The 56026-nt window shown below is 71.1% G+C and carries 55 protein-coding genes and 3 pseudogenes (2 of these 58 running past the window's edge); 34 read left to right on the forward strand and 24 right to left on the reverse strand.

Annotation, left to right across the window (positions count from 1 at the left end):
* From AB0K82_RS00670 to AB0K82_RS00690, 5 genes and pseudogenes are all read left to right on the forward strand, one after another.
* On the forward strand, positions 1-174 hold the end of the coding sequence (locus tag AB0K82_RS00670) for an AMP-binding protein (RefSeq protein ID WP_364391046.1). 2649 nt of this gene lie to the left of the window's left edge; the window shows 174 of its 2823 coding nt (coding positions 2650-2823); the start codon falls outside the window, past its left edge; the stop codon is at positions 172-174.
* The gene (locus AB0K82_RS00675; protein ID WP_364391048.1) at positions 101-850 is read left to right on the forward strand and encodes an ATP-binding cassette domain-containing protein; all 750 of its coding nucleotides are present in this window, start codon (positions 101-103) and stop codon (positions 848-850) included. Before AB0K82_RS00670 ends, AB0K82_RS00675 begins: the two co-directional genes overlap by 74 nt.
* A gap of 335 nt (positions 851-1185) precedes the next feature.
* Positions 1186-1554 (forward strand): annotated as a pseudogene (locus tag AB0K82_RS00680) (ATP-binding cassette domain-containing protein); the annotation flags it as partial.
* A 61-nt stretch (positions 1555-1615) separates the two neighbouring features.
* Entirely contained in the window at positions 1616-3004 is a 1389-nt protein-coding gene (locus tag AB0K82_RS00685; protein WP_364391050.1) for a salicylate synthase, read from the forward strand.
* 47 nt (positions 3005-3051) lie between these two features.
* Positions 3052-3120 (forward strand): annotated as a pseudogene (locus tag AB0K82_RS00690) (hypothetical protein); the annotation flags it as partial.
* 79 nt (positions 3121-3199) lie between these two features.
* Here the strand turns inward: AB0K82_RS00690 and AB0K82_RS00695 are convergent.
* Both AB0K82_RS00695 and AB0K82_RS00700 read right to left on the reverse strand, forming a co-directional pair.
* On the reverse strand, positions 3200-3349 hold the full coding sequence (locus tag AB0K82_RS00695) for a type II toxin-antitoxin system HicA family toxin (RefSeq protein WP_364391496.1): 150 nt from the start codon (positions 3347-3349) through the stop codon (positions 3200-3202).
* A 45-nt stretch (positions 3350-3394) separates the two neighbouring features.
* A complete protein-coding gene (locus AB0K82_RS00700) occupies positions 3395-4396 on the reverse strand; it encodes a hypothetical protein (RefSeq protein ID WP_364391052.1) in 1002 nt (333 codons plus the stop codon).
* Between the two features lie 421 nt (positions 4397-4817).
* Between AB0K82_RS00700 and AB0K82_RS00705 the strand changes: the two genes are divergently transcribed.
* Positions 4818-5288: a hypothetical protein gene (locus tag AB0K82_RS00705; protein ID WP_364391055.1), complete on the forward strand. Its 471-nt coding sequence runs from the start codon at positions 4818-4820 to the stop codon at positions 5286-5288.
* Positions 5289-5577: 289 nt separating this feature from the next.
* Here the strand turns inward: AB0K82_RS00705 and AB0K82_RS00710 are convergent, their stop codons facing one another.
* The 3 genes and pseudogenes from AB0K82_RS00710 to AB0K82_RS00720 all read right to left on the reverse strand — a co-directional run bounded on the left by AB0K82_RS00710 (position 5578) and on the right by AB0K82_RS00720 (position 7428).
* Entirely contained in the window at positions 5578-5724 is a 147-nt protein-coding gene (locus tag AB0K82_RS00710) for a hypothetical protein (RefSeq protein ID WP_364391057.1), read from the reverse strand.
* A 6-nt stretch (positions 5725-5730) separates the two neighbouring features.
* Positions 5731-6474 (reverse strand): annotated as a pseudogene (locus tag AB0K82_RS00715) (IS3 family transposase); the annotation flags it as partial.
* A 12-nt stretch (positions 6475-6486) separates the two neighbouring features.
* A complete protein-coding gene (locus AB0K82_RS00720) occupies positions 6487-7428 on the reverse strand; it encodes a LysR family transcriptional regulator (protein WP_364391059.1) in 942 nt (313 codons plus the stop codon).
* A 179-nt stretch (positions 7429-7607) separates the two neighbouring features.
* Here AB0K82_RS00720 and AB0K82_RS00725 point away from each other — a divergent pair, with 179 nt between their 5' ends.
* Complete coding sequence (locus AB0K82_RS00725) at positions 7608-8027, forward strand: tautomerase family protein (protein WP_364391061.1); 420 nt, start codon at positions 7608-7610, stop codon at positions 8025-8027.
* Positions 8028-8073: 46 nt separating this feature from the next.
* Here the strand turns inward: AB0K82_RS00725 and AB0K82_RS00730 are convergent, their stop codons facing one another.
* Positions 8074-8301, reverse strand: a complete 228-nt coding sequence (locus AB0K82_RS00730) for a nuclear transport factor 2 family protein (protein WP_364391064.1) — start codon at positions 8299-8301, stop codon at positions 8074-8076.
* 239 nt (positions 8302-8540) lie between these two features.
* Here AB0K82_RS00730 and AB0K82_RS00735 point away from each other — a divergent pair, with 239 nt between their 5' ends.
* Positions 8541-9377, forward strand: coding sequence for an SAM-dependent methyltransferase (locus AB0K82_RS00735; protein WP_364391065.1), 837 nt, complete (start codon positions 8541-8543; stop codon positions 9375-9377).
* A 242-nt stretch (positions 9378-9619) separates the two neighbouring features.
* On the opposite strand, the gene AB0K82_RS00740 is transcribed toward AB0K82_RS00735, so the two are convergent.
* The gene (locus AB0K82_RS00740; RefSeq protein ID WP_364391067.1) at positions 9620-11011 is read right to left on the reverse strand and encodes an NAD-dependent succinate-semialdehyde dehydrogenase; all 1392 of its coding nucleotides are present in this window, start codon (positions 11009-11011) and stop codon (positions 9620-9622) included.
* An 11-nt stretch (positions 11012-11022) separates the two neighbouring features.
* On the reverse strand, positions 11023-12345 hold the full coding sequence (gene gabT / locus AB0K82_RS00745; RefSeq protein WP_364391069.1) for a 4-aminobutyrate--2-oxoglutarate transaminase: 1323 nt from the start codon (positions 12343-12345) through the stop codon (positions 11023-11025).
* An 83-nt stretch (positions 12346-12428) separates the two neighbouring features.
* Here gabT and AB0K82_RS00750 point away from each other — a divergent pair, with 83 nt between their 5' ends.
* Positions 12429-13313 (forward strand): LysR family transcriptional regulator, encoded by an 885-nt coding sequence (locus AB0K82_RS00750; protein WP_364391071.1) that lies wholly within the window; start codon positions 12429-12431, stop codon positions 13311-13313.
* Between the two features lie 28 nt (positions 13314-13341).
* Here AB0K82_RS00750 and AB0K82_RS00755 read toward each other — a convergent pair whose 3' ends face one another.
* Together AB0K82_RS00755 and AB0K82_RS00760 are read right to left on the reverse strand one after the other, a co-directional pair.
* Positions 13342-14640: a cytochrome P450 gene (locus AB0K82_RS00755; protein WP_364391072.1), complete on the reverse strand. Its 1299-nt coding sequence runs from the start codon at positions 14638-14640 to the stop codon at positions 13342-13344.
* A 34-nt stretch (positions 14641-14674) separates the two neighbouring features.
* A complete protein-coding gene (locus AB0K82_RS00760) occupies positions 14675-16030 on the reverse strand; it encodes a glutamine synthetase family protein (RefSeq protein WP_364391074.1) in 1356 nt (451 codons plus the stop codon).
* Between the two features lie 254 nt (positions 16031-16284).
* On the opposite strand from AB0K82_RS00760, the gene AB0K82_RS00765 reads away from it, so the two are divergent.
* From AB0K82_RS00765 to AB0K82_RS00815, 11 genes are all read left to right on the forward strand, one after another.
* Entirely contained in the window at positions 16285-16473 is a 189-nt protein-coding gene (locus tag AB0K82_RS00765; RefSeq protein ID WP_364391076.1) for a ferredoxin, read from the forward strand.
* A gap of 1 nt (position 16474) precedes the next feature.
* Positions 16475-17686 (forward strand): FAD-dependent oxidoreductase, encoded by a 1212-nt coding sequence (locus AB0K82_RS00770; protein WP_364391078.1) that lies wholly within the window; start codon positions 16475-16477, stop codon positions 17684-17686.
* Between the two features lie 10 nt (positions 17687-17696).
* Complete coding sequence (locus AB0K82_RS00775) at positions 17697-18503, forward strand: acetoacetate decarboxylase family protein (protein ID WP_364391081.1); 807 nt, start codon at positions 17697-17699, stop codon at positions 18501-18503.
* Between the two features lie 22 nt (positions 18504-18525).
* Positions 18526-19995 (forward strand): aldehyde dehydrogenase, encoded by a 1470-nt coding sequence (locus AB0K82_RS00780; protein ID WP_364391083.1) that lies wholly within the window; start codon positions 18526-18528, stop codon positions 19993-19995.
* Complete coding sequence (locus tag AB0K82_RS00785) at positions 19988-20935, forward strand: 3,4-dihydroxyphenylacetate 2,3-dioxygenase (RefSeq protein ID WP_364391085.1); 948 nt, start codon at positions 19988-19990, stop codon at positions 20933-20935. The genes AB0K82_RS00780 and AB0K82_RS00785 overlap by 8 nt, the downstream gene beginning before the upstream one ends.
* Positions 20928-21776, forward strand: coding sequence for a fumarylacetoacetate hydrolase family protein (locus AB0K82_RS00790; RefSeq protein ID WP_364391087.1), 849 nt, complete (start codon positions 20928-20930; stop codon positions 21774-21776). The genes AB0K82_RS00785 and AB0K82_RS00790 overlap by 8 nt, the downstream gene beginning before the upstream one ends.
* A gap of 124 nt (positions 21777-21900) precedes the next feature.
* Positions 21901-22527: a TetR family transcriptional regulator gene (locus AB0K82_RS00795; protein WP_364391089.1), complete on the forward strand. Its 627-nt coding sequence runs from the start codon at positions 21901-21903 to the stop codon at positions 22525-22527.
* 185 nt (positions 22528-22712) lie between these two features.
* Positions 22713-24173, forward strand: coding sequence for an APC family permease (locus tag AB0K82_RS00800; protein WP_364391091.1), 1461 nt, complete (start codon positions 22713-22715; stop codon positions 24171-24173).
* 105 nt (positions 24174-24278) lie between these two features.
* Entirely contained in the window at positions 24279-25766 is a 1488-nt protein-coding gene (locus AB0K82_RS00805; RefSeq protein WP_364391093.1) for an aldehyde dehydrogenase, read from the forward strand.
* Positions 25763-26488 (forward strand): gamma-glutamyl-gamma-aminobutyrate hydrolase family protein, encoded by a 726-nt coding sequence (locus AB0K82_RS00810; RefSeq protein ID WP_364391095.1) that lies wholly within the window; start codon positions 25763-25765, stop codon positions 26486-26488. Before AB0K82_RS00805 ends, AB0K82_RS00810 begins: the two co-directional genes overlap by 4 nt.
* Positions 26489-26558: 70 nt before the next feature.
* Complete coding sequence (locus AB0K82_RS00815) at positions 26559-27131, forward strand: MarR family transcriptional regulator (RefSeq protein WP_364391097.1); 573 nt, start codon at positions 26559-26561, stop codon at positions 27129-27131.
* Positions 27132-27144: 13 nt separating this feature from the next.
* Here AB0K82_RS00815 and AB0K82_RS00820 read toward each other — a convergent pair whose 3' ends face one another.
* Positions 27145-28146: a LacI family DNA-binding transcriptional regulator gene (locus AB0K82_RS00820; protein ID WP_364391100.1), complete on the reverse strand. Its 1002-nt coding sequence runs from the start codon at positions 28144-28146 to the stop codon at positions 27145-27147.
* A gap of 614 nt (positions 28147-28760) precedes the next feature.
* On the opposite strand from AB0K82_RS00820, the gene AB0K82_RS00825 reads away from it, so the two are divergent.
* The 7 genes from AB0K82_RS00825 (at position 28761) to AB0K82_RS00855 (ending at position 37611) form a co-directional block, all read left to right on the forward strand.
* On the forward strand, positions 28761-30983 hold the full coding sequence (locus tag AB0K82_RS00825; protein WP_364391103.1) for an RICIN domain-containing protein: 2223 nt from the start codon (positions 28761-28763) through the stop codon (positions 30981-30983).
* An 83-nt stretch (positions 30984-31066) separates the two neighbouring features.
* Positions 31067-32455 (forward strand): ricin-type beta-trefoil lectin domain protein, encoded by a 1389-nt coding sequence (locus AB0K82_RS00830; RefSeq protein ID WP_364391105.1) that lies wholly within the window; start codon positions 31067-31069, stop codon positions 32453-32455.
* 144 nt (positions 32456-32599) lie between these two features.
* The gene (locus AB0K82_RS00835) at positions 32600-33529 is read left to right on the forward strand and encodes an STM4015 family protein (RefSeq protein ID WP_364391107.1); all 930 of its coding nucleotides are present in this window, start codon (positions 32600-32602) and stop codon (positions 33527-33529) included.
* Entirely contained in the window at positions 33526-34617 is a 1092-nt protein-coding gene (locus AB0K82_RS00840; protein ID WP_364391109.1) for an STM4014 family protein, read from the forward strand. Before AB0K82_RS00835 ends, AB0K82_RS00840 begins: the two co-directional genes overlap by 4 nt.
* A complete protein-coding gene (locus tag AB0K82_RS00845; RefSeq protein ID WP_364391110.1) occupies positions 34605-35402 on the forward strand; it encodes an STM4013/SEN3800 family hydrolase in 798 nt (265 codons plus the stop codon). Before AB0K82_RS00840 ends, AB0K82_RS00845 begins: the two co-directional genes overlap by 13 nt.
* Complete coding sequence (locus tag AB0K82_RS00850) at positions 35399-36721, forward strand: STM4012 family radical SAM protein (RefSeq protein ID WP_364391111.1); 1323 nt, start codon at positions 35399-35401, stop codon at positions 36719-36721. Before AB0K82_RS00845 ends, AB0K82_RS00850 begins: the two co-directional genes overlap by 4 nt.
* On the forward strand, positions 36721-37611 hold the full coding sequence (locus tag AB0K82_RS00855) for an STM4011 family radical SAM protein (RefSeq protein ID WP_364391112.1): 891 nt from the start codon (positions 36721-36723) through the stop codon (positions 37609-37611). Before AB0K82_RS00850 ends, AB0K82_RS00855 begins: the two co-directional genes overlap by 1 nt.
* On the opposite strand, the gene AB0K82_RS00860 is transcribed toward AB0K82_RS00855, so the two are convergent.
* Both AB0K82_RS00860 and AB0K82_RS00865 read right to left on the reverse strand, forming a co-directional pair.
* Positions 37598-38686 (reverse strand): DUF6745 domain-containing protein, encoded by a 1089-nt coding sequence (locus tag AB0K82_RS00860; RefSeq protein ID WP_364391115.1) that lies wholly within the window; start codon positions 38684-38686, stop codon positions 37598-37600. The two genes, AB0K82_RS00855 and AB0K82_RS00860, sit on opposite strands and share 14 nt — an antisense overlap.
* Positions 38687-38704: 18 nt before the next feature.
* Entirely contained in the window at positions 38705-39031 is a 327-nt protein-coding gene (locus AB0K82_RS00865; protein ID WP_364391117.1) for a hypothetical protein, read from the reverse strand.
* A 526-nt stretch (positions 39032-39557) separates the two neighbouring features.
* Here AB0K82_RS00865 and AB0K82_RS00870 point away from each other — a divergent pair.
* The gene (locus tag AB0K82_RS00870) at positions 39558-40328 is read left to right on the forward strand and encodes a DUF5753 domain-containing protein (RefSeq protein WP_364391119.1); all 771 of its coding nucleotides are present in this window, start codon (positions 39558-39560) and stop codon (positions 40326-40328) included.
* Complete coding sequence (locus tag AB0K82_RS00875) at positions 40325-40441, forward strand: DUF397 domain-containing protein (RefSeq protein WP_364391122.1); 117 nt, start codon at positions 40325-40327, stop codon at positions 40439-40441. Before AB0K82_RS00870 ends, AB0K82_RS00875 begins: the two co-directional genes overlap by 4 nt.
* Positions 40442-40626: 185 nt before the next feature.
* Here AB0K82_RS00875 and AB0K82_RS00880 read toward each other — a convergent pair whose 3' ends face one another.
* The 6 genes from AB0K82_RS00880 to AB0K82_RS00905 form a co-directional block, all read right to left on the reverse strand.
* Positions 40627-42435, reverse strand: a complete 1809-nt coding sequence (locus tag AB0K82_RS00880) for an ABC transporter ATP-binding protein (protein WP_364391124.1) — start codon at positions 42433-42435, stop codon at positions 40627-40629.
* Positions 42432-42575 (reverse strand): hypothetical protein, encoded by a 144-nt coding sequence (locus AB0K82_RS00885; RefSeq protein ID WP_364391126.1) that lies wholly within the window; start codon positions 42573-42575, stop codon positions 42432-42434. The genes AB0K82_RS00880 and AB0K82_RS00885 overlap by 4 nt, the downstream gene beginning before the upstream one ends.
* A 16-nt stretch (positions 42576-42591) precedes the next feature.
* Entirely contained in the window at positions 42592-42732 is a 141-nt protein-coding gene (locus tag AB0K82_RS00890; protein ID WP_364391129.1) for a hypothetical protein, read from the reverse strand.
* Between the two features lie 201 nt (positions 42733-42933).
* A complete protein-coding gene (locus AB0K82_RS00895; RefSeq protein ID WP_364391131.1) occupies positions 42934-43404 on the reverse strand; it encodes a S26 family signal peptidase in 471 nt (156 codons plus the stop codon).
* A gap of 51 nt (positions 43405-43455) precedes the next feature.
* Positions 43456-44100, reverse strand: a complete 645-nt coding sequence (locus AB0K82_RS00900) for a response regulator transcription factor (protein ID WP_364391133.1) — start codon at positions 44098-44100, stop codon at positions 43456-43458.
* The gene (locus AB0K82_RS00905; RefSeq protein ID WP_364391135.1) at positions 44088-45242 is read right to left on the reverse strand and encodes a histidine kinase; all 1155 of its coding nucleotides are present in this window, start codon (positions 45240-45242) and stop codon (positions 44088-44090) included. Before AB0K82_RS00905 ends, AB0K82_RS00900 begins: the two co-directional genes overlap by 13 nt.
* Before the next feature lie 113 nt (positions 45243-45355).
* Between AB0K82_RS00905 and AB0K82_RS00910 the strand changes: the two genes are divergently transcribed.
* Positions 45356-46579, forward strand: a complete 1224-nt coding sequence (locus AB0K82_RS00910; protein WP_364391137.1) for a serine hydrolase domain-containing protein — start codon at positions 45356-45358, stop codon at positions 46577-46579.
* Between the two features lie 331 nt (positions 46580-46910).
* Here AB0K82_RS00910 and AB0K82_RS00915 read toward each other — a convergent pair whose 3' ends face one another.
* Positions 46911-47096: a hypothetical protein gene (locus AB0K82_RS00915; RefSeq protein WP_364391139.1), complete on the reverse strand. Its 186-nt coding sequence runs from the start codon at positions 47094-47096 to the stop codon at positions 46911-46913.
* A 422-nt stretch (positions 47097-47518) separates the two neighbouring features.
* Between AB0K82_RS00915 and pdhA the strand changes: the two genes are divergently transcribed.
* Positions 47519-48580, forward strand: coding sequence for a pyruvate dehydrogenase (acetyl-transferring) E1 component subunit alpha (pdhA, locus tag AB0K82_RS00920; RefSeq protein ID WP_364391141.1), 1062 nt, complete (start codon positions 47519-47521; stop codon positions 48578-48580).
* Here pdhA and AB0K82_RS00925 read toward each other — a convergent pair.
* Together AB0K82_RS00925 and AB0K82_RS00930 are read right to left on the reverse strand one after the other, a co-directional pair.
* Positions 48505-49287, reverse strand: coding sequence for an amino acid racemase (locus tag AB0K82_RS00925; protein ID WP_364391144.1), 783 nt, complete (start codon positions 49285-49287; stop codon positions 48505-48507). The genes pdhA and AB0K82_RS00925 overlap by 76 nt on opposite strands.
* Positions 49284-50849 carry an amidohydrolase family protein gene (locus AB0K82_RS00930; RefSeq protein ID WP_364391146.1) on the reverse strand — a complete coding sequence of 522 codons (1566 nt, stop codon included), beginning with the start codon at positions 50847-50849 and terminating at the stop codon, positions 49284-49286. Before AB0K82_RS00930 ends, AB0K82_RS00925 begins: the two co-directional genes overlap by 4 nt.
* A 113-nt stretch (positions 50850-50962) precedes the next feature.
* Here AB0K82_RS00930 and AB0K82_RS00935 point away from each other — a divergent pair, with 113 nt between their 5' ends.
* On the forward strand, positions 50963-52129 hold the full coding sequence (locus AB0K82_RS00935; protein ID WP_364391148.1) for an Lrp/AsnC family transcriptional regulator: 1167 nt from the start codon (positions 50963-50965) through the stop codon (positions 52127-52129).
* Here the strand turns inward: AB0K82_RS00935 and AB0K82_RS00940 are convergent.
* Complete coding sequence (locus tag AB0K82_RS00940; RefSeq protein ID WP_364391150.1) at positions 52016-52672, reverse strand: hypothetical protein; 657 nt, start codon at positions 52670-52672, stop codon at positions 52016-52018. The two genes, AB0K82_RS00935 and AB0K82_RS00940, sit on opposite strands and share 114 nt — an antisense overlap.
* 19 nt (positions 52673-52691) lie before the next feature.
* Positions 52692-53567: a LysR family transcriptional regulator gene (locus tag AB0K82_RS00945; protein ID WP_364391498.1), complete on the reverse strand. Its 876-nt coding sequence runs from the start codon at positions 53565-53567 to the stop codon at positions 52692-52694.
* Positions 53568-53676: 109 nt separating this feature from the next.
* Here AB0K82_RS00945 and AB0K82_RS00950 point away from each other — a divergent pair, with 109 nt between their 5' ends.
* Entirely contained in the window at positions 53677-55245 is a 1569-nt protein-coding gene (locus AB0K82_RS00950) for an amidohydrolase (RefSeq protein ID WP_364391152.1), read from the forward strand.
* Between the two features lie 13 nt (positions 55246-55258).
* Positions 55259-56026: the 5' portion of an ABC transporter substrate-binding protein gene (locus AB0K82_RS00955; RefSeq protein ID WP_364391154.1), read on the forward strand. Its footprint extends 174 nt past the window's final position; only the first 768 of its 942 coding nucleotides appear in the window; its start codon is at positions 55259-55261; its stop codon lies beyond the right edge, outside the window.

Consider the following 56026-nt stretch of genomic DNA (forward strand, 5'->3'; position numbering starts at 1 on the left):
CGACGCCCCGGTGCTGCCGGAGCCGGCCGTCCCCGCGGCCCCCGCCGATGCTCGGGTGTCGATGCGCGGAGTGTCGTTCTCCTACGACGGAAGCACCAATGTGCTGAAGGACATCGATCTGGACCTGGAGCCGGGAACGGTCACCGCTCTGGTGGGACCGTCCGGGTCCGGTAAGTCGACGCTGGCCGCGCTGCTGCTCCGCTTCCACGACGTCACCGCCGGTACGGTCACCATCGGCGAGGCCGACGTACGGGCGATCCCGGCCGCGGATCTGTACCGTCACGTCGGTTTCGTCCTCCAGGACGTGCGGCTGCTGCGGGCCACCGTCGCCGACAACGTGCGGCTGGGCCGCCCGGAGGCCACCGATGAAGAGGTGGAGCGGGCCGCACGCGCGGCGCAGATCCACGACCGGATCACCGCGCTGCCGAAGGGATACGCCACGGTCGTCGGTACCGACGTCGTGCTGTCCGGCGGTGAGGCCCAGCGCCTGTCCATCGCCCGGGCGTTGCTCGCCGACACACCGATCGTCGTCCTGGACGAAGCCACGGCGTTCGCGGATCCGCGGTCGGAGTCGCTGATCCAGGACGCCCTGTCATCTCTCGCCTTCGGCCGTACGTTGCTGGTCATCGCGCACCGGCTGGCGACCGTCCGCTCCGCAGACCGCATCGTCGTCCTGGACGGCGGGCGGATCGCCGAGCAGGGCCGCCATGAGGAACTCCTGGCCGCCGCGGGGCGCTACGCGCGCATGTGGCACTCCCAAGGCCTGGACGCCTCCGTCGACCTCACCGCGCCGACCGCCTCGCGCGACACGAGCCGTCCGGACCTCACCCCGAAGGGCACGCACCGATGATCCGCCACCTGTTCCACGTCCTGGGACGGGAGGGCTCCGGCCCTCTCAAGCGTCTGCTCGCGCTGATGGTCGGCGCCGCCGTCCTGCAGGGCGTGGCCTTCGCCCTGCTCGTGCCGCTCCTGCGGACGCTTCTCAGCCGGGGACCCGGACATGCCTGGCCCTGGCTCGTGGCCTTCGCGGGCTGCTCGCTCGGCTACGCCGTGGTCCAGGCCCTGTGCCTGAGCCAGGGGTTCACCGTCGGCTCACGTATCTCCCGAGTCCTGCACCGGCGGCTGGCCGACAAAGCCCTGGACCTCCCGGTCGGCTGGTTCACCGGCATGCGAGCAGCCGAACTCGGCTGGGCGACCCGTGTCGGTGAGCGCGGAACCGCGTTGTCCGGCGGCCAGCGCCAGCGCATCTCCATCGCCCGTGCGCTCCTGAAGGACGCTCCGATCCTGGTCCTCGACGAGGCGACCGCCGCTCTCGACCCCGAGAACGAAGCGATCCTGGAATCGGCGATCGCCGAGCTGGCGGTGGAGAGGTCGCTTCTGGTCATCGCGCATCGGCTACGGACCGTGCTGGCCGCGGACCAGATCCTGGTCTTGGAGGGCGGCCGGATCAGTGAGCAGGGCACGCACAGCGAACTCGTCGACGCCGGTGGCACCTATTCGGACTTCTGGCGGGAGCGCACGCGCGCCGAAGGCTGGCGCCTGGCTGCCCGGTGAAGACGCCCGGCCGGCAGAGCCGGTCTCTTCAGCAAGATCATGTTCCGGAAAGAGGCTGACAATGACCGACCAGGCCGCAGCGCCCTGGCAGGACTGGGCACATCAGGTTCCCGCCGTACGTCACGAGGAGGTTCTCGACGCACCCGACGATCCGGCCCGCACCGCCGTGCACCTGTCCGCCGGGCTCGGCGACCAGTACGTCATCTACGAGCGCGACGAAGTCTGGCACTTCGCCGCAGGGGCGGCGGTCACCCTCACCGCGGATACGGCATCGGTCACCGCCCGTGTCGCCGGACGGGAATGGACCGTCGCGACCGATGGCGATCCGCTCGACCAGATCGCTGCGGCGCTCACGGCCCTCGGCCATGTCCATCCCGACGGACGGCGGGTCTTCGGCTGGGCCGCCTTCGAGCTCGCCCATCTACTGCACGGCGACCGGCCGTACGCGGGTACGCAACCACTGCTCCACTTGCTCGTGCCCTGTGTGGAAGCCGTCCTCACCCCCGGGAAGGCCGAACTGCGCGCGGTCGACGACACGTGGACCGCCAAGGTCGCCCCGTTGCTCCGCAGCGTGCCGCAGGCCGATCCGCTCGCCCGCACACGTCCGGTGGACGATGTCGAAGCCGTCCTGGGCAAGGGCGGCGACGCCTACATGAAGGGCGTGTCGGACACGATCGCCGACATCGAGGCCGGACGGATCGACAAGGCCGTCCTCTCCCGCGCCATCCCGCTGCCCGACGGGATACGTCCGGATCTGCCGGCCTCCTACCTCGCCGGCCGCCGAGGCAACACTCCGGCGAGGTCGTTCCTCCTCGACCTGGGCGGCTGGCGGGCAGCCGGATTCAGCCCGGAGACCGTCGCGCAGATAGAATCGGACGGCCGCGTGTCCACCCAGCCGCTCGCCGGCACCAGGGCGTTGGGTCTCGGCCCCGATCACGATCGGCGGCTGCGCGCCGAACTCCTCGCGGATTCCAAGGAGGTGCACGAGCACGCCATCTCCGTACGGCTGGCCTGCGAAGAACTGCAAGCGATCTGCCGGCCCGGCTCCGTCGCGGTCGAGGAGTTCATGACCGTGAAAGAACGCGGCTCGGTGCAGCACCTGGCCTCCAGGGTCGCGGGACACCTACGTGACGGCGTCGGGCCATGGTCGGCGTTCGGCGTGCTCTTCCCGGCCATCACCGCCACCGGCGTCCCCAAAGCCGCCGCACTCGCCGCCCTCACCCGGCACGAGTCCGGAACCCGCGGCCTCTACGGGGGAGCCGTGCTGACCGCGGACACCCATGGCGCCCTTGATGCCGCGCTCGTGTTGCGCACCATTTTCCGGCACGGCGACGCGACGTGGCTGCGCGCGGGAGCGGGGGTGATGCGGCAATCCACTCCTGAGCGAGAGTACGAGGAGACGCGCGAGAAGCTTCGCAGCGTCGCTCCGTACCTTCGGCTGCCCACCTGACTACGAGGAGATGCACAGAGATCTGACCTGGCGCCGGCGCCGACCGCGCGTACCGGCAGTTCATCACCGCCCGCGCCCAGATCCTCAACCAGAAACCCGAACTGGTCGACTGCTGACGCCCACGGTGTGGCCTGCCGGCGGTCGTACGGGCGGCGCCGAGCGCGGGAAGCCGACGCCGCTACCCGCTACCGCCCCTCAGAGCAGGTCGTTCAACTCGTCGACGGTCATGTCGATGATGCGCAGCACGCCGCGTAGCGTGCCCGGCGGCACGTCGCGGCCGGGATGCACCGGCACGACGACCGTGCGTCCGTCCGCGTGACGTAAGACGTGATGATTGCCCCGGATCCGCGCTACCTCGGGGGTCGACCAGCATCGGAACGAAAAGTCTCGTTAGCTGGTTGTCCCGGCTGACGTGGGCGTGACTTTTCGTTCCGATGCTGGCGGCCGTGTATTCACAGGAGCGGGGTCGGTGCACTGCTCATACTCTGCCGTGAGGTTCGGAAGGTCATAGATCATCGCGGTGACGGCCTGTTCGAGACTGAGCCCGTCGGTGTCGTCGGTTCGTTCGACGCATCCTCGGATCAACGCCAGGGATGCCGTGCCGAGCAGCGAGCGCTGTCTGGCGTGGTCGATGACGCCGGAATGCGGGTCTGCCAGAGCTCTGAAGGCGATTCCTTCGGTCACGGCCGCCATGATGCTGACGAGGTCGTCCAAGGTGACCCCGCCGCGTAGGCGCAGGCCCCGGGCCGAAAGTGTTTCCGCGAAGACCTCTTTCCATTGCGCCAGGAGCTCCTGATAGTTCTCGGCCATGGCGTTCTGGATCACCTCATCACCCTCGGCTGCTGCGGTAGCGATGAGTTCGAGCCGGAACCTCGGTCTGTCGATCAGGGTTGTCAGGTCCCAGTAGCTCAGACGGTGAACGGCGCGGACGAAGTGTGGTCCGTCGATGATTTGTTCGATGACGTCGATGCATTCTGTGGTGACGCAATGATTCTCGTGATAGCCCGTCCACAGGCCGAATCGCAGAAGATCGGCGATGAAGTCCGAGTGAGACTTCCAGGTGGACCTCAGCGTCGAGACGGTGCCGATCTGGGGAAACGGGTCGGGATTGTTGGCGACCTCGGCGGCCACCGCGCGCTGCGAGAGAAAACTCAGTGTCGGGCGTTCGAGGGAGTTCGGGTCTTCCGGGTCGCTGTATGCCCGTTGAGCTGCTGGACCGAGGTAGCGCTCGATCAGACGCATGCCCGCTGCCAGGTAGGCGGCGGTCACCGGATCATTAGCGAGCCTGTTACGGCTGAACGGAGTGCGCCGGTCCAGCCGGCGCAACACCTGCGAGAGATCCTGATTGTAGGGAGGGGGAAGCTGCTGCTTCAACGTCTGCGTACTGCTCACGCCACACATACTCCACCGGCTCCCCCCGGACGTACAGGCGCGCACCTGCGCGGTAGTGCGCACCTGCGCCCCCGCAGCCAGGTCCCTGCACTTGGGCACGGGACAGGCATGGATCAGCTCGCTTAGAAATAGCGCTTGAACCGGAAACTCGACTTCCCCGGTGGATCAGGGGCCGGCGAGTTCGACACGAGGCGGGCGCACAGCCCGCTGCCACCAAGTAGCTGAAGGAGAGGGATCTATGCCCAGCAGGGCAACCAAGATGTGTCTCACAATCGCTATAGCACTGGCCGTCCTAGGCGGGGTTGTTGAAAGTCCCGCCAGCGCGAGTTCAGTCGACCTGAAGTCGCGTACTACCAATCCCAAAAACGCCACAAGTGCCACGGCGTGAGGCCGCCATCACGAAAGGAAAGGTATCTCCACCATGAACACCACCCAAAAGCGCATCGCTCTCTTCACGGCGACGCTTGTGGCCAGCGGTGTCACGATCGGCATCGGCATCGGCCCAACATTCGCCGGAACCGCCGACGCCGCTGAACTGCCGGCACCGCGCGTCACGAGTGCCGCTCCGGCGGAGACCCCGTCGGCGGTCACGGCCATGCGTTGCTCCTCCGGTGTGGACCGGCCGTGGTCGGGTGCCGGCCAGGCGTCCACCTACGGGTGGAACACCTGCCACTGGGCCGGATGGTCAGTTATCTATCTGTACCGATACAGCAACGGCGAGTACAGGCAGGTCGCACATGGCGGTACCTACTGGAGCAAGTTCACCGGCAGGACGGTCTCCGCGAAGTGCGCACGCGGTAACCACTGGTACGTCGCCGATCTCTACCAGGCCAACATCGCCGGGCACGAATTTAACCAATGGTCGAATGCGGTCTGGCTTCGTGGCTGCTGAACCACCGGCCTGGCCGGACAGCTTCGTGAGGTCGCCGGATACACCGGCTACGACAATCCGGCCCACGAAGAACTGACTGCCGAAGCCGACCGGCTCCGCCAGGCCGCCGACCGGCTGCGCACGCTCACCGATCGGGTGGTCGCCGCCGCCGAGGCCGACGTGGACGCCTGACGCGGCTTTCGTCGCACGCCGGCGACACCACCGCGGTGCGACGGATCGCCGTACGAACGAAGGGGCAACAGTCTCGGACTGCTGCCCCTTCGTTCGTCTCAAGACCAGCCCACCGCGGTCAGTCCTCGGCGAGGTCCGGGCGCCACTGCAGGATGTCGTCGTCGAAGGTTCCGTTTTGGATGTCCTTCAACGCCGCCATGTACCCGACCTGTATCGCCCGATCGACCATCTGCAGGATCGGGGGTTCCCCCCGAAGTGTGGACACCGGCTGTTATGCGGCTTGTGTCACCGTATAGGACAGTCGTTCGTAGTCGATCGGGCTGATCTGGCCAAGGGCGGAGTGCCGGCGGGTCGTGTTGTATCGCGTGACCCACCGAAACACCGCCAGTCGCGCCTCGCGGGCCGTTGACCAGCATTTCCGGCCTTGCAGGGTCTCTCGTTTCAGGCTGGCGTTGAAGGCCTCGGCGGCGGCGTTGTCGGCGCTGGTGCCCACCGCGCCCATCGACTGGAGGACGCCGAGCCGCCCGCACGCGGCGGCGAAGTCGGCCGAGGTGTATTGCGCCCCGTGATCGGAGTGAAAGACCACGCCGTCCAGCCGCCCGCCCCGAATGCGGGCCGCGGCATCCAACGCGTCGATCACCAGCTCGGTGCGCATGTGATCGGCGATCGACCAGCCGGCCAGGCGACGCGAGCACAGGTCGATCACGGTGGCCAGGTAGAGGAACCGCCCGTCACCGACCGGGAGATAGGTGATGTCGCCGACGTACCGCTGGTTCGGCGCCGCAGCGGTGAAGTCCCGCTTGATCAGATCCGGCACCGCTTGGTGCGACGGCTCGGGCACCGTGGTGCGGACCTTGCGGCGCAGGTGCACCCCGGTGATCCCGAAGATCCGCATGACCCGTTCGATGCGCTTGTGGTTCACCCTCTGGCCGGTATCGCGCAGTTCGACCGCGATACGCGGCGACCCGTACGTCCCGTCATGAGCGGCGTGGATGACCCGGATCTGTTCGACCAGCGCCGGCGGCTGTTACCGGCCCGCTGGTCCGGTAGGCGGGTGGTCGTATTCGGCCAGGTCGGCGGCGTGTTGGCGGAGGACGTGGACGAGTGCGTCTGCCGGCGGCGTGGTGGGGCCCGGCAGGCGAACGAGGCTGACGCGGCGTCGTTCCTCGGGAAGGTCCTCGATGGTGATGAGGCGGACTCCGGGCGGGATCGCGGACAGCAGTGTGGCGGGGACGGTGGTGACGCCGGTTCCGGCTGCGACCAGGTGCAGTTTGGTCAGCCAGTCGCGGGTGGCGTGGTGGATGCGGGGCCGTCCGGGCAGTCCCGGCCAGATGCCGAGCCGGGGCTCGTCGGTGCTGGCCGGGCTGGCGATCCACGTCTCGCCGGCGATGTGCTGGGCGGTGACGCTGGCGCGGTCAGCGAACCGGCCGCCGGCCGGCACCGCCAGGACCAGTCGGTCTTCTAGCAGCGGCTCGGTATGCAGGGGCGGATCGTCGGTGTCGGGTGAGCGGTGCGGTGGCCGGGAGGACAGCAGGGCGAGGTCGAGAGTGCCGGCGCGCAGTGCCCGAACCAGCGATGGGGTGCTTGCCTCCCGGGTGGTGACCTGGATGCGGGGGCGTTGCCGGCGCAGGGTCGCCAGGGCGCGGGCCACGAGGACCGCCCCGGCGGTGGGGAAGAAGCCGAGCCGTACATGGCCGGTGTCGTCTTCCGCGCCGCGCAGTTCCCGGTCGACCGCGTCCAACGCGTCCAGCGCGGTCACGGCGTGGTGCAGCAGAGTCCGGCCCGCGGTGGTCAGTCGCACGCCGCCTGGATAGCGGTCGAACAGCCGGACACCGGTGGCCTGCTCCAGGCCGGCCACCTGCCGGGAGATGGCCGATTGGGTGTAGCCCAGCGCCTGGGCGGCGGCAGTGAAGGTGCCCCGCTCGGCCACCTCGCGCAGCACCCGAAGCCCGACCACCGTGAAGTCCATGAGTAATCAGCATATCCACTATGCGGAGCATTCGCTGGCGGAATGGCTATGGGACTCCTAGCGTGAAGGGCATGAACGAGCACGTCACCAACGGAACTGCAGGGTTGGACGGCCGGCACCGCACTGCGGCACCCGCCACCTGACCCCAACTCCGAAAACACATCAGATAGGGAACGACAATGCCGCTGATCAACGTCTACCTGCGCCAGGGAACCACCCCCGAGTATCGCCGCAACGTCTCCGCCGCCCTCCACAAGGCCATGGTCGATGTCCTGAAGATCCCCGAGGACGACCAGTTCCACGTTTTCCACGAGGTCACGCCCGACAACTTCCACATGCAGCCGATCGTGTTCGGCCTGCCGCGCAGCGAGCGCACCATGTTCATCCAGTTGTCCTTCAACCAGCGCACAGCCGAGCAGAAGAACGAACTGTTCCGAGCGATCGTCGACAACCTCCGGTTGTTCGCCGACGTTCCCGAAGAGGACGTCATGATCGCGGTCTTCGAAACAGCCCGCGAGAACTGGTGGGCCGCCGGCCGCGTCGTCAACCCCGAAACCGGCTACGACGCGCGCATGACCGACGTCCCTGCCACGAGCTGAGTCCAACGACGGCGCGGGCCGGCGTCCATGGCCTCCCGGAAAGAGCTCAGTTCTCGCGGGTCCAGGCGGGCGTGATCCGCACTTCGCGGAGGCGCCGGCCCGCCGGCGTCCGCACTGCGGTGCCGGCCAGTCGCAGGCCGCCGGTGAAGTGGGGTGCCCGGCCGTCGCGGTAGTGGTACACGAGCGAGTTCGCCGAGGCGGCCGCCTGGTCACCGTCGACGTCCACCAGAAGGTCGGTGGTCGTGTGCTGGGCGTGCTGCCACCAATGGCGCACAGGTTCTTTGGCTGCGCCAACGATGAAGAGTGGTCGCCGTTTCCCGTGGCAGGCGCCGTTTCCCGTGGCAGGCCTGGCGGCTGGATACCTCAGGGCGAGGCACGGATCCCGCGCCACGTGGAATGATCGGGAACCGTGGATCGTACGACGGCCGGGTGGGACGCTGGCCACGGATACAACGCGGATGCGCGCCACGCCGGCGCCGGGCGTGAGAAGGACGAGCCGAGAGGTATGGACCGATGAGGGACGCCCTGGCTCCGGATGACGACGGTTCGGCGGGCGGGAACCCCGTGTCGGCAAAGATCAACAGCTCGGTTCCGCACGCTCCCCGGATCTGGAACTACTGGCTCGGCGGTAAGGACAACTTCGCTGTCGACCGTGAGGTCGGGGACCGGATGGCGCAGATGTATCCGGACATCGTCCGCCTCGCCCGCGCCGACCGCGCCTTCCTCGGGCGCGCCGTACGGCACCTCGTCGTCGAGGAGGGCATCCGCCAGTTCCTGGACATCGGGACCGGCCTGCCCACCGCCGACAACACCCACCAGGTCGCGCAGGCGCTCGCACCCGAGGCGCGCATCGTCTATGCCGACAACGACCCGCTGGTCCTGTCGCATGCCCGCGCCGTGCTCGTCGGCACGCCGGAGGGCGCCACCGATTATCTCGACACGGACCTGCGCGAGCCGGAGGAGATCTTGCGCGGGGCCGCGCGCACGCTGGACTTCGACCGGCCGGTGGCGATCATGCTGCTGGGCGTGCTGATCTACGTTCCCGATACCGCGAAGGCATACGCGGTCGTGAACCACCTGATGGACGCCGCGCCCTCGGGCAGCTTCCTGGTCATCGCGCACAGCACCAGCGAGGTCTACGGTGAGGCGACCGAGGAGGTCGTACGGCTGCGGAACAAGGCCGTGAGCCCGCCGATGACCCTACGCAGCGGTGCCGAGATCGCCCGGTTCTTCGACGGTCTTCACCTGCTGGAGCCGGGACTGGTCTCCTGTACGCGATGGCGCCCGGACCCGGGCGCCATCGAGCAGCGCGAGGTGGACGAGTTCTGCGGCGTCGCGCGCAAACCGTAGCCGCTGATCGGAGAAAGCGCGCACACGTACTCTCCGGCGCGTTCCCCGACCTCGTCGTCCACGTCCCGGTCACACAGGGCGTCGGCGGGTTCCGCCGTCCCGGGCGCGAGCGTCGATCGCGACACGGAAGACGGTCTCCCCGATGCGGATCTCGTCGCCGTCGGTCAGATCGTGCTCGGGATGGCTTCGCCTGCTCGGCGGGCAGGATCGACCGCGCCGACCGTGGCCGGCGCGGTCCGGGGTCAGGCGTCGGGCCAGTCGACCGACATGTACTGCGTCTCGGTGAACTCCCGCAGGCCGTCGCGGGCGCCCTCGCGGCCGAGGCCGCTCTGTTTGACGCCGCCGAACGGCGCGGACGGATCGGAGACGAGGCCGCGGTTGACGCCGACCATGCCCGCGTCGAACGCCTCACCGAGCCGTACGGCGTGCCGCAGGTCACCGGCGTAGACATAGGCGGCCAGGCCCATCTCGGACTCGTTGACCATCCGCAGCAGTTCCTCCTCGTCGTCCCAGGTCACCACGGGCGCGACGGGGCCGAAGATCTCCTGCTGGACGATCTCGGCGTCGGCGGGAACGTCGGCGAGCAGCATCGGCGGGAAGAAGTGGCCCTTGTCCTCGGCGGGAGGCTCGGCGCGCGCCACGACCCGTGCGCCGACGGCGAGCGCGGACTCGACGAGCGCCGTGACGCCGTCGACGGCCTTGGCGCTGATCAGCGGGCCGATCTCCGTCCGCGGGTCCGAGGACGGTCCGACCTTCAGCGCCGCGACCCGCTCGCCCAGCCGGGTCAGGAACTCCTCGGCCACGTCGGCATGGACGTAGAACCGGTTGGCCGCGGTGCAGGCCTGCCCGCCGTTACGGAACTTCGCGACCATCGCGCCGGAGACGGCGGCGTCGACGTCGGCGTCCGCGGTCACCACGAACGGCGCGTTGCCGCCGAGCTCCATCGAGGCGTTCACCACCCGGTCGGCCGCCTGGTGCAGCAGCACGCGCCCGACCTGCGTCGAACCCGTGAAGGAGAGCTTGCGCACGCGGGGGTCCTCGAGCCAGGTCGTCACGACCGCGGCGGCGTCGGTGGTGGTCACGACGTTCACCACGCCGTCGGGGACACCGGCCTCGGAGAGCAGGCGCCCGATCGCGAGGGCGGTCAGCGGCGTCTCGGCGGCGGGTTTGAGGACGACGGTGCAGCCCGCCGCCAGCGCCGGCCCGATCTTGCGGGTGGCCATCGCCGCGGGGAAGTTCCAGGGGGTCACGAGCGCGGCGATGCCGACCGGGCGCTGCGTCACCACCGTACGGGTGCCGCCCGCCGGGGACGGGCCGTAGCCGCCGGCGGGACGCACGGCCTCTTCGGCGTACCAGCGGAAGAACTCGGCCGCGTAGGCGACCTCGCCCCTGGCGTCGGCCGCCGACTTGCCGTTCTCCGAGACGATGAGGCCGGCCAGTTCCTCCTGGTCGCGCATCATCAGGTCGAACGCGCGGTGCAGGATCTCCGAGCGGCGGCGTGCCGGCGTACGCGCCCATTCCCGGGCCGCCGCGGCGGCCGCGTCGACGGCGGCGGTGGCCTCGGCGGGGCCGCCGTCGGCGACCGTGGCGATGACGCGACCGGTCGCCGGATCCTCGACGTCGAACTCTTTCATGGCGACCTTTCTCAGCTCTCGGCGAAGGCGCGGGTCAGCACCTCGACCGCGTCTTCGAGCAGCTCATCACTGATGGACAGGGGCGGCAGGAAGCGCAGCACATTGCCGTAGGTGCCGCAAGTCAGCACGATCACGCCCTGCCGGTGGGCGGCGGCCGAGACCGCGCGGGCGAGGTCGGGGTCGGGTTCGTCCCCACCGGGGCGCACGAGCTCGACCGCGAGCATCGCGCCCCGGCCGCGTACGTCTCCGATGCGGGGATCGTCCTTCTGGAGACGGAGCAGCCGGTCCTTCATCAGCATCTCGATCTTCTGCGCGCGGTCGACGAGCCCCTCGGATTCGATGGTCTCGATGACCGCGAGCGCGGCGGCGCAGGCGAGCGGGTTGCCGCCGTAGGTGCCGCCCAGGCCGCCCGCGTGCACGGCGTCCATGATCTCGGCACGGCCGGTGACGGCCGACAGGGGCAGGCCGCCGGCGATGCCCTTCGCACTGACGACGAGGTCGGGGACGAGGTCTTCGTGCTCGCTCGCGAAGAAGGCGCCGGTGCGGGCGAATCCGCTCTGCACCTCGTCGGCGATGAACACGACGCCGTTCGCGCGGCACCAGTCGGCCAGCGCCGGCAGGAACCCCGGGGCCGGGACGATGAACCCGCCCTCGCCCTGGATCGGCTCGATCACGAGGGCGGCGGGCGTGCCGACCTGCTTCTCGATCACGTCGATGGCGCGGCGGGCCGCGGCGGGTCCGTCCAGGCCGTCGCGGTACGGGTAGGACAGCGGCGCGCGGTAGACCTCGGGCGCGAAGGGGCCGAAGCCCTGCTTGTACGGCATGGACTTGGCGGTGAGCGCCATCGTGAGGTTCGTGCGGCCGTGATAGGCGTGGTCGAAGGCGACGACGGCCTGGCGTCCCGTCGCGACGCGGGCGATCTTGATCGCGTTCTCGACGGCCTCCGCGCCGGAGTTGAACAGCACCGAGCGCTTCGTGTGGGTGCCCGGGGTGAGCCGGTTGAGCCGCTCGGCGACCGCGACGTAGCCCTCGTACGGGGTCACCATGAAACAGGTGTGGGTGAACGCCTCGGCCTGTTCGCGCACCGCGTCGACGACGCGGGGGGCGCTCGCGCCGACCGTGGTCACCGCGATGCCGGAGCCGAGGTCGATCAGGACGTTCCCATCGACGTCCTCGACCACACCACCGCCGGCGCGTACGGCGAACACCGGCATGGTCGTGCCGACTCCGCGCGCGACGGCCTCCTGCTTGCGTGCCATGAGGTCACGGGAGCGCGGTCCCGGGATCTCGGTCTCCAGGTGACGGACCTGGGCCAATGCGGTCGAAAGCGTCATGCGTCCATGGTCGGAGCGCGCGCCGTATGCCGTCCAGTGCCTGTTCTTTCATGAGTCCATGCCGATGAGGCATACTCGCTGGCATGGAGCTGCGGACTCTGCGCTACTTCGTGGCGGTGGCCGAGCGGGGGTCGGTGAGCGCGGCCGCGGACGTCGTACGGGTGACCCAGCCCGCGCTGTCGCGGCAGATCCGGCAACTCGAGCGCGAGCTGAAGCTCACGTTGTTCGATCGGCGGGGCGGCCGGCTGGGGCTGACCGCCGCCGGCCGCCAGTTCCTGCCGGTCGCCCGTGACGTGCTGCGCCGCGCGGACGACGCGCTGTCGGCGGCGGAGGCGTTCGCCGCCGGGCGGCTCGTGCACCTGACGATCGCGACCCCCACGACGACGCTGACCGACGTGATCGCCCCGTTCCTGGCGACGTTCGGCCCGCGGGATCCGCTTCCCACGGTCATCGAGACGACCGGGACGACGGCACTGCACCACGGCGCCGACCTGGCCATCGTGACGAAGGCGCCGCACCCGTCGTGGCGACGGCGGGCGCTGGCGGTCCTGCCGGTCTGGGCCTACGTGCCGGCGGACCACCGGTGGGCGGGACGCGGGTCCGTCGGCCTCGACGAACTGCTCGGCGAGCCGCTGGTGGTCCTCGACCGGTCCCTGCGGCCGCGTCAGATCCTGGAGGAGGCGCTGGCGGCCGACGGCCTGCCGGCGCCCGACCTCGTCGAGTGCGGCAACGCCCAGGTCGCGCAGGCGCTGGCGGCGGCGGGCCGCGGGGTCGCCGTGGTCTCCGACGACCCGCGGTTCGGGCTGCACGGCCTGCGCGTCGAGAGCGCGCGCGGACCATTGCGGATCACCCTGCACGCCGCCTGGGACCCGGACCATCACGCGAGCGACGTGCTGGCGCGCATCGCGGACCGGCTCCGGGCCTTCTGCGGGCGGCGCTACGGAGCGGACGTGCTGCCTCCCGAGTAGCCTTCCGCCCGGCGCCATCGGGACGACATCAGGCGAGGGTCACCTCGACGGGGAGCCTCTTGATGCCGTTGACGAAGTTGGACCGGACGCGGGGCACCTCGCCGGCCAGGCGGACGCTCGCGATGCGGGGGATGAGCTCCTCGAACATGATGCGGATCTCGGTGCGGGCCAGCAGGTTGCCCAGGCAGAGGTGGGGGCTGCCCTTGCCGAAGGTCACGTGGTCGTTGGGGTGGCGGGCGACGTCGAAGTCGTAAGGGTTGCCGAAGACCTCCTCGTCGCGGTTGCCGGAGGCGAACCACATGACGACCTTGTCGCCCTCCTTGACCTGCCTGCCGCCGAGCTCGACGTCGCGGGTGGCGGTGCGGCGGAAGTGGTAGACGGGGGAGGCCCAGCGCAGGAACTCCTCGACGGCGGTCGGGATGAGGGAGGGGTCCTCCTGCAGGCGGGCGAGCTGTTCGGGGTGCTGGATGAGGGCCAGCATGGAGTGGCTGATGGTGTGCCGGGTCGTCTCGTTGCCGGCGACGACGAGCAGCAGGAAGTAGTTGTCGAAGTCCTGCGGGGACAGCGGAACGCCGTCGCGCGGGGTCTCGTTGACGAGCCGGGAGATCAGGTCCGTGCCGTCCTTGCCGCGGCGCTGCCGGGCCAGCTCACGGCCGTAGGCGAAGACCTCCAGCGACGCGGGGGAGCGGAAGGGCAGGTCGCGGTACTTCTCGCTCTCCTCACTGTCCAGGAGCACGTCGGCGTAGTCGGGGTCGGTGTTGCCGATGATGCGGTTGCCCCACTCGATGAGCTGCCTGTTGTCCTCCTCCGGGACGTCGAGCAGGCGGGCGAGGACGTTGATGGGGAAGTCCGCGGACACGTCCTTGACGAAGTCGAAGGTCCCCTTGGCCAGGGCGGCGTCCAGGGTCCTGGCGGTCAGGCCGCGCAGGAAGTCGCCGTAGCCGTTGATGGTGCGCGCCCCGAACTGCCGCTGGAGGAGGCTGCGCAGGGCGCGGTGGCGGACGCCGTCCAGCTCCAGGATGGAGGCGCGCTTCTTGATCTGGTCGTCGTCGACCTCTTCGAGGTTGACGAACTTCGTGGAGGTGAAGGTCTCGGCGTCCCGGTCGACGCGGGCGATGTCGGCGTGGCGGGTGACGGCCCAGAAACCGTGGTTGGGTTCCGGCTCGGGCTGCCAGTGCACCGGGTCCTGATGGCGCAGCGTGTGGAACATCCGCCAGGGGGTCACGCCGTCGAGGAAGTTGTCCGGGTCGGCGAGGTCCACCTCGGCGAGCGGCATCGGTTCCCGCGCGGCTTCACTGATGGACGACAGGCTGGGGGAGGTGGTCACGGTGCTCGGTCTCCTTGACGTCACGGGTGGTGGATCACAGGTGGTAGGCGTACTCGGTGAACTCCCAGTCGGTGACGTGCCGGTGGAAGCGCTCGACCTCGTTGCGCTTGTACGTGAGGAAGGCCGTGGTGAAGTCCTTGCCGAGGGCCTCGGTGAGGGCGGTGTCCGCCTCCAGGGCGTCCAGCGCGGTGGGGAGGTCCATGGGCAGGACGGCCGCCTTGGTGGTGTCGTACCCGTAGCCCTCGATCGGGGCCGGCGGTTCCTTGCCGTCCTGGACACCGAGAAGCGCGGCGGCGATGGCGCCGGCGATGAGCAGGTAGGGGTTGGCGCTGGCGTCCCCGAGGCGTAGTTCGATCCGGGCGCCGGAGCCGCGCTCGGGCGGGACCCGGACCATGGCGCTGCGCTTGTCCAGGCCCCAGTCGATGAGCCAGGGGGCCAGGGTGTCGGGTCCGAAGCGCTTGTAGGAGTTGACGGTGGGGTTGGCGAGCGCCGCCAGCGCGGGGGCGTGGGCGAGGACGCCGGCCAGGGCGTGCCGCGCGGTGGGGGAGAGCCCGTGCGTGCCCGCGGGGTCGTCGAAGGCGTTGCGGCCCTCGGCGTCCTCGAAGGAGAGGTGGAGGTGGAAGCCGGAGCCGCCCGCGTCATTGAAGGGCTTGGCCATGAAGGTGGCCAGCTTGCCCTCCTGCCGGGCGAGTTCCTTGACCGCCGCCTTGAAACGGAAGGCGCGGTCGGCGGCGTCCAGGGCGTCGGAGTGGGTGAGGTTGATCTCGTGCTGGCCGCCGTCGAACTCGTGGTTGCCGGTGATGACCCCGATGCCCAGGTCGTGCAGCCGCCGGAGGGTGTGCAGCAGGTGGTTGTGCGGGTCGGCGCGCAGCCCGGCGGTGTAGACGGCGCCTGCGGTCTCCGGGGCGCGGCGCCAGCCGGTCGGGCGGTCGGGGGCCGGTTCGAGGAGGAAGTACTCCAGCTCGGGGCCGATGACGGGCCGCACTCCGGCCTCGGCGGCGCGCGCGAGGACCGTCCGCAGCAGGTCGCGGGGGGACTCGGCGGCGGGTTCTCCGGTCACCGGGTCGGTGGCCTCGCCGAGACACCAGGCGACGCCGGGCTCCCAGGGCAGTGGGGCCAGGGTGGACAGGTCCGGGCGTACGCAGATGTCGGGCAGGCCCGCGTCCAGCCCTCCGGCGACCGGGACGACATCGCCCTGCGGGCTGGTGTGATAGACGGCCCGGCAGAAGGCCAGGCCGTGCTCCTGGGCCGCCGGCAGGCTGTGCAGGAGGACGTCGCGGGCGCGGTCGATGCCGATCAGGTCCGGATAGGTGACCCGGACGACGTCGATGCCCTCTTCGGCGAGCCGGTTCAGGTGGGGGCGGACGTCTGAGGTGTCAGGTGCGCTCACCGAGGTCTCCTTGGGCGGATCGGGGCGGTGGGGACGGCGCGCCATGACGGGCCCGTCGCCGGGAGCTTGATGTTTGGCCTCAAACGGTAAGGAGGCGGCCATCGCGGCGCAAGAGGTTCGCCGCACAAAATTATCCATGTGGATAGGTATTGACCGCGTCGAGGTGCCCTCCTATTTTGTTTGAAGCCAAACGGTATGGCGTGCGCCGCCTGCCGCTCCGCGCCCAACGCCCTCATCTCGGAGGAGGACCGGCCATGAAGGTCGTCGTCGACATGAACAAGTGCCAGGACCACGGCCAGTGCGTCTTCGCGGCCCCGGAGGTCTTCCGGTTCGACGACGACGGGCGCCTGGCCTACGTCAGCGACCCGGACGACACCCTGCGCGAGGAGGTCGAAGAGGCCGCCGACGTGTGTCCGCTGCAGGCGATCCGGATCGAAGGCTGACATGACCGCCGGACGTGTCGTCGTCGCCGGCGCCTCGCTGGGCGGCCTGCGCGCCGCCGAGCAACTGCGCGCCGCCGGGTGGACCGGGGCGATCACCGTGGTCGGTGACGAGCCGCACATGCCGTACAACCGCCCGCCGCTGTCCAAGGAGGTGCTGGCGGGGAAGGCGCCGTTCGAGTCCCTCGCCTTCACCCCGAAGGCCTCGGCCGCGGACGTGGAGTGGCGGCTCGGCACGCGCGTCGCCTCCGCCAGGCTGGCGGAGCGGGTCGTCGCCCTGGACGACGGCGAGGAGCTGCCGTTCGACGGGCTGGTCGTCGCCACCGGGATGCGCCCGAGGCGGCTGCCCTGCCCCGGCCCGCTCGCGGGCCGTCACACCGTGCGGACGCTCGCCGACGCGCGGGCCTTCCGCGAGGAGCTGACCCGGCCCGGGGCGCGGCTGGTGGTCGTCGGCGCGGGCTTCATCGGCTGCGAGGTGGCCGCGACGGCCGTCGGACTGGGTGTCGCCGAGGTCACCGTCGTCGATCCGCTGCCGCTGCCCATGGTCGGGCCGCTGGGGGAGACCCTGGCCCGCGCGCTGCTCGACCGCCATCGAGCGCGCGGGGTGCGGTTCGCGCTGGGCACCGCGGTCGCCGGCTTCACGGGCGAGGACCGCGTCACCGGCGTCCTCCTCGGTGACGGCTCCGTGCTTCCCGCCGACGTGGTGGTGGAGTCGGTCGGCTCGGTCGCCAACACGGAATGGTTGGACGGCAACGGGCTGGACCTGTCCGACGGCGTGCTCACGGATGAGCACCTGCGGGTCGGCGGCCTGCCGTACGTGGTCGCGGTCGGCGACGTGGCCCGCTTCCCCAACGCGCGGTACGACGGCATGCCGCGCCGGGTCGAGCACTGGTCGATCCCCACCGACACGGCCAAGCACGCGGCGAAGACCCTCGCCGCCCACCTCACCGGCGCCGACGCGGTTCCGGCGCCGTTCGCGCCGCTGCCGACCTTCTGGAGCGACCAGCACGACTTCCGCCTGCAGTCCTTCGGCGTACCCGCGCTCGGCAGGGACGACGTGCGCGTGCTGGACGGCGACCTCGACGGCGACGTCCTCGTCGGCTACCACCGCGACGGCCTGCTCGTCGGCGTCGTCGCCCTCGGCGGCCACGCCGCCGCCATGGGCGCCGCCCGCTACCGCGCCCAGCTGCTCAAGCAGCCCGCCCTCACCGCGTAAGGAGACTCCCATGGCCGGCGTGCACGGCTACTTCCACCCCAAGACGGCGACGGGGGCGTCATCACTGATCCCCTCGCCCCCATGGCGCTACTCCGGGGACCTGCTCACCGTGGAGTACCGCACCGATCCCGCGCGGGTGCGCGAACTCCTGCCCGAGCCGCTGGAGCCGGCCGACGAGGACCCCGGCGCGGTCGCGCTCATCTGGGCCGACTGGCAGTCCTGCTCCGTCTCGGGCGAGGAACTGCTCGACCCGGTGCGCTCGCAGTACAAGGAGGCGTTCGCCGTCGTCCGCTGCAAGTACCGGGGGCGCACCTACACCCGCTGCGTCTACATCTGGGTCGACAAGGACTTCGCGATCGCCCGCGGGCTGCACCAGGGCTACCCGAAGAAGCTCGGCTCGATCCACATGACGCGCCCGCACCCGTACGGGCCCGCGCCGCGGATCGAGGAGGGCGCCACCTTCGGCGCCACGCTCGCCGCCGCGGACCGGCGCCTGGCCCAGGCCGTGGTCACGCTGCGGGAGCCCTCGGAGACCAACGGCTTCGTCAACGGCCACCCGATGGCGCACCACCGCTGGCTGCCCTCGATCGAGAAGGGCAAGGGCCTGGCCCTGGACGAGCTGATCGAGTCCGGCGCCGCGTCCTTCGAAGGCGGGCAGCCGTGGGTCGGCGACGCGGACCTGGAGCTGTTCGAGGCCCCCACCGAGGAACTGGCCCGGCTGGAGATCCGCGAGCCGATCGCCGCCTACTACCGCCAGGTCGGCGTGGTGTGGGACGGCGGACGCCTGCTGGAGTCCGGAACCTCCGGCGCCGAGTGACGACCCGACAGGAGAGACGAACATGACGGACAGGACCATCGTCGCCGGGGTCGCCATCGACACCCGGCACTGGATCGGCGGCCGCCGCGTCGGCTCCGCCGAGACCTTCACCGACCACTCGCCGATCGATGGCGGTGTCCTCGGCGAGATCGCCCGGGGCGGCGCGGCCGAGGCCGACGCGGCCGTGGCCGCGGCCAAGGCCGCCTTCCCTGCGTGGGCGGCCACTCCGCGGGCCGAACGGGCCCGCCTCCTCCACGCGATCGCCGACGGGGTCGAGAAGCGGCTGGAAGAGCTGGCGATCGTGGAGACCACCGACAACGGCGCGCTGCTGCGCTCGCACCGGCGTGGCGTCATGCCGCGCGTCGCCCACAACTTCCGCTTCTTCGCGGACTGGCTGTTGCGGTTGGAGCACGAGGACTTCGACACGCGGGGCCACACCAACCACGTGTCGTGGGATCCGGCCGGTCCCTGCGTGCTCATCACGCCGTGGAACGCGCCGCTGATGCTGTCCACCTGGAAGGTCGCCCCGGCGCTCGCCGCCGGCAACACCGTGGTCCTCAAGCCGGCCGAGTGGTCCCCGCTCACGGCCTCGCTGCTGGCGGACATCGCCGCCGAGGCCGGGCTGCCCGCGGGCGTCCTCAACGTCGTCCAGGGCTACGGCGGCGAGGTCGGCAGCGCGCTGGTCTCGCACCCGGACGCGCGCCGGATCAGCTTCACCGGCTCCGTCCCCACCGCGAAGGCCATCGCCGCCGCGGCCGCCGCCAACCTCACCCCGCTCAGCCTCGAACTCGGCGGCAAGTCCCCGCTGCTGGTCTTCGCGGACGCCGACCTCGACCTGGCGGTGGACCTGGCGGTCGAGCAGTACGACAACGCCGGGCAGGTCTGCCTCTCCGGCACCCGGCTGCTCGTGGAGTCCTCGGTCGCGGAGGAGTTCACCCGGCGCTTCGTGGCGAAGGCGTCGGCGCTCACGCAGGGCGACCCGCGCGACGAGGCCACCGACATCGGCCCCAACATCCACCGGCGGCAGCTCGACAAGATCGACGGCTTCGTCCAGCGGGCGCTGACCGCGGGCGCCCGTGCCGTCATCGGCGGGACGCCCAACGAGGAGCTCGGCGGCCTGTACTACCGGCCGACACTGCTGACGGACGTCGCGCAGGACAGCGAGATCGTGCAGGAGGAGGTCTTCGGCCCGGTCCTGGTGCTGCAGACCTTCGACACCGAGGACGAGGCCGTACGGCTGGCCAACGACACCCGGTTCGGGCTCGCCGCGACCGTCGCCACCGGAGACCGGGAGCGGGCCGAGCGGGTCGGGGCGCAACTGGTCGCGGGCACGGTCTGGGTCAACTGCTTCTTCGTCCGCGACCTTCAGGCCCCGTTCGGCGGCTCCCGCGAGTCGGGCGTCGGCCGCGAGGGCGGCAACTGGAGCTTCGACTTCTACTGCGACGTCAAGAACACCGTCACCGCGCCGAACGGCTGGAGGAACCATGGGTGAGATCGTCGGGGCGGGCCTGCTCGCGCATGTCCCGACCATCGTGCTTCCCGAGGCGGACCGGCTCGAGCTGAACGAGGGCAAGGAGATCACGCTCGTCACCGGCCTGCGGCGGCTGCGCCGCGAGGTCTTCGAGCGCGACGACTACGACACCGTCGTCGTCCTGGACTCGCACTGGGCCACCACCGTGGAGTTCGTCGTCACCGCGCAGCGGCGCCGGGCCGGCCTGTTCACCTCCGAGGAACTGCCGCGCGGCATGTGCCGGATGCCGTACGACTTCCCCGGCGACCCCGAACTCGCCCGCAACGTGGCCTCGTTCGCCGAGAAGCACGGCACCTGGATTACGCCGATCGACGACGAGTACCTGCCGATCTACTACGCCACCATCAACCTCTGGAAGTACCTCGGTGAGGGACTGCCGGACAAGCGGTGGGTGACCATCGGGGTGTGCCAGACCGGCGACATGGAGGACCACCTGCGCCTGGGCCGGGCCCTGGCCGACGGCATCGCCGCCACGCCCGGACGCCGGGTGCTGCTCATCGCCTCCGGCGCCCTCTCGCACACCTTCTGGCCGCTGCGCGAGCTGCGCGACCACGAGGCCAGCGACCCCCGTCACATCTTCACCCCCGAGGCCCGCGCGGCCGACTACGAGCGCATCGCCTGGTTCAAGGACGGCCGCCACGACCGCGTCCTGGACACCATGGACGAGTTCTGGCGGTACAAGCCGGAGGCGAAGTTCTTTCACTACCTGATGATGATCGGCGCGCTCGGCGAGCACGCCTGCACCGCGACCGCCCGCCAGTACGGCGAGTACGAGAACTCGGTCGGCACCGGCCAGGTCCACCTCTGGTTCGACCGCCCCGCGGGCGGCTGGACCGCGCCGCGCGGCGGCAACACGCCACACCACCACACCGACCCGCACCGGGAGCCCGCAGATGCCTGAGTACCGCCGTATCCTCCTGGACGGCGCCGCCGTTCAGGTCGTCCGGGAGGGCGACGAACTCGTCGCCGGGGACGGCCGCCGCGTCAAGACCGAGGAGGCACAGCACCTGCCTCCGGTGGTGCCGTCCAAGGTCATCGCCGTCCACCTCAACCACCGCAGCCGCGTCGAGGAGTTCCAGACGAAGCTGAGCCCGGCGCCGACGTACTTCCACAAGCCCACCTCGGCGCTCAACTCCCACAAGGGCGCGATCGTCCGCCCCGAGGGCTGCAAGTGGCTCAACTACGAGGGCGAGGTGGCCATCGTCATCGGCCGTACCTGCCGCAACGTCTCCCCGGACGAGGCGGGGGAGTACATCGCCGGGTACACCGTGGCCAACGACTACGGTCTGCACGACTTCCGCGACACCGACGCGGGTTCGATGCTGCGGGTGAAGGGCTCCGACACGCTGTGCCCGCTGGGCCCGGGCCTGGTCACCGACTGGGACTTCCACGGCAAGTACCTGCGCACCTACGTCAACGGGGAACTGGTGCAGGACGGGTCGACGGACGAGATGGAGTGGGACATGCACTACCTCGTCGCGGACATCGCCCGCACCATCACGCTCTACCCCGGCGACGTCCTCCTCTCCGGCACCCCGGCCAACTCGCGCCCGGTCCGGCCCGGTGACGTGGTGGAGGTCGAGGCGGAGGGCCTGGGACGGCTCTCGAACCACATCGTCGCCGGCCCGACCCCGATCCGTACCGACGTGGGCGCCCAGCCCACCGAGTCCGAGGAGGTCCTGTCCACCGCGCTGGGCGGCGACTGGGAGTTTCGCGGCATCCGCCCGCCCAAGCGGGGGTGAGCGGTCCATCGCCCGTCCGCCCGAACGGGGGCGGACGGACCGGTGACGGCGTCGCGCCGGGTCGGACGTCAGGTCGCCCGGCGCGGCGCGATTCCACGCGACGGGGACGAGTAGGGTCACGGACATGACCGAATCCGCCGAGGCCCCGAAGAAGCGACGGTCGCGCAAGCGGGTTCAGTACGGAGAAGGACGCGAGGCTCTGCTGAAGGCCGCCGTCCGCGTGGTGGCCCGCGGCGGCCTGCGCAATCTGACGTACCGCGCGGTCGCGGAGGAGGCGGGGGTCACCCACGGCCTGGTCGTCCATCACTTCGGTTCCCGCGAGGCGCTGATCGCCGAGGCCCTGGCCCACACCGTGCGTTCCAGCCTGGCGTCCAGCGTGCTGGAGCCGGGCACCGGCCGGGTGACGGACTTCTCGGCGGGGGTGTCGGAGATGGTGGAGTCCGACCCGGACACTCAGGCGTTCCAGTATGAGCTGTTGCTGGAATCCCGGCGGCGCCCCGACCTGCTGCCCCAGCTCCGCGCCCTGTACGACGAGTACTTCGACGCCACTCAGCGGGAGCTGGCGCGCATGCTGCCCGGCGGCGCCGACCGCCCGCTCGCCCGGCTGGTCTTCGCGGCGCTGGAAGGCCTCGTGCTGCACCAGCTCGTCTTCGGCGAGCCCGAGGTGACCGACGCCGCCCTGGCGGAGCTGCACGCGCTGCTCAAGGCCGTCGGCGCCGACGGCGGCGATTCTGCCGCCCTCGACCGGTGACGTGCTGAGGTCGTTCGGGCCCGTACGAATGTAAAGATTTAATTACGCAGGCCAGAGGCGTTGACGAAACTGTCCACATGGACAACTCTGTGCGACACCCCCCTTGCCAAACGGATAGTTCTGGTTCAGGATCAGGCAACTCGTTTGGCCTTAAATGACCCCCCTATCGCCCAGCAGGTGATCCCGTGGACAGTCGAACGGTCGAAGAACCAGCCCCCGCCCGAGAAGCCCGCCCCACCGGCACGCTCAAGCCCAACGCCCTCGGCGTCATCGGCATCCTCTTCTTCGTACTCTCCGCCCAGGCACCGCTCACCGGGATCGCCGGCGCCCTGCCGATCGCGGTCGGGACGGGCGACGGCGCGGGCGCCCCGGCGGCCTACATCGTGGCCGGCGCGGTCATCCTGCTCTTCTCGGTGGGCTTCGTGGCCATGGGCCGCCACGTGGTGGACGCCGGCGCCTTCTACACGTACATCGGCAAGGGCCTCGGCCGGACCACCGGCACCGGGAGCGCCGGCGTCGCGCTCTTCGCCTACTGCACCCTCCAGGCGGCCATGTACGGGCTGTACGGGGCGACCGTGAGCGGCCTGGTCGAGCAGTACACCGGCGCGCACGTCGCCTGGTGGGTGTGGACCGTCGTGACGATGGCCGTCGTCCAGGCCCTCGGCACCGCGGGCATCGAGATGGGGGCCAAGGTCCTGGCGGTGTTCGTCCTGGCGGAGTCCAGCATCCTGTTCGTCTTCGCGCTCGTCACCCTCGCCAAGGGCGGCGGACCCGAGGGCCTCGGCGTCACGCACAGCTTCTCGCCCGGCGCGGCCCTGCACGGCGCGCCCGGCGTGGCGCTGATGTTCGCCATCGCCTCGATGTTCGGCTTCGAGGCCACCGCCATCTACGGCGAGGAGGCCAAGGAGCCGCGCCGGACCGTCCCGCGCGCCACCTATCTCTCCGTCACCGTCATCACCGGCTTCTTCGCCTTCGTCAGCTGGATGCTCATCTCCTCCTACGGGGCTTCCAAGGCGACCGGCGCGGCCGGCAAGGCCCTCTCCGGCGGCGACTCCACCGTCTTCGTCTTCAACCCCGTCTCCCAGGCGCTTGGGGGCTGGGCCGACCACGTCCTGCCGATCCTGCTCGCCACCTCCCTCTTCGCCGGCATCCTCGCCTTCCACAACTCCGCCAACCGCTACCTGTTCTCGCTCGGCCGCGACGGCCTGCTGCCCCGCGGGCTCGCCACGATCAACAAGCGGCACTCCCCGTGGGTCGCGGGGTGCGTCCAGACGGCGATCGCGCTCGTCCTGGTGCTGCCGTTCGCCCTGTTCGGCAAGGACCCGGTGCTGAGCCTCTTCTCCTGGTTCAGCGGCGTGGCCGTGCTCGCGATGATGCTGCTCTACTTCCTGACGTCCATCTCCGTGATCGTCTTCTTCCGGCGCGAGCGGCTCGACCGGCGCCCCTGGAACACCCTGGTCGCCCCCGCCCTGGGCGCCCTGGGGATCGGCGGGTCCATCGCGGTCATCGTCGCCAACTTCACCACGCTCATCGGCGGCAGCGCCACGACGGCGACCTGGCTGGAGCTCACCGTTCCCGTCGTCCTAGGCCTGAGCGCGGTCGCCGCCCGGCTCACCCGCGCCCGGCGCGCCGCGCTGAGCGGCTGACCTCACGCGCCGGCCGGATGGCGGGTCCGCGTCAGGCGGTCCGGCCACCCGGCCGGCGCACCGAACCCACCACCGTTTCCGCACCGCACGAAGGGGAGGCAGGCGTTGCACGCCACGCACGAGGAACTACTGCGCCGCGCCAGGGAACTCGACCTTCCGGCTCAGCACCACATCGACGGCAGGGATGAGGCGGGCGGAGGCGCCTCGTTCGCGGTGGTCTCGCCCCGCGACGGCCAGGTGCTGGCCGAGGTCGCCGACGCCGGCGTCGCCGAGGTCGACGCGGCGGTGGCCGCCGCCCGCCGAGCCTTCGACTCCGGGCCCTGGCCCCGCCTGGCGCCCGTCGAGCGCGGCCGCGCCCTGCTGCGCCTGGCCGACCTGCTGGAGGAGCACCGCGCCGACCTCGCCCTCACCATCAGCCTGGAGATGGGCAAGCCCATCAGCGAATCCCACGCCATCGAGCTCCGCGCGGCGATCAGCACCTTCCGCTGGTACGGGCAACTGGCCGACAAGCTCGCCGACGAGGTCCCGCAGACGGCCGCGGACGCGCTGGCCCTCGTCACCCGCGAGCCGACCGGCGTGGTCGGCGCCGTGGTCCCGTGGAACTTCCCGCTGACGCTGTCGTCCTGGAAGGTCGCCCCGGCACTCGCCGCCGGCTGCACCGTCGTGCTCAAGCCCTCCGAGTGGTCCCCGCTGTCCGCGCTCATGGTCGGCCGCCTGGCCACCGAGGCCGGCCTGCCGCCCGGCGTGTTCAACGTCGTCGCCGGCGACGGCCCGACCGCCGGGCGGGCGCTCGGCCTCCACCCCGACGTGGACGTCCTCGCCTTCACCGGCTCCACCGCCGTGGGCCGTCACTTCCTGCGGTACGCGGCCGACTCCAACCTCAAGCGCGTCTGGCTGGAACTGGGCGGCAAGTCGCCCAACATCATCCTGCCGGACGCCCCGGACCTGGAGCAGGCCGCCGCCACCGCCGCGTGGGGCATCTTCTTCAACCAGGGCGAGATGTGCACCGCGCCCTCCCGGCTGCTGGTCCACTCCTCCGTCGCCGAACGGGTCGTGGACGCCGTGGTGGAGCGCGCCCGCGCGCTGCGCGTGGGCGACCCGCTCGATCCGGGCACCGAGATGGGCGCCCTGGCCCGGCAGAGCCACCTGGAGCGGGTCATGGGCCATGTCCGTACGGGACTCGACGAGGGCGCGCGACTGCGCGCCGGCGGCGAGCCCATCCTGGCCGAGAGCGGCGGCAGCTATCTGCGCCCCACGGTCTTCGACCAGGTCGCCCCGGGCTCGCGGCTGGCCCGCGAGGAGATCTTCGGCCCCGTGCTGTCCGTGCTGACCTTCGACGACCTCGACGAGGCCGTCGCGCTGGCCAACGACACCGAGTACGGCCTGGCCGCCGGCCTGTGGACGTCCGACCTGTCCACCGCCCACAGGGTCGCCCGCGCCCTGCGTGCCGGGACGGTCTGGGTGAACTGCTACGAGGAGGGCGACCTCACCGTCCCGTTCGGCGGGGTGAAGCAGTCCGGCAACGGCCGCGACAAGTCCGTGCACGCCCTGGAGAAGTACACCGAGCTCAAGACGACCTGGATCCAGCTGTGACCCGTCCACTGATCGCCATCCCCGCCCGTTTCTCCGCCACGACGTCCGCCCTGCGCTTCGCCGCCGAGGTCAACGCCCGCAAACTGATCGAGGCGGTGTGGCGGGCCGGGGGAGAACCCACGTCCGTCCACCCGCACGCCCCGGGCGGCGTCGCCGACCCGGCCGAGGTCGCCGACCGCCTGGCGCGCTTCGACGCCGTACTGCTTCCTGGCGGTGGCGACCTCGCCCCCCAGCGCTACGGCGACCGGGAGACGCACGTCAGCGTCTACGACGTGGACGACGAGCAGGACGGTTTCGACCTGGAGGTCGCCCGGCAGGCCCTGGAGGCCGGCCTGCCCCTGCTGGCGATCTGCCGCGGGCTGCAGGTCGTCAACACCGTCCTCGGCGGCACCCTCGAGCAGGACATGGGCGGACCCGAGCGCGAGCACCGCTCCGTCATCCATCCCGTCGCGCTGGAGCCGGCGTCGCTGGTCGCGCGGGCGACGGGCGCGGAGAAGGTCGAGGCGTCCTGCTTCCACCACCAGCGCGTCGACCGCCTCGGCCGGGGCCTGGTCGTCACCGCGCGGGCCGGGGACGGGACCGTCGAGGCCGTCGAAGGGCCCGACTCCCGTTCCTGGTTCACGGCCGTGCAGTGGCACCCGGAGGACACCGCCGAGCAGAACTCCGTGCAGCAGGCGCTGTTCGACGCCTTCGTCCGCGCGGCCGGCGGCCGACAACCGTAGAATCCGGTTTCGAACAACCGAGGCGGCGCCGACCCCGATCGGTCGCGGGCCGCAGTCGAAGGAGCGCGACGTGCCCGGCCACCGATCCATCACCGAAGCGGAGAAGCTGGCCGAGGCCCGGCTCGGTGACGTCCGTATCCACCGAGAGCAGATGGCGGCGGTGGCCAACATCTACCGGGCCGCGGCCGCCGTCCGGCAGCACCTGGAGAACTCCGTCCTTCGCGAGTCCGGCCTGACCTGGACGGCGTTCGTCGTGCTGTGGGTGGTCTGGATCTGGGGGGAGCCGGAGACCCGGCACGTGGCGGAGGAGGCGGGCATCTCCAAGGGGACGCTGACCGGCGTGGCGCGGACCCTGGAGTCGCGCGGCCTGCTCCGGCGCGCCGATCACCCGACCGACGGACGCCTCGTTCTGCTCATGCTCACGCCGCAGGGCGAGGAGCTGATGGAGCGCGTGTTCCCCCGGTTCAACGAGGAGGAGGCGTTCGTCACCTCGCGGCTGAGCGCCGCCGAGTGCCGGACCCTCGCCGAGGGGCTGCGCCGGGTCGTGCTGCAGGTGGAGGAGGAGGGGGAGGAGCGTCGCCTCTCACTGCTGGACGGCGCCCCGCCCCCTCCCCGCCGCAGCGGCCGCCGCTCGCACGGCTGAGCGGGTCGCTCGGTCAGGCCTGGAGCGGGGCGCGGCCGGTAGAGGAGCGGACGATGAGCTCGGTCGCGAGCTCGACGTGGAGTGCCTCGTGTTCGTGCTGGTCCAGCAGCCGGGTGTAGAGCGTGACGGCCATGCGGCCCATCTCGGCCAGCGGCTGCCGGACGGTGGTCAACTGCGGGTGGGTCGCGCGGCTGAGATCGATGTCGTCGAAGCCGGCGATCGAGAGGTCGTCGGGCACCCGCAGGCTGCGCTCGGTGGCGGCGCGCAGGGCGCCGACGGCCATCTTGTCGTTGAAGCCGACCAGTGCCGTGGGCGGGTCGGGCTGGTCGAGCAGTTCGGCGGCGGCGCGGTGGCCATGGTCGACGGTGGGCTCGGGGACGTGTCGCATGAGGTCCGGGGTGGGCAGAACACCGACGTCGGCGAGCGCGGCGAGATGACCGGCGGTGCGGGCGTCGGTCACCAGCCAGTCGCGCGGGCCGGCGATGATGCCGACGCGGCGGTGTCCAAGGGTGACCAGATGGGACATGAGCGCGCGGGCCCCGGTGAAGTGGGCGGCCGAGACCGCCGCGATGTCGCGCGGGGGAGTCGTGCGGGGGTCGACGACGACGAAGGGGAAGCCGCTGTCGCGCAGCCGGACGAGGTCGTCGGTGGGCTCGGGCGGCAAGGTGAGGATGGCGCCGCCGACCCCGGCTCGTGAAGGTAGGCCGCGCAGCGCATCGGTGCGCTGGGCGGACTCGCCGGCGTTGAGGAGCACCTCCAGCCGCTGGGCGGCGGCGGCTTCGGCGATCGAGGAGACGATGAGGCCGAAGTAGTCGCTCAGGACGTACGGGCAGCGGACGTAGATGACGGGTGAGCGCCGGTGCGGCGGTCGGCGGCCGAGCCTCCCGGCGGCCTCCAGCACCACCTCACGGGTGCGCGGGGCGACGTTGTTCTGGCCGTTGAGCACGCGGGAGACGGTGGCGATGGACAGCCCGGTCTCCTCGGCGACCTGCCGGACGGTTGCTCGCTGTCGCACAGGCTGATCCTCTTTCATCGCCCGTTACATGTGGCCTCCTCTGCCGAGAGTAGTCGACGGCCTCATGCCACCTCGAACCCATGATCCGAAGAAGCAAGAGCTCTGTCCAGAGTGAGGGAACTACTTACTTCACGCCGAGAAAAAAGAGGCGTCATCTGATTGACACCTTGATGTGTTCGGTGTTTCCTTCCAGTTGCCACCGCTGCGACGTCCGGGTCGGTAGTCGGCGGCGGCACCGCACGCATCGGACCTTCGAGGACCGTCACGCGCTTCGGAGTGACGGGGTCCGGCCCCGACCGTCCCCGCCGACGTCGGCCTCCGCCTGGCGCGACGGGCTTGTCTCGAACAGGGAGTCCGGCATGCCTCGACCTGAACGCCCGTTTCCGTGCGGTACCGCCTTCACGCCCCGTCGCACGGCTTATCGCAGCCCCCGTCTCGCCTGACCCACCCCTGAGCCCCGCCGTGCCTCGACGGCGGCAACGGACGGACCGACCGGAACCGGACCGTCCCGACCGGGCCCGGCACGTGACTGCCAGCGCGCGCCGGGCCCCACGGAATCCGCCATGCCTCCGCTGCGATCCACAGCGATCCCGCCCCGAAGCGAAGGAACCTCCATGCGACATCTGTCCGGTAGACGCGCGCTCGCGCTGAGCTCGGCGGCCGCGCTGGCCGCCGCCGCGCTCTGTACCCTCGCCGCAGCGCCCGCGTCCGCGGCCCTCGCGGTCGACACGCCTTACACCTTCGTCAACGCCAACAGCGGCAAGTGCGTTGACGCCGCCGCGGCCGGAACCGCCAACGGCACCGCCGTGCAGCAGTACACCTGCAACGCCACCACCGCCCAGCAGTGGCAGCTGAAGACCGCCGCCGACGCCGGCTACTACGTGATCGTCAACTCCAACGGATCGCAGCCCGCGGTCGACGTCGACGGCCCCTCGACCGCCGACGGCGCCAAGATCCACCTGTGGTCGAACGGAGGCTGGACCAGTCAAGAGTGGCAGCCGGTGCAGGAGTCCGGCGGGAACTACCACCTCGTCAACCGCTACAGCGGGAAATGCCTGGACGTCCCGGGGGCGTCGACCGCCGACGGCGTCCAGCTCCAGCAGTACACCTGCAACGGCACGGCCGCCCAGTCATTCGCCCTCACCCCCGTGGGCGGAAGTGTGCCGACCAACCCGAACAACCCCGACCTCGGACCGAACGTCAAGATCTTCGACCCGTCGATGTCGGCGTCGAGCATCCAGTCCACGATCAACTCGGTCTACGGCTCCCAACAGAGCAACCAGTTCGGGACCAACCGGTACGCGCTGCTGTTCATGCCCGGCAGCTACAACGTCGACGTCCCCGTCGGCTTCTACACCCAGGTGGCCGGGCTCGGCGCCCAGCCCACCGACGTCTCGCTGACCGGCGGCGGCGTGCACGTGGACGCGGCATGGTCCGGCGGCAACGCCACGCAGAACTTCTGGCGCGGAGTCGAGAACCTCTCTGACACGCCCGGCTCCGGCACTCTGGAATGGGCGGTCTCGCAGGCCGACCCGTTCCGGCGCGTCGACGTCCACGGCAACATGACGCTGGACGATTACACCTCGGGCAACAACTCCAGCAACTGGTCGTCCGGCGGATACATCGGCGACAGCCGTGTCTCAGGTCAGATCAACTCCGGCACCCAGCAGCAGTTCCTCACCCGCAACACCGCGATGGGCAGCTGGACCGGCTCGAACTGGAACATGGTGTTCGTCGGCGACACCGGCGCCCCCGGCCAGTCGTTCCCGACCTACACCAATGTGTCCGCCACTCCGACATTGCGCGAGAAGCCGTACCTCTACGTCGACTCCACCGGCCTCTACAACGTGCGTGTCCCCGCCCAGCGCACCAACTCCGTCGGGCCCGACTGGACCGCCGGGAGCACGGCCGGCACGACCATTCCCATCACCCAGTTCTACGTCGTCAAGTCAGGCGACACCGCGGCGACCATCAACGCCGCCCTCGCGTCCGGCAAGAACCTGCTGGTGACCCCGGGGGTCTACCACCTGAACGCGCCGCTGAACATCACGCGGCCCGACACCGTCGTTCTCGGGCTCGGCCTGGCCACGTTCGTACCGGACAACGGCGTCACCGCCATCACCACCGCCGACGTCGACGGCATCGACATCTCCGGACTGATCATCAGCGCCGGCACCACCAACAGCCAGACGCTCATGCAGGTCGGTCCCTCGGGCTCCTCCGCCGGCCACGCCGCCGATCCCATCACCCTGCACGACGTGTTCTTCCGCGTCGGCGGCGACGTCGCCGGCAAGGCCTCCCAGTCGCTGGTGATCAATAGCAACAACACGATCATCGACCATTCGTGGCTCTGGCGCGCCGACCACGGCAACGGCGGCACCGTCGGCTGGAACACCAACACCGCCGCCAACGGCCTTGTCGTCAACGGCGCGAACGTCACGGCGTACGGGCTCTTCACCGAGCACTACCAGCAGTACCAGGTGCTGTGGAACGGCAACGGCGGCCGCACGTACTTCTACCAGTCCGAGATGCCGTACGACGTGCCCAACAACGCGAGCTGGACGCCGGGCGGCGGCACCAACGGCTACGCCTCCTACAAGGTCGCCGCGGGCGTCACCTCCCACCAGGCATGGGGGCTCGGCGTCTACTGCTACTTCAGTACGAACTCGGGCGTGGTCGCCGATCGGGCCATCGAGGTCCCCTCCACCGGCTCGGCCTTCCACGACATGGTCACCGTCTCGCTCGGCGGCACCGGCACCATCAGCCACATCATCAACAACTCCGGCGGTGCCGTCCGCTCCGGTAGCACCGTCGCCTACCTGACCGGCGGCCCCTGATTCGAGAGCCACGCGGGTGAGGGCCGCCTTGGCCCTCACCCTGTCCTCCATGCCCCCACCCTCGCCACAGGAGGAGACCCCGAATGACCCGCCCCCGCTTCAGACGGCTCATCGCAGCGCTCGCCGCGGTGCCGTTGGCCGCCGCCACGCTCATGGGCGTCACGGCCGGCTCGGCCTCGGCCGCCGCCAACCCGGGCCCCGGTTTCCCCGCGCACTACGCCGCCCCGTACGCGGAGATGTGGAACGACCCGTCCAGCCTCATGAACGCCTACAACGCCACCGGCAACAAGTACTACACGCTGGCCTTCGTCATCAGCCAGGGCACCTGCAACGCCACGATCAACGGTGACACGCCGATCACCGACGCGGGCTGGAACAACGCCGTCAACAACCTGCGCGCGGCCGGCGGCGACGTGATCGTGTCCTTCGGCGGCGCGGGCGGCACCGAACTGACCTCGTGCGGCACCGTGGCGGCGATGCAGACGCAGTACCAGAGGGTCATCGACCAGTTCAATCTGACGCGCATCGACCTCGACATCGAGGGCTCCACGCTGGACAACACGGCCGCCAACGACCGGCGCAACCAGGCTCTCGCCAACCTCCAGCAGCAGTACGCGGCGCAGGGTAAGACCCTGAGCGTCGACTACACCCTGCCGGTCAGCCCGTCCGGCCTGGAGTCCGACGGCGTCACCCTGCTGCAGAACGCCAAGAGCCACAACCTCAACGTCAACCTCGTCAACATCATGACCATGGACTACGGCGGGTCCATGGACATGGGCCAGGCCGCGATCAGCGCGGCGAACGGCCTGCACACCCAGCTGGGTCAGATCTGGACCAACAAGACCTCCAGCCAACTGTGGGCGATGGAGGGCAACTGCCCGATGATCGGCGTCAATGACGTCAGCAGCGAGGTGTTCACCACCTCGGACGCCCAGGACCTGGAGTCCTTCGCCGCGAGCAACGGCATCCAGGAGCTCACCTTCTGGTCGCTCGGCCGGGACAACCAGGGCTCCAGCGGCACTCCGCAGAGCAACTACCAGTTCACCGACATCTTCAAGGCGATCACCAACGGCGGCGGGACCAACCCGCCGCCGGGCGCCACCCCGATCCACGGCTACGGCGGCAAGTGCGTCGACGTCGCCGGGGCCAGTACCGCCAACGGCACCAAGGTGGACCTCTACACCTGCAACGGGACCAACGCGCAGCTGTGGACGCACAGCGGCAACACCTTCCAGGCGCTGGGCAAGTGCCTCGACGTGGCCGCGGCCGGCACCGCCAACGGCGCCAAGGTCCAGCTGTACGACTGCAACGGCACGGGCGCCCAGTCCTGGACTGTCGGTGCCAACAACAGCCTGGTCAACACGAACTCCGGAAAGTGCCTCGACGACACTGACTGGAGCACCGCCGACGGCAACCAGTTGCAGATCTGGACCTGCACCGGAACCGCGAACCAAAGCTGGACCCTCGGCTGACCGTACGTCCCCGGCCCCCGCGTCCCCCGCGGGGGCCGTCGCCGTGCGACGCAGGTAGTCCCGATCATCGTGGACGAAGCGCCTGAGCATGTCCTCCCCTTCTGGTAGATGTGTCTCGTCGTCCACGAAGAAGGGTCTCCGGCTGTGTCCGTACACGAGCATGTCTCGGAACTCGACGGCCTTCCGGTCGTCGATTTCTCGCTGATCGACGAAGAGGGCGAGCCCCTCCCGTCGGCGGCGTCCGCCGCCTGGCGGATCGCCACCGAGTTCGAGGGAGACTCCTTCGAGAAGGTGTTCGAGCGCTTCTTGCGGCAGGTCGACACCTCTCAGGTGACCGCCCTGGTCATCGGCTATTGGGGCGCCTCGTACGACTCGGGCGAGGTCGACCCGGTGGACCTGCTGGTCAAGGCGGCCGACCGGCTGCCGAAGCTGCGCGCGCTGTTCCTCGGGGACATCGTGATGGAGGAGGCGGAGATCTCCTGGATCGAGCACTCCGACATCACGCCGCTGTTCACGGCGTTCCCCGGCCTGAAGCGTTTCGAGGTACGCGGCTCCACCGGGCTCGCCCTGGACCCGATCCGGAGCGAGACGCTGACCGTGCTGCGGATGGAGTCGGGCGGCCTGCCCGCGGCCGTGGTGCGGGCGGTGGCCGCCAGCGACCTGCCCAACCTCAAGCGCCTCGATCTCTGGCTCGGCGTTGAGAACTACGGCGGCGACGCCACCGTGGCCGACCTCGCTCCCATCCTGAGCGGAGAGCGGCTGCCCGCGCTGCGGCGTCTCGGGCTGGAGGACAGCGAGATCCAGGACGAGATCGCGGCGGCGGTCGCGGGGGCGCCGGTCGTGGCCCGGCTGGAGTCGCTGAGCCTGGCGATGGGCATGTTGACGGACGAGGGCGCGGAGGCGCTGCTGTCCGGTCAGCCGCTCACCCACCTGAAGCGGCTCGACCTGCACCATCATTTCCTCAGCGACCGGATGGTCGAGCGAGTCCGGGCGGCGCTGCCCGGCGTCAAGGTCGACCTGAGCGAGCAGGAGAAGCCCGAGGACGACTGGCGCTACGTGGCGGTCGACGAGTGACGCGGGAGGCGGCCTTCACCGTGGTCGCCGTTCCGGGCGGCCGGCGGGCGGCGCTGTTCGCCGCCGCCTGCCGCGGCCAGGGCCTGCGCGAGCCGCGCGTCATCGACTGGCGCGACGTGCTGCGCGGGAGCCGGATCCACGTCGAGCCCGGGACGTTCCTGCGCATCGACTCCCCCGGGGAGGACCCGGAGACGGCCGCGCTGCTGCGGGGGCCGGGAGATCCGGAGCGTGTCACCGGGTCCGCGCGGTGGTACACCGCCTTCACCGCCGGACTCCGGCGGATCACGGCCGCCACCGGCCAGGCGCGAACGCTCAGCGACACCGAAGAGATCGCGGTGATGTTCGACAAGCGTCGCTGCCACGCGCGTCTCGCCGCGGCGGGCGTGCCGGTGCCGCCGGCGCTGCCGGCCGTACGCGGCTACGACGAGTTGCGCGTTCGCATGGCGGAGGCCGGCTGGGGCCGGGTGTTCGTCAAGCCGGCGCACGGGTCGTCCGCCTCCGGGGTCGTCGCCCTGCAGGTGGCCCCCGGGCGGATCAAGGCGGTCACCTCCGCGGCCCGCGACGCCCGCGGCGTGCTGTACAACTCGCTGAGCGTCCGCTCCTATGAGAGCGAGCGCGAGGTCGCGGCGCTCGTCGACGCGCTGGCGCCGGACGGGCTGCACGTCGAGGCCTGGCTGCCGAAGGCGTCGATCGGCGGCCGCGTGTTCGACCTGCGTGTGGTGGTGGTCGCGGGGCGCCCGACGCACGCGGTCGTGCGCACCAGCCGCCACCCGATGACGAACCTGCACCTCGGCGGGGCGCGCGGGGATCTGCGCGCGGTACGCGAGCGGCTCGGCGAGTCCGGCTGGCGGCGGGCGATGGAGATCTGCGCGCAGGCGGCGGCGTGCTTCCCCGGCAGCCTCATGGTCGGTGTCGACCTGCTCATCGGCGCAGGCCGGTGGCGTCCGGCGGTGGCGGAGGTGAACGCCTTCGGCGATCTGCTGCCGGGGCTGACCGGCCTGCCGGGCGGCGCCGCCGAGGGCCTGGACACCTACGCCGCCCAGGTCGCCGCTGCCCTGACCACGAGGGTTCCGGCATGCGCGACATGAACGCCATCGTGGGCAGCCACGATCTGCTGCTGGTCACCCTGGACACGTTGCGGTACGACGTCGCGGTGGAGTCGCTGGCGGCCGGGCGCACGCCCACCTTGGCGGCGGTGCTGCCGGACGGCAAGTGGGAGCGGCGGCACACGCCGGGCAGCTTCACCTACGCGGCGCACGCCGCCTTCCTCGCGGGGTTCCTGCCGACACCCGCCCGGCCCGGCCCGCACCCACGGCCCTTCGCGGCCCGGTTCGCCGGCAGCGAGACGACGGCGTCCGGCACGTGGGTGTTCGACGCCGCGGATCTGCCGGCCGGGCTCGCCCAGGCCGGCTACCACACGGTGTGCGTCGGCGGCGTGGGGTTCTTCAACAAGCGGGGTCCGCTCGGCTCGGCCCTGCCCGGGTTGTTCGCCGAGAGCCACTGGGAGCCGGAGTTCGGCGTGACCGACCCGAGATCGCTGGAGCACCAGATCGCCCGCGCCGAACGCGTGCTCGCGGGCCTCCCGGCCGACCGGAGGCTGTTCATGCTGGTCAACGTGTCCGCGTTGCATCAGCCGAACTGGTTCTACCGGGCCGGCGCGGCGCGCGGGGAGGATTCGCGCGCCAGCCACGCCGCGGCGCTCGAGTACGTCGACCGGCACATTGGCGCCCTGTTCGACCTGATGCGCCGTCCCTGCCTCGTCATCATCTGCTCCGACCACGGGACCGCGTACGGCGAGGACGGCCATACGGGCCACCGGTTCGGCCATGAGATCGTGTGGACCGTGCCATACGCGGAGTTCCTGCTGTCATGACCTCGCCGAGCACGTCCGTGGCCCCGGACCTGACCCGCCCGTACCAGGGATACGTCTACGCGTACCCGCACAAGACGAGCTACCGGCCGCTCACTCCGCGCCCTCGCCTGTCCGACGTCTGGGCGGCCGAGCGGCGCGACGCGCTGTTCCTCTACCTGCACGTGCCGTTCTGCGAGATGCGCTGCGGCTTCTGCAACCTGTTCACGCGTACGGGCGCGCCCGAAGAGCTGACGACCGCCTACCTGGACGCGCTGGAACGGCAGGCGGACGCCGTACGCGACGCGCTGGGGGAGGCGTCCTTCGCCACCGCCGCGTTCGGCGGCGGCACGCCCACCTACCTGACGGCCGCGGAGCTGGAACGCCTCTGCGATCTCGCCGGGCGGTTCGCGGATCTCGGGGAGATCCCGCTGAGCGTCGAGACGTCACCGGCCACCGCCACCGCCGACCGGCTGACGGTGCTCGCCGAACGCGGGGCCGCCCGCGTCTCGATCGGGGTGCAGAGCTTCGTCGACGCCGAGGCGCGCGCCGCGGTACGCCCGCAGAAGCGCGCCGAGGTCGAGTCGGCGCTGGACCGCATCCGCGCCGTCGGCTTCGACACGCTCAACATCGATCTGATCTACGGCATCGACGGCCAGACCCCCGAGTCCTGGCGCCACTCGCTCGACGCGGCGATGTCCTGGGAGCCGGAGGAGCTCTACCTCTACCCGCTGTACGTCCGGCCGCTCACCGGGCTCGGCCGGCAGGGCCGGAGCTGGGACGACCAGCGGCTGGAGCTGTACCGGATCGGCCGCGACCACCTGCTCGGGCTCGGCTACGAGCAGGTGTCGATGCGCATGTTCCGGCGGCCGGTCGCGGAGACGAGCGACGGCGGCACCACGTACTGCTGCCAGACCGACGGCATGGTCGGTCTGGGGTGCGGCGCCCGGTCCTACACCGAGGGACTGCACTACTCCTTCGAGTACGCCGTCGGGGCGAGCGCCGTACGCGGCATCATCGACGAGTACGTCCGGACCCGCGACTTCGGGGACGCGCGCGTCGGCTTCGCGCTGGACGACGACGAGCGGCGGCGCCGTCATCTCCTACAGTCGCTGTTGCAGGCGTCCGGTCTGCGGCGGGCCGACTACCGGCGACGGTTCGGCACGGACCCGGCCGCCGACTTCGCCACCGAACTGGCGGCCCTGGCGGATCGGGGCTGGCTCGACGATCGGACGGACGTCATCCGGCTCACCCCGGAGGGCCTGGCCTACTCCGACGCGATCGGCCCGGCGCTGTTCTCACCGAGGGCGCGGACGCTGATGGACACCTACGAGGCGCGCTGATGGACCACCTGACGATCCTGTACCGCGGCCCGCTCGCGAGCTGCGACTACGACTGCCCGTACTGCCCGTTCGCCAAGCGGCGCGACACCACGGAACAACTGCGCGCGGACCGCGCCGCCCTCGAACGCTTCACCGCCTGGGTGGCGGCGCGGTCCCACGGTGTCTCGGTCCTGTTCACGCCCTGGGGCGAGGGACTCGTCCGGTCCTGGTATCGCCGGGCCCTGACCGAGCTCAGCCACCTGCCGCACGTGGAGCGCGTCGCGATCCAGACCAATCTCAGCGCCCGCCTGGACTGGACCGCCGACGCGGACCCGTCCAGGCTCGCGCTGTGGGCGACGTACCATCCCGGTCAGGTGCGGTACGAGCGCTTCCTCGGTCGATGCCGGGAGCTCGCCGAACGAAAGGTGCGGCACAGCGTCGGCGTCGTCGGACTGCCCGAACACCTGCCGGACGCCCGCCGGCTGCGGGCCGACCTGCCACCGGAGACCTACCTGTGGGTCAACGCCGCGGAAGGGCACGCCTACTCCGACGCCGAGGCCGCCGAGTGGACCGGGATCGATCCGCTGTTCGGCTACAGCCGGCGCCCGCACGCCAGCCGGGGCCTGCCCTGCCGGACGGGAGACAGCGTGATCTCCGTCGACGGCGACGGGACCGTACGACGCTGCCACTTCGTGCCGGAGGTCCTCGGCAACCTCTACGACGGGTCGTTCCGCGGCGCGTTGCGTCCCCGGCCCTGCCCGCTCGCGGTCTGTGACTGCCACATCGGCTACGTCCACCTCGAGCCGCTCGGCCTGTACGACGTCTTCGCCGGCGGTGTACTCGAGCGGGTACCGGCCGGCCCGTGGTGGGGGCCGCACCCCAGGGGCGCGGCACCGCTCACGTCTGCCTGACCGGCTGGTAGTCGTCCTCGGTAAGACCGAACGTCCAGGCCACGCCCTCCCGCGCGGTGCGGGTGCCCGGCGGGACCCGCAGATGGTACGTACGGCGCGTGCCGTCCGGCTCCGGGGTCGAGTTGACGACCTCCACCATGACGACGGGCTCGTCGCCGGGCAGGTCGATCCGCCAGAGCACGCCGGTCTCATCGCGGTGGAGCGGCCGCGCGCCGATCTCCGCGAGGTAGCGGTCGTACCCGAAGCTCTCCAGCATCACCCGGCGCAGCTCCGCGTTGTCCTCCGCGGCGATCCGCTCGGCCGTGAGCCCCCGCAGGGTGTCGGTGAAGTCCGCGGGCATCGGCATGCCGCGCCAGGCGTGCAGCGCGAACCCGTCCGGGTAGCTCAGCGCGGGGCCGTCGCCGCGGTGCAGCCGGCCCGGCTCGTCGCGATGCAGCTCCGAGGGACGGTCGCAGACGATCGCGAGACCTTCGTACGGCCACCACCAGCCGGCCGCGCGTGCCGTCTCGGCGAGCCCCGCCAGCCCCTCCAGCCCGCCGACCGCGTCGAACAGCGCCAGCCACGGCGCGTCATGCTGCCCGAGCACCGCGTCGAGGGTCGCCTGCCGCAGCAGCGCCTCGGCGTCGCCGGTCGCCAGCTCGCCGAGCCCCCGGCGGATCCGGACGACCAGCCCGTCGACCTGCCGCCACAGGTCGCCACCGGTGCGCGCCCACGCCGCCGACCACTCCCGCGCGCCGAGCCCGGCCCGGGCCGCCGTCCGCGCCGCCTCCCACGGCCGGGTGCGCACGGCGTCGCGCACCGAACGCCCGGCCTCGGCCGGGCCCAACGCGGCACCGACCCGATCCACCAGGTCACCCAGCCCGCCCCGCCGCAATGTCTCCGCGTGCCGCGGATCATCCAGCAGCAGGGCCGCGACCGCGCCGAAGGCGGGCGACGGCGCCCACACGAAGCGCCGCGGGCCGGCCAGCCCGGCCGCGGCGTACGCCGCGCGGACTCCCGCCTCGGCGCGTTCCCGGTCGGCCGGGCCGGTGGCGAAGGCCACCGCCCGCCAGTCCTGTGTCACCAGTGTGTTCATGAGACCTTCCGGATGTGCTCAGTCGGAGACGGGACGCACCGCGCCGGGTACGTACTCGCGCTGTCGGACGACGCGGAACCAGCCCTTGGGCAGCGAGATCGCCGCATGCTCCTCGTGGACGAGCCTGCCCCCGGACGGCAGGTGCAGATAGTCGGGGCGCATCGGGTCGGGGTCGCGCAGCAGCGCGCCGGGCGCGACGATTGCGTGCGCGTGCCCCGTCACCTCGCCGAGCGCGAGCACCAGACGCCCGCGGCCGTCGCGCTCCGCGCGCGGCAGCGCGTGCGCCTCGGCGGGAACGGCCTCGTCGGCGACGGGCACGATGAGAAGGTCTCCCTGTCGGAACATGCCGCGAACGTACCGACCGCCACCGACATTCCGCCTCGACCTGCTCGGGACGCCGCGCGGCAACACTCCGGATACGAGTTACGTGAAGCTTGACCCAGAACGGCTGCGTCGAATGCGCGTCCAGGACCTTGAGGCCGATCATTCTTCCTGTCGCACTGACGCAGAAGACGGTTCCGGGCGTGCTTTTCACTTGATCGGCGAGCTCATTCGCAGCCCCACACGCCTGATACGTGGGAGTGCTGCCATTAGGGCGCGCGAGTTGGTGGGCCTGCACTGCCACCCCTGACGATCACACGCTGATGAGATCTCGGCTCGGCGGCGTCGCGATCGGTGTAGATCGGTCTGGAGCAGTCCGGATCGGTAGCTGCTTGAGGTCGCCGTGCTGATCTGGGGGAATTTTCGGAAAGTGGGCACACCGTGCGCACGGTTCTCCTACTCTCCGTGTAAGATCAGTTACTCGGGATGTACGGGAGGGGCGATGCCGACCACCCGAGACCCGCTCAACCCCCAGATATCTCTCTGACACATGCTCGCCTACCAGCTCCAGTGGGAGCGGGAGAAGCACGGCCTCTCGCTGGCGCGGTGGGGGAGGATCGCCAGCGCCGCGCCCTCGACGGTCTGCAACATCGAGGCGGGCCGCAGGAAGATCGATGAAAGGCAGGCGAGGATCCTCGACGACCACTTCCAGACCGGCCGCCGCTTCGAGCTGCTGCTCTGGTACGCCCGCAAGGGCCACACCCCCGACTGGGCGCAGTCCATGACCGCGTACGAATCCATCGCCCTGGTGATCCGGATCTACCAGGGCCAGGTCATCCCGCCCCCCTTCCAGACCGAGGAGTACGCGCGTGCGTTGGTGCGGGCCAGGAGCACCGTCAACGACCCGGAGGAGACCTTCAAAGCACGGATGGAGCGGCAGGCCGCGATCCTGGACCGGCCGGACCCGCCGCACGTCTGGCTGCTCCTCGACGAGAGCGTCCTGGACGACTGCATAGGCGGCGCGGAGGTCATGCGGGCTCAGCTCCGTCACCTGCTCGACCTCATGAGACGGCCGCGCCTCTCCGTCCGGATCATCCCCCGGTCCGCTGGGGCCCATATCGGCAAAGACGGTCCTTTCCGTGTGGTCACTACCGATTCGCGCGATATTGCCTACGCTGGAGCACGGCGGGGCGGTCGGCTGATCGAGATGTGCGACGAGGTCGAGGAGTTCCGCATGGACTTCGACCTGCTCGGGCAGAAGGCGGCGTCCGACGACGCCTCGCGCGTCCTGATCGAACGGCGATTGGAGGCCCTCGAGTGACAGTGCAGTGGCGCAAGAGCTCAGTCAGCGGCGCGGTCGACGACGAGGCGTGCGTCGAGGTCGCACCGCTGACCCGGCGGGAGGCCTCCGCCCTGACGGCGCAACTCCGCTGAGCGACACGGACGCGGCCCGTACGATCGTCGCCGACACCGGCCGACCGGACGGGCCGCGTCCGGGCTCTGGGCTGATGAGGTCGATCGTCCCACCGTACGGAAGCCGGGAGCCGGCGATGGAGGCGCTCGACGGGTTTCTCGCCGGAGTCCGAATGAGGGGCGCCCTGTCCCGAGGCGCCGGGTGATCAGGGGCTGGGCGCGTAACCGGTGGCCTGGAGGGTGAAGAGGCGGGCGTATTCGCCGTTCAGGGCCATCAGGGCGTCGTGGGAGCCGCGTTCGGTGATCTTGCCTTCGGTCAGGACGACGATGAGGTCGGCGTCGCGGACGGAGCCGAGGCGGTGGGAGATCAGGACGCTGGTCCGGCCTTGGCGATGGCGGCGCAGGGACGCGTGGACGGCGTGTTCGGCGTCCGCGTCCAGGCCCGAACTCGGTTCGTCCAGCAGGAGCAGGTCGCGGTTCTGGCGCAGGAACGCGCGGGCCAGCGCCAGGCGCTGCCACTGGCCGCCCGAGAGGGCGACGCCGGCGTCCTCGTCGTGGCCGACGAAGATCTTGCTGAGCATCGTGTCGTAGCCGCGCGGCAGCGCCTCGACCGCCTCGTGGATCCCGGCCCGCCGCGCCGCCTCCCGGATCCGGTGCGCGTCGCCCTCGCTGCTCAGGTCGCCCAGCATGATGTTCTCGGACGCCGTCAGGTCGTACTCCATGAAGTCCTGGAAGACGACGCCGATGTGCTCGCGGAGTTCGGCGGGGGCCATGTCGCGGAGGTCCACGCCGTCCCAGTGGATCGAGCCCTTGTCCGGGTCGTACAGGCGGCACAGGAGTTTGACCAGCGTGCTCTTTCCCGCGCCGTTCACTCCCACCAGGGCGACGCTCTGGCCGTGCGGGATGTGCAGGTCGACGCCGCGCAGGATCCACGGGTGTTCCTCGCTGTAGCGGAACCACACATCGCGCAGCTCGATCCCGTGCCGCAGCGGCGGGACCGGACGCCGGCCGGGACGCGGGGGCATGTCCGGTTCGGCTTCCACGATGGCGGCGAAGTGGCCGAAGAGCAGCAGGGCGTTGTGCGCGTCCGCCCACCGGTCGATGACGGCCGTCAGCGACGCCTGAACACCGGCGACCGCGGCGATGAACACCGTCACGTCGCCGGCGGTGATGTCACCCGACGCGGCGGACAGCACCGCCCACACGAGGCCCCCGCCCGCGACGGCGCTGCCGATCAGGGCCAGCAGTCCCTGGCGGCGCAGGGTTTTGAGGTCGAGCCGCCGTTCGGCCTCGTTGGCCGAGCGGATCTCGCCGAGCATCCGGGCGCGGAAGAAGCCGCCCAGCCCGAACAGCCGCGCTTCCTTGGCCGCCTCCGGCCTGGTCAGCAGCTCCCCGTAGAAGATCTCGCGCCGCATCGCGGGGCTGACCTTCCACATCGTGCGGGCCCGTTCCCGGCTCAGCCCGAGCTGGATCCAGAGCGCGGGCAGCGCCGCCAGGAAGAGCACCAGGACCAGTGCCGGGTTGATCACCAGCAGGGTTGCGACGAAACCCGACATCGTGATGATCGACTGCGCGATGGCCAGGCTGCCGAGGATCAGCCGGTCCGGCGCGCGCTGGCTGGACTCGTGCGCCAGCCGCAGCGTGTCCTGGAAGGCGGGGTCCTCCAGCCGGCGCAGCCCCGCGTGCGAGTCGACGGCGGCGAACAGGCGGTCGACGACCAGGGTGCGCACCGCCCGGCGCAGTTGGGCCTGCGCGTACGTCGCGGCGTGCGGCAGCACGATGACGCACAGCCCGCTCGCGGCGAGTCCGGTGGCGAGCGCGGGCAGGACGTGCCGGTTCCCGCCGCCGGCGAGCGCGTCCAGGACGAGTTTCGTGAGCCAGGCCGTCGCGACCGGCGCGAGCCCGGTGAGCACGGCGAGCAGCATCGACGCGGCCGTCGCGGCGCGGTGCGCCCGCCATGCCAGCGCGGCGACGACGAGAGGCCGGCGCCCGGCCGTGCGGGGCGGGTCGGTCATGCGCACGCGGGCAGGACGACGCCGGTCGGCACGAGGCCGGCCGGAGCCGTCCGTTCGGACATCAGGAGTACGACGCGGCCGACTGCGACGAGGACGGCCAGTCCCAGTGTGCGGCGGGCGGGCGGCGTGACGTACTCCATGACGATTCGGCCGTCGTCAGTGGCAGTAGGTCTTACCGGCGTAGATGCAGCAGTAGGAGCCCCATTGGTCCCACCAGCAGGCCTCGGCGCGGGCGGTCGTGTTCGGCAGGAGCCTGCCGAGCATCCGGTCGCCCAGATGGTTGAGTGCACGGATCACGAGGATCTCCTCACAGGTCGAGCCGGAACGTTCCAGCTGCGGATACCGAGGATGGCGCCTATCAAGATGATCACCGCGGCTGATCCAGAAGCTAAGTGTTGTTGATCATTTTCGGCAAGGGGCGATGTCCACCGGGGCGCGCTGTTGTGGACTGTGCGATCGAACGCATCGTGATCTTGGCGGTTCTTGCCATCGGGACGGCTATTGACTCCGGGGCGACGTGATGTTCAGGCGGCGTACCATCACGCCCAGTAGCCGGTCGCCGGAGAACAGGCCGCGCCGGCGGGAGTCGATGCTGTCCGGATTGTCGCCGAAGACGGCGAGCGTTCCGGGCGGCACGATGTCGCCGTCCCCGGGGACGCCGGGCGGCAGCCGGTCGCCGGGTAGCGCGGCGGCGCGCTTGACGTTCCAGATCCGGCCGTCGGGACCCGCGGGGCCCGGCAGGTAGGGGCCGTCCAGCGGCGGTTCCAGGACGACGACGTCCCCGCGGCGCACCCGGGGGAGGGAGCGGCGCCGCACCAGGACGCGGTCGCCATCGCGCAGCGTGGGTTCCATGCTCGTCCCGCTGACGGCGACGACCACCAGGTTCTTGCGCGCCCAGGCGAGCGCCACCAGCGCACCCACCGCCGCCAGGCACGTCCCGCCCAGCGGCCATCCTCGTGAAATCGACATCCGGCCCATGGCCGACCGATGGTAGTCCTGTTGATCAGCTCAGGGCCGGGCTCATCGGCGGCTGAGGTAGGTGAGGACCGCGAGGACGCGGCGGTGGCCGCTGTCGGCCGGTGAGAGGCCGAGCTTGGTGAAGATGTTGCCGATGTGCTTGTGGACGGCGTTCTCGGTGATGACGAGCCGCGCCGCGATGGTGGCGTTGTCCTTTCCTTCGGCCATCAGGGCGAGCACTTCGCGTTCGCGCGGTGTGAGGTCGGCGATCGGGTCGGGGGCGTGCCGGGTGAGGAGTTGCGCGATCACTTCGGGGTCCATGACGGTGCCGCCTGCGGCGACCCGCCGCAGGGCGTCGACGAACTCACTCACCCGGCTCACCCGGTCTTTGAGGAGGTAGCCGACGCCGCCGCGTTCATCGGAGATCAGCTCGCCGGCGTACTGCTGCTCGACGTACTGGGAGAGCACGAGGACCGGTAGGCCGGGGTGCCGGCGGCGGGCCTGGAGTGCGGCGTGGATGCCCTCGTCGCGAAAGGTCGGCGGCAGCCGTACGTCGACGATGGTGACGTCCGGCCGGTGTTCGGTGACGGCGGCGATGAAGCCGGGGGCGTCCTGGGTGATCGCGGCGACGTCGAAGCCCCTGGCGGTCAGCAGGAGTTCCAGCCCGCTGGACAGCAGGACGTTGTCCTCGGCGATCACGACCCGCACGGCAGGCTCACAGTGATCGTGGTCGGACCGCCGGCGGGGCTGTGAAGGCGCAGAGTGCCGTCGAGTGCCAGGACGCGGTGGCGGATTCCGGCGATGCCGGTGCCCAGCGTCTCGTCGACGCCGCCGATCCCATCGTCGGTGACCTCGATCGACAGCCGGTCACCGACGCGTACGACCCGGACCGTGGTCCGGGTGGCCCGGCTGTGCTTGGCGGCGTTGGTGAGCGCCTCGGCGATCGTGAAGTAGGCCACGGCCTCGACCGCGGCGGGGACCGCGCCGAGGTCGCCGATATCCAGGGTGGTGTCGATCGCCGATCGGCTCCCCAGGGCGGTCAGCGCCCCGGCGAGTCCGCGATCGGCGAGGATCGGCGGGTAGATCGTCCGGATCACCTCGCGAAGCTCCACCATGGCCTCCTCGGTGTTCTCATGCGCCTCCCGCAGGAGCCTGCCCACCAGCTCGGGGTCCTCGCCCAGCGACTCACGGGCCACGCCCAGCCGCATCGCGATGGCCACCAGCCGGGCCTGGGTGCCGTCGTGCAGGTCGCGTTCGATCCGGCGGAGCTCCGCGCCGTGCGCGTTCAGGGCGCCGGCCCGCGTCTCGGTCAGCGTCTCCACCCGCTGCGCCAGCCGCTCCGCGGCCGAGGGGGACAGCAACGCGACACAGATCCGGGCGTGCAGGCGCGCCAGCGGGGGAACCAGCCCATAGGTCAGGGCCGCCAAGACGACGAACTGCGCGGTCCCCAGGGTCAACGCCGTGCCCCATCCGGACAGGGGAACACCGGCGGCGAAGCCGCCCGCGCGGGTGCCGGGGGGCAACGCCCACCACAAGGGCACCGTGACGGCCGTGGCCACCGCGTTGCCCGCGCACATCACCACGACGAGTCCGAACGCCAGACCGGTCACGATGTAGGTGCCCAGCCACCCGAGAATCCGCCACGCGCCGACACGGACCGGGCCGGAACGCGGACGTCCCAGCAGCCGGTCGGCGCGGCGGCGATGCCAGGACGCCCAGGGGCGGGCCATCGCCGGGACGATGAGTACGGGCAGCCCGAGTAGGGCGACCGCAGCGGTGAGCAGGCTTGCCAGCAGATAGCCCAGACCGCGCAACGTCGCCGAAAGCCGACCGGCCCCATGGTGGTTCATCCGCACAATTCTGAGCCCTGGCGGTCGAGCCCGGCACTACAGCCCACTACCCCTTTTTCTCACTAGGGCGCTGTATCGTCCGCCTCCCCGGGCCGGACCTAGCGTCAACGCCCATGACGACTTCACCGATGCACGCACCGCGGCGGCGCGGCCGGTCCATCCGACGGAACCTGGCCCTGGCCGCCATCGTGGCCGGAACCCTTTCCACCGGCTGCACGTCCGGCGCGAGCGCCGCCCCACAGCACGACGACCAGGCCCGGCTCCGGCGCGACGCCGACGCGATCACCGCACTCGGCGTGACGGGAGTGCAGGCCCGCGTGGTCACCCCGGACGGCCGGAACCTGACCGCCACCAGCGGCGTCGCCGACCTGACGAACCGGCGGCCGGTCTCCCCGGACGGCTACTTCCGGATCGCCAGCGTCACCAAGACGTTCGTGGCCACCGTGATCCTGCAACTGGCCGGCGACGGCAGGCTCTCCCTGGACGACACGGTCGAGCGATGGCTGCCCGGCGTGGTGCACGGACACGGCAACGACGGCCGCGCGATCACCATCCGCCAACTGCTCCAGCACACCAGCGGCATCCACGACGACTACCCCGACTACACCTCGGCGGAGGACTTCTACCAGCACCGTTACGACACCTACACCCCCGAGCAGATCGTCGCCCGGGCGATGCGCCACCGCCCGGACTTCCGGCCCGGGAAGGACTGGAGTTACTCCAACACCGGCTACGCCCTGCTCGGCATGATCATCCAGCGGGTCACCGGGCACCCGTGGCATGAGGAGGTACGGGATCGGATCGTCCGGCCGCTCGGCCTCCGTCACACCTTCTCGCCGGGCACGTCACCCAAGCTGCCCCAGCCACACGCCGAGACCTACCAGCGGTTCAAGCCCGGCGAACCACTCGTGGACGTCACCGAACAGGTCAGCCTGGTCAGCAATGGAGAGGCCGGACTCGTCTCCACCACCGCCGATCTCAACCGATTCTTCCGCGCCCTGCTCGGCGGCCGGCTCCTGCCCCCGACACAGCTGGCGTGGATGAAGCGGACCATTCCAGTCGGCAAGGCGTTCGAACCGCTCATGCCGGGCGCCCGTGACGGGCTGGGGGTCTTCTCCCGCCCGCTGTCGTGCGGCGGCACGTATTGGGGGCACGAGGGCGGCGATTCCGGCTGGATCACCGCCACCGGCGTCACCGCCGACGGCCGGCGCGGCGTCACGGTCTCCCTGTCGGGCGCGAACGCCGAATCGGACGACCACGTCCTGCACATAGAACAGGCCGAGAGCAAGCTGATCGACGACGCCCTGTGCCCGGCCCCGGGCCGTACGACGGACTGACGGGCGCAGACGACACCCGGCCCCGGCGATTCCGGACGGATGATGCGAAGTCATGGCCAGGTCGAGCGCTGTCGAGGTTCGGCGGCGTACCGAATGCTCGGTGAAGCGCTCCAGCCGGCACGCGCTTTGCCATCGTTCGTCCCATTTGCGCCGTGCTTTACCGAGCCTTTCGCTCGAGGCCGGCGCGGAAGGCGGTCACTGGAGACGACGGGATCACCGGCCGCCGCTGCGGCTATTGCCGCATCGGTTCGCAAGCATCCGGTACGACCCCACATGACCATCCCAAGGAAGAAACGGATAATCTCCACAGGTCCCGTCGCCCGTCAAGCATCTACAGAAACGTCGTCTGCGCCGGCGAGGTCGCGATGTCCGCCCATTCCGGAACCAGCCGATGCGTTTCTTCGGCGAGGTGATTCAGCTCTCCGGAGCGGCCACTGGAAAGGTTCTCGACGTACTCGGATATGCCCGAGCGGAAAATGGACGGCTTCTTGAACGTGGCATCCTGTCGGTATTCCATTGTGTCACCTCAGAAACGAGAGGTCGTAGCGCGCCGAAGCGGGACAATCGGTGATGGAACAGGGCATCGAGCATCACGATGCGGATGACGCAGAGTGACCGGGTAGTCGTGCCATTCCGACGCGCGCTGGTCACCGTACTCGGTGTGGTTTTACGGCTCTGTGCTGGTCAACGGGCAGGTGCCCGGCTTGGGCGATAGCGGCTCTAGCGGGATTTCGTCCGCTCAGGCAATATCGGGGCACGGAGTCGCACATCATCCAGCGGTGTCCGCACCACAGTGCGGCGCACCACGACCCAGGCCATGACCGGGCCGGGCGTCCGTGCCCGGCGGCGTCCGCGCCGCCTCCCGGTCGAGGCCGGCGACGGGCGGCCCCGGCGCGGCGAGACCCGCGAGCGCGCCGGACGCCCGGAGAAGGAGGAGACTTGGAAACGGCCGGATTCGTCCAGCTGCTGACCCCGTCGGGAGAGCGCGTCGAGCACGACGAGTACGCCATCGACCCCTCGCCCGAAGAACTGCGCGGGCTCTACCAGGACATGCTGCTCACCCGCAGCTTCGACGCGGAGGCGATCAAACTGCAGCGCCAGGGCGAGCTGGCGCTGTGGCCCTCGCTTGAGGGGCAGGAGGCCGCGCAGATCGGTTCGGGTCGCGCCCTGCGCGACGACGACTACGTCTTCCCCTGCTACCGCGAGCACGGCGTCGCCTGGTGCCGGGGCATGGACCCGCTCGACATGATGGGCCTGTGGCGCGGGGTCAACGGCGGCTGGGACGGCCGTACCCACAACTTCCACCCGTACACGATCGTCATCGGCCCCTCCGTGCTGCACTCGGTCGGGTTCGCCATCGGCATCACGATGGACGCCGCCGACTCCGCCGTGATGACCTACTTCGGCGACGGCGGGACCAGCCAGGGCGACGTGTCGGAGGCATTCGTCTTCGCCGCGGTGAACCAGGCCCCGGTGGTCTTCTTCTGCCAGAACAACCAGCTCGCCATCTCCACGCCGGTGAACAACCAGGCCCGTACGCCGATCTTCCGCCGGGCCGAGGGCTTCGGCTTCCCCGGCGTGCGCGTCGACGGCAACGACGTGCTGGCCGTCCTCGCCGTCACGCGCGCCGCGCTGGACCGCGCGCGCACCGGCCAGGGGCCGACGCTGATCGAGGCGTTCACCTACCGGATGGGCAGCCACACCACGTCCGACGACGCCGCCCGCTACCGCCTCGACAGCGAACTGGAGGAATGGCGGCGCAAGGACCCGATCACCCGGCTGCGCAAGCTCCTCGTCGCCGAGGGCCACGCCGACGACGCGTTCTTCGCCGAGGTGGACGCGGAGGCACAGCGGCTGCTCAAGCGCCTGCGCGACGGCGTACGGAACATGCCGGACCCCGCGCCCGGCGAGATCTTCGAGTACGTCTACGGCGACCCGCACTCGCTGCTCGACGGCGAGCGGGACGAGTACACGCGGTACCTCGCGTCGTTCGAGACGTGAGGTGACCGCGTCTCTCGGCTGAGCGCGAGGTCGGCGACCCGGCGGGCCAGCAGGCGGGCGGGATCGACGACCGGGACGGGAACGCCGGTGCCGTCCAGGGCCAGGACGAGTTCGGTGCACGCGGTGACGATCCGCTCCGCGCCGCGATCGGTGAGGGAACGGCAGACCTCCGCCAGCGCCCGCCGGTGGGCCGGGCCGGCGCCACCGCTCTTGACGGCGCCGATGGCGGCCATGACCTGCCGCTGACCGGGCTCGTCCGGCTCGATCACCGCGACACCGCGGTGCCGCAGCGCGTCCGCGTACAGACCCGCGCGCAGGGTGCCCGAGGTGGCCAGCACGCCGACGCCGCGGACCCCGTCGGCGGCGAGGGCGTCGGCGGTGACCTCGATGATGCTCACCAGCTCCAGCCCGGCCTCGTCCGCCAGGCGCGGGACGAAGGCATGCGCGGTGTTGCAGGGCACGGCGAGCACCTCGCACCCCGCCCGCCTCAGCCCTTCGATGCCACGCCGCAGGTACGGGGTCGGGTCCTCGCCGTCGCCGAGCAGGCTCTGGGAGCGGTCGGGGACGCGGGGGTCGCCCCAGATCACGACGGGCACGTGCGCCTGGTCGCAGGCGGCCGCCGTCTCCTCGACGAGCTTGCCATAGAAGTCGACGGTGGCCGCCGGGCCCATGCCGCCCAGGACGCCGACCAGACGAGGGCCGCTCACTCTGCCTCCCCGCTCACTCTGCTTCCCCGACCAACCGACCCCGACCGACCTCCCGGGTCTCCCCGACCGGCCTCCAGGGCACCGCCGACGATGGCGCGGCCGGGAAGCGCGGCGGGGACCACGGCGCCATCGCGCACCACGGCCTGCCCGCCGACGAACACGTGCGTGAAACCGACCGAGGACCTCGCCGGGGCGGTACGTCGACCGGTCGGTGACCGCGGCGAGATCGAAGACCACGAGGTCGGCGTCGTAGCCCGCCCGCACGCGGCCCTTGCGGGCCATCGCCGGGCGGCGGCCTGGAGGAACGTCGCGGGCAGCAGCGAGCACCGGCGCAGCGCCTCCCGCAGCGACAGCGCGGCGGTCTCCCGCACCATCGTGCGCAGGAACCGCGCGAACGTACCGGAGCTGCGCGGATGGGAGAGCGCGTCGGACGGCAGGGGACGGTCGCCGTCGATGGGCGTGCCGCCCGCGTCCGTGAAGGGAATGGCGTCCGAGGCGATCGCGGTGTCGTCGAGCAGCAGCGCGCGCCGGAGCACGGCGAGATCCGGTTCGGAAGCCTCGTCGAGGTAGTGGACGACGACCAGCGCGCCGGGGGTGTCGTGCCGGATCCGGCGGAGCCGGTCCGCGTCCGCCGGACGTTCGCCCGTGGCCACGACGACCAGGTCCGAGGGGCGGAGGCCGAGGCGGGGGAGACGCTCCGGTTCCAGGAACGGCGCCCCGACCGCGGTCATCCCCGCGCCGTACGGGTAGGTCTCGGTCGTGACGTCGAGCCCGCGCGCGCGTGCGCCGTCGATCAGCTCCGCGACCTCGTCGACGGCCCGCAGCGAGGTGGAGTTCAGGTGGCACAGGTGCATGTGCGCGCCGGTCGCCGCCGCTGCCGCGACGATCTCGGCCGCGCCTTCCAACGCGCTCTCCGGCCCGCCGTGGGCCTTGAAGCGCGCGTGCGTGAAGGTCGGCACGTTCAGGCGCGCGGCGGTGTCCGCGACCCGCAGGTACTCGGCCCGCCCGGTCCGTGGGGCGTAGCCGAGCAGTACGCCGATGCCGAGCGCGCCCGCGCCGATCTCCTCCTCGAGACGGCCGATGATCCGGGAGAGTTCGGCGGGGTCCGCCGGTCGCCGCAGGCCGGTGCTCGTGCCGATGCCCGCCGCGAAGCCGAGAGGGCCGGGGCCGGGCGTCTCACCATCCAGGACGGCCATCCTGGCCTGCGCCCACGAGGCCGAGTACCCGTAGTTGACGGGGCGGCCCTCCGCCGCCGCGACCGCGAGCGCGCGGGCCACGTCGCCCGCGCCGGACTCCAGTTCCAGCGCGGTGGTGACCCCGTCCAGCGCCTGGAGCCGCAGGGACGGGATGGTCTGCGCGTGGCTGTGCAGGTCGACGAACCCGGCGGTGACCACGTGACCGGACACGTCGAGCGTCCGGGATGCCCGGAGGCCGGATGACTCGCCGACGGCCGCGACCGTGCCGCCGCTGATGGCGACGGCCGTGACCGTGTCCAGGCCGGACTCGGGGTCGACGACCCGCCCGCCGGCCAGCAGCAGGTCGCAGTCGCGGAACCGGGTCATCGACGGGTGCCCTCTCCCTCACGGCGAGCCGGGGACGGCCGCCGGGCACAAGGATCGAGGTATACCGTGAGCGCGGCACTCGGACGCAGGAATACGACATCGCGGGGCTGAACATGCAGGATTCCGGCTTCGCGTCACCGCGGCTGCTGGCGGAGACCGACCTCGAGCTCATCGACGCGCTCCAGATCGACCCGCGCGCGAGCTGGGTCGACGTCGGGGCGGCGATCGGCGCGGACCCGGTGACGGCGGCGCGGCGCTGGCAGCGGCTGAACGACGCGGGGGAGGCGTGGACCACCGTCGCCCTGGGACGGCGCCAGATGAACGCGATGAGCATGGCGTTCCTGGAGATCGACTGCGCGGCCGGAGCGGCGGTGGAGGTCGCGCACACGCTCGCGACGGTGGAGCACCTGATCACCGTTCAGCACCTTGCCGCCGGTCCCGACCTGTTCGTGATCGCCGTCGCCGCGTCGATGCCGGCGCTGGCGGACTACCTGCTCACGGACCTGCCGCGGGTGCCCGGCGTGGCGAAGGTGCGCGCCCACGTCGCCACGCGCGTCTTCGAGGCGTCGCGCCGCTGGCGGCTGCGCGTGCTGTCGCCCCGATCCGTGCGCGCGCTGGCCGGACGCCCCGGACGCCCCGGACCGCCGGCGGCCGGCGGTCCGATGGACGAGACCGACCGGCTCCTGTTCAGGGCCCTGCTCGCGGACGGCCGCGCGGGTCACACCGAGCTCGCGAGAGCCGTCGGCAGGTCCGAGCGCACGGTACGGCGCAGGATGTCACGCCTGGTCGCGGCCGGTGACATCGACTTCCGCTGCGACCTGGCGCGTTCGCACGCGGGCTGGCACTCCTCGGCGGTGCTGTGGTTGCGGATGCCGGACGGACTGCTGGAGGAGACGGGGCGGGCGCTGCTCGACTGGCCGGAGACGCGGACCTGCGCGGCGCTCGCCGGATCCCGCAACATGCTCCTCACCGTCGGCCTGCACACGGTCTCCGACCTGCACCCGCTGGTGGTGCGTCTGGAGGAGCGGTTCCCGTACGTGCGCGTCGACGACCGGCAGCTCGTCCTGCGGCAGTCGAAACTGTACGGGCGGCTCCTCGACCCCACCGGCCGCGCCGTCGGCGTCGTCCCGGTGGACCCGTGGAGCCTGTCGTCGCATGCGCGGGGTTCAGCGTGGCGCGGGAATCGTGCCGCCACGGCCCTCCCGGCACAGGCCGACCCGCAGCACGTCGGACTCGCTGCGGCCGACGATCTGCAGGTCGCCGACGGCCAGGGCGGGTAGGCCGAGCGCGGAAACGACGGAGGTGATCCGGCCCACCTCGCCGCGGACGGCGGCCTCGTCGCACCCGACCCGCGGCGCGGGGCCGCCGAGCGTCGGCGCCACCACGACGTCGATGCCGGACATCGCCGCGGCGAACCTCTCCCGGACGGCCGAGAGCTCCGCGACGGCCCGGCGGGGGTCCCGATGGCCGATCCCGGCGGCGTCGTCCAGCTTCCGCCGCACGCCGGTGCTGTAGCTCGCGGCGTTCGCCGGGTACGTGCCCTCGTGGGTGCGCCGGGCCTGCGCGCCGACGATCGTCCAGTACGCGGGGAGGACCTCGTACGGCAGGGCGATCTCCCGGACCTCGGCGCCCAGGTCGGCGAACTCACCGGCCTGCGCGCACCCGTCGGCGACGCCGACGACCAGCCCCGACAGCGAGCGCGGCGGCTCGACGGCCGTACCGGACAGGACCCCCACCCGCGCGCCTCGTGTTCCACGTTCAAGGACCTCCTGACGCCCGCGCCGGCCCGGCCCGCCGGTGTCCCGAGCGGCCGGCATCGTCACCGGGCGAAGGATCGTACGGTCACACCGCCAGCGCGTCCAGCAGGAACCGCAGGCGGGGGGTCTCGCGTTCGGGGCGGACGAGGGTGAAGATGCTGCGGCTGGTGTTCAGCCACGGCACGTCGGCGACCACGACGTCCGGACCGTGCCCGCGCAGCGCGAGGTCGGGGACGAACGCCGCGCCCATCCCCGCCTCGATCATGGCGATCGTGATCTTGAAGTCGTCGGAGTGGCCGGCCACCCTGGGGTGCAGGTTCCAGCGGGCGAACACGCCGTCGAAGAAGGTGGCGTCGCTGCTGCCCGGGTGGTGCGTGATCCACGGCAGGTCGGCGAGCTGCTCGACCCGGTAGGGCGACAGGTCGGGCCAGCAGCGGGGGAGGACGAGCTTGTAGCGGTCCTCGGCGTTCCAGCGCCGGTCCAGCGCCGACGGCCACGACAGGCCGACGTTGCCCACCTGGTAGACGATCGCCGCGTCCATCTCGCCACCGGCGCCGAGGTGCGGGATGAGCTGGGAGGACTCGGCGACCGAGACCCTGATGCCGGCGCGTTCCGCGGGCTCCATCCGCCGCAGGACGCCGGTCAGCACGTCGATGAGGCTGGGGAAGACGCCCAGATGGATCTGCCGCTCGCTGTTGCGGTGCACGGCCTGGACGGTCGCGACCATGCGCTCAAGGTCGATGAGCACGATCTCGGCCTGCCTGGCCAGCACCCGGGCGGCGCTGGTGGGCAGCACGCTGTGGGCGGAGCGGTCGAACAGCTTCACGCCCATCTTCCGCTCCAGCGCGGCCATCTGCTGGGAGACGGCCGAGGAGGTGTACCCGAGCCGGTTGGCCGCGGCGGCGAAGGAGCCGAGCTGAACGACCTCACGGAGCGTGCGCAGGTGTTCGGGTTTAAGGATAAGAACTCCTTGTGCTCACGGTTGCTAAATGTCGTCTTTCTAGCGCTTTCGCCTTCTTTTCGCCACTCCTACAGTGATGGCCACTGTCACTCGAGCCTGTGAGCGTCACATGAGCATTCGCGTGTACCGCAACGCCGCCATCCATACCGGAGCCAGCGGCGATCCGCCGGCCGAGGCCATGGCCGTGGACGGCGAGCGGCTGCTGGCCGTCGGCACGGAGATGGAGGTGCGCGCGGCCGCGGGTCCGAAAGCGGAGCTGATCGACCTGGAGGGCGCCGCGGTGCTCCCCGGCCTGTACGACGCCCACATCCACACCGCCCAGTACGCCCAGAGCCTGGACTCGGTCGACCTGCGCGACGTGCGCTCCCTCGACGACGCGCTGGCGAAGGTGGCCGCCCACGCGGCGCGGCTGCGACCGGGCGCCTGGCTGTTCGGCGGCCGATGGAACAGCAACACCTGGGACCCGCCGGCGCAGCCGGACCGGTACGCGCTCGACTCGGTCTGCCCCGAGTTGCCGGTCGCGCTGCCCAGCGTGGACGGCCACACGGTGTGGGCCAACTCCGCGGCCCTGCGGCTCGTCGGCATCGACGCCGACACCCCCGACCCGGTCGGCGGCGAGATCGTCCGGGACGCGAACGGGGAGCCGACCGGCATCCTGCGCGAGTCGGCGTCCTACCCGCTGCGCGACCGCATGGTCTCCGCCGACCTGCGCGACCAGCTTCGCGCCGCGCAGGAGGAACTGCTCGCGCTCGGCCTGACCAGCGTGCACGACATCGACGGCGAGGACTGCCGGGCCGCCTACCTGGACCTGCACACGGCCGGCGAGCTGAAGCTGCGCGTGCACAAGGCGATCCCGATGGTCCACCTGGAGGCGGCCATCGCCGAGGGCCGCCGTACCGGGCAGGGCGACGACTGGTTCCGCACCGGACCCGTGAAGATCTTCAGCGACGGGGCGCTGGGCTCGCACACCTGCCACATGAGCGAGTCCTTCGCCGGCGAGCAGGGCAACGTCGGCATCGCCGTCACGCCGTACGACGACCTGGTCACGCTGTTCGCCCGGGCCGCGGGCGCCGGCATCGCGGTGGCCACGCACGCCATCGGCGACCAGGCCAACCACCTGGTCATCGACGCGTACGAGGCGATCGGCCGCACGGCGGGGCTGCGGCACCGCATCGAGCACGCCCAGCACCTGCGGCCCGGTGACCTGCCCAGGATGGCCCGGCTCGGCGTCGTCGCGTCGATGCAGCCCGTGCACTGCACGAGCGACATCGACCTGGTCGACTCCCTGCTGGCCGGCCAGGAACTGGCCTCGTACGCCTGGCGCGGGATGCTGAACGCCGGCGTCGCGCTGGCCTTCGGCTCCGACGCTCCCGTCGAGCACCCCAATCCGTTCGCCGCGCTGTACGCCGCGGTGACCCGTACCCGCCCCGACGGCGACCCCGCCGGTGGCTGGCAGCCCGAGCAACGGCTGAGCATGGCCGAGGCCATCACCGCCCACACCCTGGGCGCGGCCTACGCCGCGGGCGAGGAGGACCACAAGGGTGTCCTCGCGCCGGGCAGGCTCGCCGACTTCATCGCGGTGGACACCGACCCCTACCGGGAGCCGGCGGACGCGGTGCTGCGCACCAAGGTCCTGACCACCGTCGTCGGCGGCGACGTCCGCTGGCGGCGAATCTGAAGGAGCGCCCCCGTTGCACACCCGAATCCTCACCACGCTCGCCGCCGGTGTTCTGCTGGCGGCCACGGCGGCCTGCGGCGCCAAGTCCCTGGACTCCGGCGCGTCCGACCGGGCGTCCGTCGTCCTGGACAAGGCTCCCACCGAGGAGAAGGCGGCCGACGTCATCAACGCCATCACCCCGGACAAGGACCTGGCGGCCAAGGCGCCGGCGAGCCTGAGGTCCGGCGGGCTGAAGGTCGTCTCGTCCATCGGCTACCCGCCGATGGAGCTGTTCGCCAGTGACGGCAAGACGCCGATCGGCTTCGACCCCGCCCTCGCCAGGGCCATCGCCAGGAAACTCGGCGTCAAGGTGACCATCACCGACGAGGAGTTCAACTCCCAGATCCCCGGCGTGCTCTCCGGCCGCTACGACTTCGTCATCTCCTCGATGTCCGACACACCGGAACGCGAGGGTCAGATCACCTTCGTCGACTACGTACGGGCCGGCGCCGGGCTGGTGATCAAGAAGGGGAACCCGGCCGGCATCGCCGGGCCGAAGGACCTGTGCGGCAAGACGGTGTCCGTCGTGGACAACGGATCGTCGATGAACCTGGCCGAGCGGTACGCCGCCGACTGCAAGAAGGCCGGCTCCGCCGCGATCGACATCCTGAAGTTCCCCGGCGACCAGGAGGCCCTGCTCCAGGTCAGCGGCGGGCGCGCGCAGGCCAGCGTCACCGACTACGTGGTGGCCGCCAGCAAGGCCGCCGATCCCAAGCTCGCGGTCGACGCGGTCGCGCTCGAC

This window comes from Actinoallomurus sp. NPDC052274 (assembly GCF_040679475.1).
Lineage (GTDB): Bacteria > Actinomycetota > Actinomycetes > Streptosporangiales > Streptosporangiaceae > Actinoallomurus > Actinoallomurus liliacearum.

What these genes read in the sequence shown, in the direction of transcription:
- AB0K82_RS00720 (WP_364391059.1), bottom strand. Translation starts at nt 7,428, where the DNA reads ATGGACTTCACGGTGGTCGGGCTTCGGGTGCTGCGCGAGGTGGCCGAG.
- AB0K82_RS00830 (WP_364391105.1), top strand. Translation starts at nt 31,067, where the DNA reads ATGACCCGCCCCCGCTTCAGACGGCTCATCGCAGCGCTCGCCGCGGTG.
- AB0K82_RS00905 (WP_364391135.1), bottom strand. Translation starts at nt 45,242, where the DNA reads ATGAACCACCATGGGGCCGGTCGGCTTTCGGCGACGTTGCGCGGTCTG.
- AB0K82_RS00825 (WP_364391103.1), top strand. Translation starts at nt 28,761, where the DNA reads ATGCGACATCTGTCCGGTAGACGCGCGCTCGCGCTGAGCTCGGCGGCC.
- AB0K82_RS00750 (WP_364391071.1), top strand. Translation starts at nt 12,429, where the DNA reads ATGGAGCTGCGGACTCTGCGCTACTTCGTGGCGGTGGCCGAGCGGGGG.
- AB0K82_RS00865 (WP_364391117.1), bottom strand. Translation starts at nt 39,031, where the DNA reads ATGTTCCGACAGGGAGACCTTCTCATCGTGCCCGTCGCCGACGAGGCC.
- AB0K82_RS00845 (WP_364391110.1), top strand. Translation starts at nt 34,605, where the DNA reads ATGCGCGACATGAACGCCATCGTGGGCAGCCACGATCTGCTGCTGGTC.
- AB0K82_RS00725 (WP_364391061.1), top strand. Translation starts at nt 7,608, where the DNA reads ATGCCGCTGATCAACGTCTACCTGCGCCAGGGAACCACCCCCGAGTAT.
- AB0K82_RS00895 (WP_364391131.1), bottom strand. Translation starts at nt 43,404, where the DNA reads ATGTCGATTTCACGAGGATGGCCGCTGGGCGGGACGTGCCTGGCGGCG.
- AB0K82_RS00765 (WP_364391076.1), top strand. Translation starts at nt 16,285, where the DNA reads ATGAAGGTCGTCGTCGACATGAACAAGTGCCAGGACCACGGCCAGTGC.
- AB0K82_RS00850 (WP_364391111.1), top strand. Translation starts at nt 35,399, where the DNA reads ATGACCTCGCCGAGCACGTCCGTGGCCCCGGACCTGACCCGCCCGTAC.
- AB0K82_RS00930 (WP_364391146.1), bottom strand. Translation starts at nt 50,849, where the DNA reads ATGACCCGGTTCCGCGACTGCGACCTGCTGCTGGCCGGCGGGCGGGTC.
- AB0K82_RS00915 (WP_364391139.1), bottom strand. Translation starts at nt 47,096, where the DNA reads ATGGAATACCGACAGGATGCCACGTTCAAGAAGCCGTCCATTTTCCGC.
- AB0K82_RS00705 (WP_364391055.1), top strand. Translation starts at nt 4,818, where the DNA reads ATGAACACCACCCAAAAGCGCATCGCTCTCTTCACGGCGACGCTTGTG.
- AB0K82_RS00885 (WP_364391126.1), bottom strand. Translation starts at nt 42,575, where the DNA reads ATGGAGTACGTCACGCCGCCCGCCCGCCGCACACTGGGACTGGCCGTC.
- gabT (WP_364391069.1), bottom strand. Translation starts at nt 12,345, where the DNA reads ATGACGCTTTCGACCGCATTGGCCCAGGTCCGTCACCTGGAGACCGAG.
- AB0K82_RS00740 (WP_364391067.1), bottom strand. Translation starts at nt 11,011, where the DNA reads ATGAAAGAGTTCGACGTCGAGGATCCGGCGACCGGTCGCGTCATCGCC.
- AB0K82_RS00685 (WP_364391050.1), top strand. Translation starts at nt 1,616, where the DNA reads ATGACCGACCAGGCCGCAGCGCCCTGGCAGGACTGGGCACATCAGGTT.
- AB0K82_RS00780 (WP_364391083.1), top strand. Translation starts at nt 18,526, where the DNA reads ATGACGGACAGGACCATCGTCGCCGGGGTCGCCATCGACACCCGGCAC.
- AB0K82_RS00870 (WP_364391119.1), top strand. Translation starts at nt 39,558, where the DNA reads ATGCTCGCCTACCAGCTCCAGTGGGAGCGGGAGAAGCACGGCCTCTCG.
- AB0K82_RS00775 (WP_364391081.1), top strand. Translation starts at nt 17,697, where the DNA reads ATGGCCGGCGTGCACGGCTACTTCCACCCCAAGACGGCGACGGGGGCG.
- AB0K82_RS00735 (WP_364391065.1), top strand. Translation starts at nt 8,541, where the DNA reads ATGAGGGACGCCCTGGCTCCGGATGACGACGGTTCGGCGGGCGGGAAC.
- AB0K82_RS00950 (WP_364391152.1), top strand. Translation starts at nt 53,677, where the DNA reads ATGAGCATTCGCGTGTACCGCAACGCCGCCATCCATACCGGAGCCAGC.
- AB0K82_RS00910 (WP_364391137.1), top strand. Translation starts at nt 45,356, where the DNA reads ATGACGACTTCACCGATGCACGCACCGCGGCGGCGCGGCCGGTCCATC.
- AB0K82_RS00790 (WP_364391087.1), top strand. Translation starts at nt 20,928, where the DNA reads ATGCCTGAGTACCGCCGTATCCTCCTGGACGGCGCCGCCGTTCAGGTC.
- AB0K82_RS00770 (WP_364391078.1), top strand. Translation starts at nt 16,475, where the DNA reads ATGACCGCCGGACGTGTCGTCGTCGCCGGCGCCTCGCTGGGCGGCCTG.
- AB0K82_RS00855 (WP_364391112.1), top strand. Translation starts at nt 36,721, where the DNA reads ATGGACCACCTGACGATCCTGTACCGCGGCCCGCTCGCGAGCTGCGAC.
- AB0K82_RS00785 (WP_364391085.1), top strand. Translation starts at nt 19,988, where the DNA reads ATGGGTGAGATCGTCGGGGCGGGCCTGCTCGCGCATGTCCCGACCATC.
- AB0K82_RS00795 (WP_364391089.1), top strand. Translation starts at nt 21,901, where the DNA reads ATGACCGAATCCGCCGAGGCCCCGAAGAAGCGACGGTCGCGCAAGCGG.
- AB0K82_RS00880 (WP_364391124.1), bottom strand. Translation starts at nt 42,435, where the DNA reads ATGACCGACCCGCCCCGCACGGCCGGGCGCCGGCCTCTCGTCGTCGCC.
- AB0K82_RS00860 (WP_364391115.1), bottom strand. Translation starts at nt 38,686, where the DNA reads ATGAACACACTGGTGACACAGGACTGGCGGGCGGTGGCCTTCGCCACC.
- AB0K82_RS00935 (WP_364391148.1), top strand. Translation starts at nt 50,963, where the DNA reads ATGCAGGATTCCGGCTTCGCGTCACCGCGGCTGCTGGCGGAGACCGAC.